Origin of the sequence: Dyadobacter sp. NIV53 (assembly GCF_019711195.1) — a bacterium.
Classification (GTDB): domain Bacteria; phylum Bacteroidota; class Bacteroidia; order Cytophagales; family Spirosomataceae; genus Dyadobacter.
Map to the genome: position 1 here is coordinate 3,287,276 of NZ_CP081299.1, position 57,671 is coordinate 3,344,946.

54 protein-coding genes and 1 pseudogene (1 of these 55 cut by a window edge) are annotated in these 57,671 nt (G+C 39.6%); 22 read left to right on the forward strand and 33 right to left on the reverse strand.

Annotation, left to right across the window (positions count from 1 at the left end; all coding sequences use genetic code 11):
* Nucleotides 1-101: 101 nt before the first annotated feature.
* The 3 genes from KZC02_RS13280 to KZC02_RS32490 all read left to right on the forward strand — a co-directional run bounded on the left by KZC02_RS13280 (nucleotide 102) and on the right by KZC02_RS32490 (nucleotide 1,960).
* Complete coding sequence (locus tag KZC02_RS13280) at nucleotides 102-452, forward strand: transposase (protein ID WP_409014258.1); 351 nt, start codon at nucleotides 102-104, stop codon at nucleotides 450-452.
* Nucleotides 453-585: 133 nt separating this feature from the next.
* On the forward strand, nucleotides 586-1,431 hold the full coding sequence (locus KZC02_RS13285) for a transposase (protein WP_229254275.1): 846 nt from the start codon (nucleotides 586-588) through the stop codon (nucleotides 1,429-1,431).
* 400 nt (nucleotides 1,432-1,831) lie between these two features.
* The gene (locus tag KZC02_RS32490; RefSeq protein ID WP_255637440.1) at nucleotides 1,832-1,960 is read left to right on the forward strand and encodes a hypothetical protein; all 129 of its coding nucleotides are present in this window, start codon (nucleotides 1,832-1,834) and stop codon (nucleotides 1,958-1,960) included.
* 78 nt (nucleotides 1,961-2,038) lie between these two features.
* On the opposite strand, the gene KZC02_RS13290 is transcribed toward KZC02_RS32490, so the two are convergent.
* From KZC02_RS13290 to KZC02_RS13330, 9 genes are all read right to left on the reverse strand, one after another.
* A complete protein-coding gene (locus tag KZC02_RS13290; protein ID WP_221394535.1) occupies nucleotides 2,039-2,437 on the reverse strand; it encodes a hypothetical protein in 399 nt (132 codons plus the stop codon).
* A gap of 102 nt (nucleotides 2,438-2,539) precedes the next feature.
* Nucleotides 2,540-3,439 carry a carbon-nitrogen hydrolase family protein gene (locus KZC02_RS13295; protein ID WP_221394536.1) on the reverse strand — a complete coding sequence of 300 codons (900 nt, stop codon included), beginning with the start codon at nucleotides 3,437-3,439 and terminating at the stop codon, nucleotides 2,540-2,542.
* Nucleotides 3,440-3,441: 2 nt separating this feature from the next.
* Complete coding sequence (locus tag KZC02_RS13300; protein ID WP_221394537.1) at nucleotides 3,442-4,059, reverse strand: GNAT family N-acetyltransferase; 618 nt, start codon at nucleotides 4,057-4,059, stop codon at nucleotides 3,442-3,444.
* Nucleotides 4,060-4,099: 40 nt separating this feature from the next.
* Nucleotides 4,100-4,498, reverse strand: a complete 399-nt coding sequence (locus tag KZC02_RS13305) for a nuclear transport factor 2 family protein (RefSeq protein WP_221394538.1) — start codon at nucleotides 4,496-4,498, stop codon at nucleotides 4,100-4,102.
* Nucleotides 4,499-4,558: 60 nt separating this feature from the next.
* Nucleotides 4,559-4,963: a hypothetical protein gene (locus KZC02_RS13310; RefSeq protein WP_221394539.1), complete on the reverse strand. Its 405-nt coding sequence runs from the start codon at nucleotides 4,961-4,963 to the stop codon at nucleotides 4,559-4,561.
* An 88-nt stretch (nucleotides 4,964-5,051) separates the two neighbouring features.
* Nucleotides 5,052-5,978 carry an ABC transporter ATP-binding protein gene (locus KZC02_RS13315; protein ID WP_229254384.1) on the reverse strand — a complete coding sequence of 309 codons (927 nt, stop codon included), beginning with the start codon at nucleotides 5,976-5,978 and terminating at the stop codon, nucleotides 5,052-5,054.
* A 112-nt stretch (nucleotides 5,979-6,090) separates the two neighbouring features.
* On the reverse strand, nucleotides 6,091-7,083 hold the full coding sequence (locus KZC02_RS13320) for an iron ABC transporter permease (RefSeq protein WP_221395044.1): 993 nt from the start codon (nucleotides 7,081-7,083) through the stop codon (nucleotides 6,091-6,093).
* Nucleotides 7,084-7,197: 114 nt separating this feature from the next.
* Nucleotides 7,198-8,391 carry an ABC transporter substrate-binding protein gene (locus tag KZC02_RS13325; RefSeq protein ID WP_221394540.1) on the reverse strand — a complete coding sequence of 398 codons (1,194 nt, stop codon included), beginning with the start codon at nucleotides 8,389-8,391 and terminating at the stop codon, nucleotides 7,198-7,200.
* A gap of 168 nt (nucleotides 8,392-8,559) precedes the next feature.
* The gene (locus KZC02_RS13330; protein WP_221394541.1) at nucleotides 8,560-8,964 is read right to left on the reverse strand and encodes a DUF5618 family protein; all 405 of its coding nucleotides are present in this window, start codon (nucleotides 8,962-8,964) and stop codon (nucleotides 8,560-8,562) included.
* A 134-nt stretch (nucleotides 8,965-9,098) separates the two neighbouring features.
* Here KZC02_RS13330 and KZC02_RS13335 point away from each other — a divergent pair, with 134 nt between their 5' ends.
* Complete coding sequence (locus KZC02_RS13335) at nucleotides 9,099-10,190, forward strand: ligase-associated DNA damage response exonuclease (protein WP_221394542.1); 1,092 nt, start codon at nucleotides 9,099-9,101, stop codon at nucleotides 10,188-10,190.
* An 8-nt stretch (nucleotides 10,191-10,198) separates the two neighbouring features.
* Nucleotides 10,199-11,797 (forward strand): ATP-dependent DNA ligase, encoded by a 1,599-nt coding sequence (locus tag KZC02_RS13340; RefSeq protein ID WP_221394543.1) that lies wholly within the window; start codon nucleotides 10,199-10,201, stop codon nucleotides 11,795-11,797.
* A gap of 57 nt (nucleotides 11,798-11,854) precedes the next feature.
* Here KZC02_RS13340 and KZC02_RS13345 read toward each other — a convergent pair whose 3' ends face one another.
* Complete coding sequence (locus tag KZC02_RS13345) at nucleotides 11,855-12,250, reverse strand: type II toxin-antitoxin system VapC family toxin (protein WP_221394544.1); 396 nt, start codon at nucleotides 12,248-12,250, stop codon at nucleotides 11,855-11,857.
* Nucleotides 12,250-12,465, reverse strand: coding sequence for a DUF2281 domain-containing protein (locus KZC02_RS13350; protein ID WP_221394545.1), 216 nt, complete (start codon nucleotides 12,463-12,465; stop codon nucleotides 12,250-12,252). Before KZC02_RS13350 ends, KZC02_RS13345 begins: the two co-directional genes overlap by 1 nt.
* A 185-nt stretch (nucleotides 12,466-12,650) precedes the next feature.
* Between KZC02_RS13350 and KZC02_RS32920 the strand changes: the two genes are divergently transcribed.
* From KZC02_RS32920 to KZC02_RS13365, 4 genes are all read left to right on the forward strand, one after another.
* Nucleotides 12,651-13,034, forward strand: coding sequence for a DEAD/DEAH box helicase (locus KZC02_RS32920; RefSeq protein WP_310590438.1), 384 nt, complete (start codon nucleotides 12,651-12,653; stop codon nucleotides 13,032-13,034).
* Nucleotides 13,027-15,108 (forward strand): ligase-associated DNA damage response DEXH box helicase, encoded by a 2,082-nt coding sequence (locus KZC02_RS13355; RefSeq protein WP_310590439.1) that lies wholly within the window; start codon nucleotides 13,027-13,029, stop codon nucleotides 15,106-15,108. The genes KZC02_RS32920 and KZC02_RS13355 overlap by 8 nt, the downstream gene beginning before the upstream one ends.
* Nucleotides 15,098-15,739, forward strand: coding sequence for a ligase-associated DNA damage response endonuclease PdeM (gene pdeM, locus KZC02_RS13360; protein WP_221394546.1), 642 nt, complete (start codon nucleotides 15,098-15,100; stop codon nucleotides 15,737-15,739). Before KZC02_RS13355 ends, pdeM begins: the two co-directional genes overlap by 11 nt.
* Before the next feature lie 73 nt (nucleotides 15,740-15,812).
* Nucleotides 15,813-16,976, forward strand: a complete 1,164-nt coding sequence (locus tag KZC02_RS13365) for an ATP-binding protein (RefSeq protein WP_221394547.1) — start codon at nucleotides 15,813-15,815, stop codon at nucleotides 16,974-16,976.
* A gap of 66 nt (nucleotides 16,977-17,042) precedes the next feature.
* On the opposite strand, the gene KZC02_RS13370 is transcribed toward KZC02_RS13365, so the two are convergent.
* The 8 genes from KZC02_RS13370 to KZC02_RS13400 all read right to left on the reverse strand — a co-directional run bounded on the left by KZC02_RS13370 (nucleotide 17,043) and on the right by KZC02_RS13400 (nucleotide 24,964).
* On the reverse strand, nucleotides 17,043-17,933 hold the full coding sequence (locus tag KZC02_RS13370; protein WP_229254285.1) for an alpha/beta hydrolase: 891 nt from the start codon (nucleotides 17,931-17,933) through the stop codon (nucleotides 17,043-17,045).
* A 257-nt stretch (nucleotides 17,934-18,190) separates the two neighbouring features.
* Entirely contained in the window at nucleotides 18,191-18,415 is a 225-nt protein-coding gene (locus KZC02_RS13375) for a CDGSH iron-sulfur domain-containing protein (RefSeq protein WP_221394548.1), read from the reverse strand.
* Between the two features lie 111 nt (nucleotides 18,416-18,526).
* Nucleotides 18,527-20,278: an ATP-binding protein gene (locus KZC02_RS13380; RefSeq protein ID WP_229254287.1), complete on the reverse strand. Its 1,752-nt coding sequence runs from the start codon at nucleotides 20,276-20,278 to the stop codon at nucleotides 18,527-18,529.
* Between the two features lie 5 nt (nucleotides 20,279-20,283).
* A complete protein-coding gene (locus tag KZC02_RS31785; protein ID WP_229254292.1) occupies nucleotides 20,284-20,499 on the reverse strand; it encodes a response regulator in 216 nt (71 codons plus the stop codon).
* A 26-nt stretch (nucleotides 20,500-20,525) separates the two neighbouring features.
* Nucleotides 20,526-20,957 carry a response regulator gene (locus KZC02_RS13385; RefSeq protein WP_221394549.1) on the reverse strand — a complete coding sequence of 144 codons (432 nt, stop codon included), beginning with the start codon at nucleotides 20,955-20,957 and terminating at the stop codon, nucleotides 20,526-20,528.
* 63 nt (nucleotides 20,958-21,020) lie between these two features.
* Nucleotides 21,021-22,361 (reverse strand): ATP-binding protein, encoded by a 1,341-nt coding sequence (locus KZC02_RS13390; protein ID WP_221394550.1) that lies wholly within the window; start codon nucleotides 22,359-22,361, stop codon nucleotides 21,021-21,023.
* Nucleotide 22,362: 1 nt separating this feature from the next.
* Nucleotides 22,363-23,487, reverse strand: coding sequence for an FIST signal transduction protein (locus KZC02_RS13395; RefSeq protein WP_221394551.1), 1,125 nt, complete (start codon nucleotides 23,485-23,487; stop codon nucleotides 22,363-22,365).
* A 136-nt stretch (nucleotides 23,488-23,623) separates the two neighbouring features.
* Complete coding sequence (locus KZC02_RS13400) at nucleotides 23,624-24,964, reverse strand: deoxyguanosinetriphosphate triphosphohydrolase (protein ID WP_221394552.1); 1,341 nt, start codon at nucleotides 24,962-24,964, stop codon at nucleotides 23,624-23,626.
* A gap of 35 nt (nucleotides 24,965-24,999) precedes the next feature.
* Between KZC02_RS13400 and KZC02_RS13405 the strand changes: the two genes are divergently transcribed.
* On the forward strand, nucleotides 25,000-26,067 hold the full coding sequence (locus KZC02_RS13405) for a DUF3500 domain-containing protein (protein ID WP_229254293.1): 1,068 nt from the start codon (nucleotides 25,000-25,002) through the stop codon (nucleotides 26,065-26,067).
* Nucleotides 26,068-26,128: 61 nt separating this feature from the next.
* Here the strand turns inward: KZC02_RS13405 and KZC02_RS13410 are convergent, their stop codons facing one another.
* Complete coding sequence (locus tag KZC02_RS13410) at nucleotides 26,129-27,154, reverse strand: NAD(P)H-quinone oxidoreductase (RefSeq protein ID WP_310590440.1); 1,026 nt, start codon at nucleotides 27,152-27,154, stop codon at nucleotides 26,129-26,131.
* A gap of 149 nt (nucleotides 27,155-27,303) precedes the next feature.
* Entirely contained in the window at nucleotides 27,304-27,960 is a 657-nt protein-coding gene (locus KZC02_RS13415) for a hypothetical protein (protein WP_221394553.1), read from the reverse strand.
* A 146-nt stretch (nucleotides 27,961-28,106) separates the two neighbouring features.
* On the opposite strand from KZC02_RS13415, the gene KZC02_RS13420 reads away from it, so the two are divergent.
* Nucleotides 28,107-29,570 carry an NADH-quinone oxidoreductase subunit N gene (locus KZC02_RS13420; RefSeq protein WP_221394554.1) on the forward strand — a complete coding sequence of 488 codons (1,464 nt, stop codon included), beginning with the start codon at nucleotides 28,107-28,109 and terminating at the stop codon, nucleotides 29,568-29,570.
* A 122-nt stretch (nucleotides 29,571-29,692) separates the two neighbouring features.
* On the opposite strand, the gene KZC02_RS13425 is transcribed toward KZC02_RS13420, so the two are convergent.
* Together KZC02_RS13425 and KZC02_RS13430 are read right to left on the reverse strand one after the other, a co-directional pair.
* On the reverse strand, nucleotides 29,693-30,553 hold the full coding sequence (locus KZC02_RS13425) for a TraB/GumN family protein (protein WP_221394555.1): 861 nt from the start codon (nucleotides 30,551-30,553) through the stop codon (nucleotides 29,693-29,695).
* A gap of 94 nt (nucleotides 30,554-30,647) precedes the next feature.
* A complete protein-coding gene (locus KZC02_RS13430) occupies nucleotides 30,648-32,240 on the reverse strand; it encodes a M28 family peptidase (protein WP_221394556.1) in 1,593 nt (530 codons plus the stop codon).
* A gap of 152 nt (nucleotides 32,241-32,392) precedes the next feature.
* Here KZC02_RS13430 and KZC02_RS13435 point away from each other — a divergent pair, with 152 nt between their 5' ends.
* The 3 genes and pseudogenes from KZC02_RS13435 to typA all read left to right on the forward strand — a co-directional run bounded on the left by KZC02_RS13435 (nucleotide 32,393) and on the right by typA (nucleotide 34,957).
* On the forward strand, nucleotides 32,393-32,656 hold the full coding sequence (locus KZC02_RS13435; protein WP_221394557.1) for a DUF4160 domain-containing protein: 264 nt from the start codon (nucleotides 32,393-32,395) through the stop codon (nucleotides 32,654-32,656).
* A 1-nt stretch (nucleotide 32,657) separates the two neighbouring features.
* A complete protein-coding gene (locus KZC02_RS13440; protein ID WP_221394558.1) occupies nucleotides 32,658-32,927 on the forward strand; it encodes a DUF2442 domain-containing protein in 270 nt (89 codons plus the stop codon).
* 214 nt (nucleotides 32,928-33,141) lie between these two features.
* Nucleotides 33,142-34,957: pseudogene (typA, locus tag KZC02_RS13445) on the forward strand (translational GTPase TypA).
* Between the two features lie 235 nt (nucleotides 34,958-35,192).
* On the opposite strand, the gene KZC02_RS13450 reads toward typA, so the two are convergent.
* Nucleotides 35,193-37,637 (reverse strand): outer membrane beta-barrel protein, encoded by a 2,445-nt coding sequence (locus KZC02_RS13450; protein WP_221394559.1) that lies wholly within the window; start codon nucleotides 37,635-37,637, stop codon nucleotides 35,193-35,195.
* A gap of 242 nt (nucleotides 37,638-37,879) precedes the next feature.
* Between KZC02_RS13450 and KZC02_RS13455 the strand changes: the two genes are divergently transcribed.
* The 7 genes from KZC02_RS13455 to KZC02_RS13485 all read left to right on the forward strand — a co-directional run bounded on the left by KZC02_RS13455 (nucleotide 37,880) and on the right by KZC02_RS13485 (nucleotide 45,163).
* Complete coding sequence (locus KZC02_RS13455) at nucleotides 37,880-38,917, forward strand: sensor histidine kinase (protein ID WP_221394560.1); 1,038 nt, start codon at nucleotides 37,880-37,882, stop codon at nucleotides 38,915-38,917.
* A 108-nt stretch (nucleotides 38,918-39,025) separates the two neighbouring features.
* On the forward strand, nucleotides 39,026-39,736 hold the full coding sequence (locus KZC02_RS13460) for a LytTR family DNA-binding domain-containing protein (protein WP_229254294.1): 711 nt from the start codon (nucleotides 39,026-39,028) through the stop codon (nucleotides 39,734-39,736).
* A 386-nt stretch (nucleotides 39,737-40,122) separates the two neighbouring features.
* Nucleotides 40,123-41,397, forward strand: coding sequence for a Glu/Leu/Phe/Val dehydrogenase (locus KZC02_RS13465; protein WP_221394561.1), 1,275 nt, complete (start codon nucleotides 40,123-40,125; stop codon nucleotides 41,395-41,397).
* A 259-nt stretch (nucleotides 41,398-41,656) separates the two neighbouring features.
* Nucleotides 41,657-42,748, forward strand: coding sequence for a cell wall metabolism sensor histidine kinase WalK (locus tag KZC02_RS13470; protein ID WP_221394562.1), 1,092 nt, complete (start codon nucleotides 41,657-41,659; stop codon nucleotides 42,746-42,748).
* A gap of 31 nt (nucleotides 42,749-42,779) precedes the next feature.
* Nucleotides 42,780-43,079 carry a Dabb family protein gene (locus KZC02_RS13475; RefSeq protein WP_221394563.1) on the forward strand — a complete coding sequence of 100 codons (300 nt, stop codon included), beginning with the start codon at nucleotides 42,780-42,782 and terminating at the stop codon, nucleotides 43,077-43,079.
* 232 nt (nucleotides 43,080-43,311) lie between these two features.
* Entirely contained in the window at nucleotides 43,312-43,608 is a 297-nt protein-coding gene (locus KZC02_RS13480) for a hypothetical protein (protein ID WP_221394564.1), read from the forward strand.
* Nucleotides 43,609-43,783: 175 nt separating this feature from the next.
* A complete protein-coding gene (locus KZC02_RS13485) occupies nucleotides 43,784-45,163 on the forward strand; it encodes a sodium:solute symporter family protein (RefSeq protein WP_221394565.1) in 1,380 nt (459 codons plus the stop codon).
* A gap of 67 nt (nucleotides 45,164-45,230) precedes the next feature.
* Here KZC02_RS13485 and KZC02_RS13490 read toward each other — a convergent pair whose 3' ends face one another.
* The 7 genes from KZC02_RS13490 to KZC02_RS13520 form a co-directional block, all read right to left on the reverse strand.
* Nucleotides 45,231-45,563 carry a hypothetical protein gene (locus KZC02_RS13490; protein WP_221394566.1) on the reverse strand — a complete coding sequence of 111 codons (333 nt, stop codon included), beginning with the start codon at nucleotides 45,561-45,563 and terminating at the stop codon, nucleotides 45,231-45,233.
* Nucleotides 45,564-45,720: 157 nt separating this feature from the next.
* Entirely contained in the window at nucleotides 45,721-45,909 is a 189-nt protein-coding gene (locus KZC02_RS13495; RefSeq protein WP_221394567.1) for a hypothetical protein, read from the reverse strand.
* A gap of 8 nt (nucleotides 45,910-45,917) precedes the next feature.
* Nucleotides 45,918-47,789, reverse strand: coding sequence for a monovalent cation:proton antiporter-2 (CPA2) family protein (locus tag KZC02_RS13500; RefSeq protein WP_221394568.1), 1,872 nt, complete (start codon nucleotides 47,787-47,789; stop codon nucleotides 45,918-45,920).
* A gap of 36 nt (nucleotides 47,790-47,825) precedes the next feature.
* On the reverse strand, nucleotides 47,826-48,431 hold the full coding sequence (locus KZC02_RS13505; RefSeq protein WP_221394569.1) for an NAD(P)H-dependent oxidoreductase: 606 nt from the start codon (nucleotides 48,429-48,431) through the stop codon (nucleotides 47,826-47,828).
* 141 nt (nucleotides 48,432-48,572) lie between these two features.
* Nucleotides 48,573-49,628 carry a Gfo/Idh/MocA family oxidoreductase gene (locus KZC02_RS13510; protein WP_221394570.1) on the reverse strand — a complete coding sequence of 352 codons (1,056 nt, stop codon included), beginning with the start codon at nucleotides 49,626-49,628 and terminating at the stop codon, nucleotides 48,573-48,575.
* An 18-nt stretch (nucleotides 49,629-49,646) separates the two neighbouring features.
* On the reverse strand, nucleotides 49,647-50,441 hold the full coding sequence (locus KZC02_RS13515; RefSeq protein WP_221394571.1) for an SDR family NAD(P)-dependent oxidoreductase: 795 nt from the start codon (nucleotides 50,439-50,441) through the stop codon (nucleotides 49,647-49,649).
* Between the two features lie 30 nt (nucleotides 50,442-50,471).
* Complete coding sequence (locus KZC02_RS13520) at nucleotides 50,472-52,085, reverse strand: aminopeptidase P family protein (protein ID WP_221394572.1); 1,614 nt, start codon at nucleotides 52,083-52,085, stop codon at nucleotides 50,472-50,474.
* A gap of 281 nt (nucleotides 52,086-52,366) precedes the next feature.
* On the opposite strand from KZC02_RS13520, the gene KZC02_RS13525 reads away from it, so the two are divergent.
* The gene (locus tag KZC02_RS13525) at nucleotides 52,367-54,190 is read left to right on the forward strand and encodes an alpha-amylase family glycosyl hydrolase (RefSeq protein ID WP_221394573.1); all 1,824 of its coding nucleotides are present in this window, start codon (nucleotides 52,367-52,369) and stop codon (nucleotides 54,188-54,190) included.
* A 54-nt stretch (nucleotides 54,191-54,244) separates the two neighbouring features.
* On the opposite strand, the gene KZC02_RS13530 is transcribed toward KZC02_RS13525, so the two are convergent.
* Nucleotides 54,245-55,249, reverse strand: a complete 1,005-nt coding sequence (locus KZC02_RS13530) for a ScyD/ScyE family protein (RefSeq protein WP_221394574.1) — start codon at nucleotides 55,247-55,249, stop codon at nucleotides 54,245-54,247.
* A 96-nt stretch (nucleotides 55,250-55,345) separates the two neighbouring features.
* On the reverse strand, nucleotides 55,346-57,671 hold the 3' portion of the coding sequence (locus KZC02_RS13535; protein WP_221394575.1) for a two-component regulator propeller domain-containing protein. Its footprint extends 731 nt past the window's final position; only the last 2,326 of its 3,057 coding nucleotides appear in the window; its start codon lies beyond the right edge, outside the window; it ends in the stop codon at nucleotides 55,346-55,348.

Consider the following 57,671-nt stretch of genomic DNA (forward strand, 5'->3'; position numbering starts at 1 on the left):
TCAAATAGAATTAGGAACAAGTCAAAATTCGGATCAAGCTGAAAACTTGGGGGGAAGCTGAATTATTATTTGCTTTGCACCCTGAAGCAATTTTGTCTACATTGAACGATTCATACCAAGCCCTTGTGCGTATCCTTTTGCCAGAAGGCATCCTAGAATATTTCGAATTATCCAAAGTCGTTGAAGCCATCCCAGGCTTGAACATCTATTTAGAAGAGAAGAATATTACTCCTGTCGAATATAAAGACGAGAAATTAGAGTCCAAAGGCTTCCTTCCAGAAATTTATATTCAGGACTTTCCTATTCGTAATCAGAAGGTTACACTCTGTATCAAACGTCGACGTTGGGAAATCAGGGGAACTGGCGAGATCATATCAAGAGACTGGAAAGTTGTGCAGCAGGGAACTCGAATAGCCAAAGAGTTTGCTGATTTTTTAAAAGGAATGTATTGATAATAATCCAGTTAGCTGTTTTCAGTTAGGGAAATATTTCCATTTAGACGGCAAACAATTACAGCAGCAGTATAAAGATCATATCAGCGATTATCGTCAACGGGATCAAAAAGAGCATGCTGGGGACTGGATGTTGTTTTCTTACAATACAGGAATTCATTTAAGTATTGATGAAACAGCTCTGTCCAATGGAGAACTTTATACTATTGTTACTAACAAAGCAGCAAAGGGCAAGAAAGGCGCACTCGTTGCCATGATTAAAGGTACCCGGGCGGAAAATGTAATTGATGTTTTACGTAAAATCCCAAAGCGTCTCCGAGACAAAGTTAAGGAAGTAACGTTAGAGATGGCTGCCAACATGAACCTAATAGTAAAACGCTGTTTTATCAAGGCTGCTCGGGTGATAGATCGCTTCCATGTGCAAAAATTAGCATATGATGCGGTTCAGGAAATCAGGATAAAATACCGCTGGGAAGCACTTGATCAGGAAAATGAAGCAGTTAAAACAGCAAAAGAGTCTGGCATAAATTTTGAACCGGAATTTCTTGAAAACGGGGATACTGTTAAGCAATTACTAGCCAGAAGCAGGTACCTGCTATTTAAACATACAGACAAGTGGACAGCTTCGCAATTAAGAAGGGCAAACTTGTTGTTTGAGCACTACCCATTGATTAAGAAAGCCTATACCATATCGCTGGATTTGGGGGCCATATTTCGTACATGCAAGTCGAAGGAAGTGGCTTTTAAAAAGCTGGCACTTTGGCACAATAAAGTAGAAGACTGCGGAATAGATTCGTTTAAAACCGTCTCCAGATCCATTCAAATACACTATTTGGGAATCTTAAATTTTTTCAATAACAAAAGCACAAACGCTTCGGCGGAATCATTCAACGCGAAAATCAAAGCTTTTAGATCTACATCAAGAGGCGTCAGGGATATTTCATTCTTCCTTTTCAGGCTAGCGAAACTCTATGCATGAAATCCCTTCGTTTCTTCCCCCAAGTTTTCAGCTTGATCCCAAAATTCCACCTCTGCCATCCTGGAATTATCATGATACGGCAATTTTAGTCTTTTATTTATTGAAAAATCTGCGGTGATTAGATTTACCATAATTTCCTTCCCTATTGATTACCGGTTGTATGAATTTCCGAATGAGTACAATACAAAAAAGGAATAAGATCTCTACTTCATTAACAACAGGTTCCGATAAGCAGCAATTGGCTAATCGCTGTTTCTTTGGCTAAAGATTTAAACAAACACATAGAATAACTTCAAAAAAAGTTTTAGACGAATTGTGACTTACGAATGTGAAGGGCGTCTAACATTAAAATCGTCAATCACCTTTCGGATTTGAGATAGTTCATGATCAGAACCGGGAAGTGAAAAAAGGAAAAATCAACATGGAAGCGACAAAAAAATCTAATTCGTTCAAAGATCTCGTTATTCTGATCATGGCATTTATACTATTTGCATTGGTCTACGTCGAAACAAGAGGGTTTTATTTTTGATGTGTCAAATTAAATTTCAGCAACAACTAAAAAATGAAAAACCGGGCTATACCCGGTTTTTTTATGCGTTACAATTTTTTATTCAACTGAACCAAATTCTAAAATCCTGTTGAAAATCTTATATTCCGGCGCACCGGAGTGCCGGCCACCGGAGTGCCGGCCATCATCATATTTTTCTGAAAGATCAATATCAACCCAATCTCTATTCAGCGAATTAATATAAGTGCCATAATATGCAGGAAATAAGGTGGTCAATGTAACAATTGATTCAGGCTCCATTTCCAGTTCTTCGTGCCCCAGGTCATTGGCCGTATAATACCCGGTGCAGATTCCACGCGAAGTCTCAAATTCAATTTTGACCCTGCTGCCGAGGCTTTCAGCTGCTTGCACATCTACGACAATTTCTTCACTCAAATCAGCCGCAGTACCCAGCGTTTCTTCCTGATCTCCCAATATATCAATATTTCCTATGTTCATATCCGAGTCATTAAGTCTTACGTATGTTGATTTTCATTTTGCGGCTTACGTTAATAACCACCTAAAAAATGAAGCCAGAGGAAGGAATTGAGCCAGTTTTGCCTAAACAAACTTTCTGATTATACGAACTTCTTCTTGTAAAAAGCCATTTTTTAACTGCTGATGATCATTATAATTAAAAACCTGCCCATCGTTTCGGACCGCTTCAATTTTAGAAAAATCAACCGGCTCAATCAGCCAGCCTTCCGTTTGTGGGGTCATTGTTGAAATAATCCCTTCTTCCGGCATATCTTTATCCGGAGTGCAGTAAAAAGCAGCAAAACCATAATTAATATCAACCGCAGGCGACCAAAGTGCATGACCAACTGTCTGGGAAACAACGGCATATACCTGATTTTCAAGAGCTCTGGCTCGTGCACCAATATGAACCCGTGTAGCACCTCTGATCGTTTCTGTACAACTTGGAGCTAAAATGAGAGAGGCACCTGCTGAACCGAGTATTTGTGACCCCAGCGAAAATTCAACATCGTAGCAGATCTGAATACCGAAGTTTCCCCACGAAGCTTCAAATAGGGTCAGGTTTTTCTCACCACTTTGTATCCCCCATTCTTCATTTTCAAAGCGGGTCATAAAAAATTTGTCCTGATAACCGGCTAAACCCTTTCCTGAAAAAACATAAGCGCGGTTAACATTCTTACCACTTTCGATAACCGGAATGCTTGGAGCAATAATAACCGTATTATATTTTTTTGCAAGATCCGAGAAAACTTCACAGAAATCTGCGTTGATAGAGTCCAGTTCTTTTACCTGCTGCCGGATATCCTGCCTGATTTCCTCTGAAAAAATGCTGACCAGCTCCATGGCACCATATTCAGGAAATAACAAAAGCTGTGCATTTTGTCCCGCCGCATCAGCAACCCAACGCTCTATATGTAATTTCCAGTCTTTAAAGGATTTGTGTTGGGTAATCGGATATTGGGCAGCAGCAATAACTATATCCATATTTATTCAGTCAGTGATTTGGTCCAGAATATCATTTTCTTTGAAGAAGATTCCGTTTCGCCAATATCCGGCCACTCCATAAAACTTTCGAGCAATGGTGCTTTTATATAACCACGTTTAGTCCAGAATACATCGTTTGGACGGTAATCAACCGGCTTTTCAGAATGATCTTTACCACGGTCAACCGAGCAGAAACACGTTAAATTATAATTTTCAAAACTTCGTGCGTGCTCTTCCCGTTCATCGAAAAAACGGTGCCCCAAACCTGAACCACGGTATTCAGACAATAAAATACTTTCTCCAAAATAGAAAATGCTGTTAATATCCATATTGGAATCTTCAAAAGGTTTACGAACCTCAGTCGTTTCGTCTTTTAATGGAATACAGGTTGTAGCACCAACCATTTTTTTACCATCATAAACCGCAAATAAAAACGACCGGTCTGCATTTGCATACGTTTTCAAATATTCTTTTTCATACGCAACAGTGCCTTCATACAAATAAGGATAATCATGAAATACAGCAATACGTAATGCCGCAAGATCATCAAAAACGGATTCGATTTCTTTCCCTTTTTTGGTGATGAAGGTTAATAATGGTATTGTATCAACTGAATTCATTAATGACGGAAGTTTTGCTCATTTGTATGTAGCCCGTAGATTATGATACCAGTTTTATCCACAACGGAAGATTATAATAAGTTGTAACCCTGCTGATCTTTCCTTCTTTTATTTCTAAAAATGCAGCTGCCGGTAATACGTAAGATTGTCCGTGCGCTTCCGGCGAACCCTCTTCACCTTTTTTATATATACCATTCACTGTAAATTCAACTGCAACGCGGGTATTACCAGGCTCAGTAAAATACACCATGTCTGTTAATGTTTCTTCATACGAATCGTCCATCATTCCAAGGAATTCCGTAAATTTTTCGATACCAATTCTTGGGTCACCCTGATTAGGTTCATGCCGGATTTCACTATGCAACAAAGCCAGCATTCCCTGCCAGTCTTTCTGATTGAAACTTGAATAATATTGTTGTACGATGTCTAATGCAGTCATTTTTAAAAATATAAGAATAAAGAATTTGACTATATTTTGTGTTTGATAAACCGGGAATTGTTATTTGAATGGCTCTCTGGTAAGTGAAACCTGGCCATTAGCATCTTTAAGATATACGCCAATGCAATTCTGATTAAAGGATTTTTCAAAATTCACCTCTCCGGCAACAAGCTTATCCGGAGCAGAATTAGCTGCCTGAAAAAAGTAAACTTTGGTTGTTCCGTATTTTGTATAAGGCATCAGGTCACCATATTTTTTCATTTCGTCCCAAAGTGTTTCCGTCGCAGTCACGGCATAAATCCGTGTGATAGGCCCGGTATTATTTTCATTTCTATACAAAGCAACTTCTTTAAATCCTCCTTTTAAATCATTTACATTCGGCTGGGAAGTGGAATCAAAAACGATGTATGTAATGACGGCGCCAATAAGGAAAAGAATGGCATATCTGATATTTTTACGACTCATTAGCGAATGTTGTTATAGAGGTAAAACCTGGCCAAACAGGTTTCAGTTCTGTTTTGGCCACTTTTTCTTAATTTGTATTTTCATTATTTTAAAGGAAATCAGCAGAACTTTGGCTCCTCTTTACTCTGATCGCATCTATTAGCGTTTCCATTTTGGTATAAGTCGCCACTGTTCCATACCAGTCCAGCTTCCATTGGATTTCTTTTGCTGGTTGTGTAACAGTAATTGCAGGAGCCGGATTTTCATCAGAATAAATCCCTATCCCTTCCCTTTGCAATGCTCGTTTGGTCCAGAAAACGAGGTCAGTATTTCCGGATAACTTGATATAAAATGAAAATGCTTCTTTATGGATCGTAAACGTGCCGGAACTTTTGTTGAAGTAAAACCCGCTTTTGGCAAAAGCAGATTCAAAAGCACCGTTTAACACAAGGTCTTCTGGTACGCCGGCTGTCATTTTACCTTGCTGATCCATGAGCCAAAGCTGGTCAGCAGCCTGCAATGCCAGATCCAGTTCGTGTGTACTTAATAAAATCGCCTTATTGGTCTGGCGTGCCAATGTGTGCAGCAAATGCATGATTTCAACCCGGCTGGGCAAATCCAGATGTGCAGTTGGTTCATCCAGAATAATCAGGTTTGTATCCTGTGCCAGCGCCCTTGCCAGCATTACCTTTTGCCGCTCACCGTCGCTCAGCTGATGAATTTTCCGGTGTTTGTATGTAAATGTTTCAGTAGCGGTTAAAGCCTGGTTTATTTTTTCGTGATCAAGGGAGCTTAATACCCCAAGCCATCCGGTGTAAGGTGTCCTTCCCAGCGTTACGACTTCGTTGATCGTCAGATTTACGGAATCAATTCGTTCAGTTAAAACCAGGCTTAATTTTCTCGCAAGTTCAGCTGGTTTGAGCTCCGAAAGCTGCTGATTTTCAATAGTGATTCCTCCTGATATTGCAGGCTGTAATCCCGCGAGCGTACGCATTAGTGTTGATTTCCCCGCTCCGTTTGGGCCTAACAAACACACCAGCTGCCCAGAATTCAAGTTTAAATTCAGCTTATCAGAAATGATCTTTTTTTGTCTCCTGATTTATATCCGATTGCCAGATCGCGGGTTGCGAGTAAAGAAGCTGGTTCGTTCATGAGAAAGAGGAACGAAGGTTATTACGGCTGATAATAATCCAGATCACAACCGGAGCACCCAACAAGGAAGTGACTACGTTAATGGGAAGGACGGTTTGTGTGCCGGGCATCTGAGCAATAATATCGCAAACCAGCATTAATACACTTCCAACCAGGCAGGTCGCAGGAATGAGAATCCGGTGATCGGATGTTCCCAGCAATGAGCGGGTTATATGCGGAATGGCAATACCAATAAAGCCGATCGGGCCGCAAAATGCGGTGATACTTCCCGTGAGCAGGCTCGTTCCGGCCATGATCAAAAAACGCGTCCGGCCAACAGTAAGACCCATACTTCTTGCATAATTCTCCCCCAACAAAAGTGCATTTAATGCTTTCGAAGAAATAAAGGCCAGTATTAATCCAAATACGACAACAACAGAAAGTACATATAAATGATCCTGAACTACGCCACCCAAAGAACCAAATGTCCACATAATGTATTCCTGTAACTGTTCCGGCTGACTGAAATATTGCCAGATGCTCACTATAGAAAGTGTAATAGTCCCGATCATAACGCCGACTATCAGTAATATCACATTGTCACGGATTCTGCCGGCAATCAATAAAATCATAAACAAAACCAGTGCGGATCCCAGCGAAGCCATGGCTATAATTAACCAGCTTCCGGAAAGCCCCAATTGCCTGATCGCATAAATACTTGTACTGCTTCCGCCTGTCAGCATAACGGCAGCCACGCCAAGCCCGGCGCCGGCAGTAATACCCAGTTCTGATGGTCCGGCTAACGGATTCCTGAATAAAGTCTGCATTTGTAATCCGCTTACCGAAAGTCCGCAACCTACCAGTATAGCAGTAATGGCTTTGGGAAGACGAATTTTTTCAATGATAAATAACCACGCAGTATTATCAGATTCATGAGAAAAAATAATCCTGATTACCTCACTGAAAGGGATTTCGACTGAGCCCAACAGTATATCCAGTAAAAAAAGAATACAACCAGAATCACAAGACCGATTATAATCAGTTTATGTGACCCGGAAGAACCAGCAGAATCAATTTTCATGTATAATATTTAGTGGACGTCCGGTTAAACAGCCGGCAGCCATTTATTTTATTTGCTTATAATAAACCAACTGATGTTCAGGGAGTAATTCCGGATGAAATATTCTGATCATATCCGCCAATACAGTTTGCGGGTTCATATTACCCGATTCAAAAAAATCATTAGACCCTTTTTCATTTACCCGGTTATTATAACTGTACATTTTACCGGATTTGTATGCTTTAAAATCACTGTAACGCGAATCCTGGGCCAGGATCTCCTTTTTTGTATCCTTACTGCTAAAACCAACATTCATCCAGTAATCGGCATTCAGGGCAACCGGATAAACTGTTTCAAAACCAAGTGAAAGACTGCCGGTTGTTTTTGTGTTCCTCCAATGATAATCAGCCCCTGCATCATTGAAAAACTGCGCCATATAACTGTCGCCACTTGGTAAAAACCATACATCTTTTGTATTCAGTCCGGATATAATATCAGGTTTATGAGTCGTTTTTTTGGCAAGATCGGCCAGCCGGTTATATTCTTTTTCGATTACTGAAAACTTTTGATTTACCAGTTTTTCCTTATTGAGTAAAGCTGCCAGCAATTTCACCCATTCAGCTCTGGCCAAAGGCGTAGTTTCTACCCATTCAGAATTGATTAAAGCCGGAATTCCTGCATCTTTTAATGTTTGGTAATGCCCCATTCCAGCTCCCGGACTTCCCATAGCCATAATCAGATCAGGATGCATTGTAATAAGCTTTTCTTCATTTATTCCCTGGTCTTTTCCGGCTTCGGTGATTTTCCCGGCAGCAATCATCGTAATCACTTCCGGAGCATAAACGTATTGCAGGCCTGCCAAACCAGTAAGAATATCGTAAGATTCCAAAAAACCCAGCAATCCAACATGCATGGATGACATCGCAACCAGGCTACGAATTGGCACCTCAATAACCTGATAATCAGCATAATTTTCAGGCCGCGTACTTCCGCGTTGTAAAAGCAGGTATTTTGTAGTATCCGTCGTTTTTTCAAATGGGCTTAAAATATTTACGACCTTATAATGATTAAAATACTGAATTGTAAAACCTTTTGCATGATTGATTTTTACTCTTTCAGGATAATAATTTTTTGTGTCAAAGGTAGGTTCCTGCCCATCACTTTGTGACTTTTTAGATTGGCAGCCAGTTAGAAGACTTAATATGATCAGCAATGAAACGGCCGACCGGAAAGAAAACTGAATAATTTTTATTGTCATATATTTCCTGATGTCTTTTCTGACAAAGACTACTAATTGCTTTTTACAACTTTTAAATAGTATAAAGCAGACTGAATAATGACAAAAGTAGTGAGAATTGAAGTGGAAGTTATGCATTGGTTCTGTATAAACCCAAGGCTTAACCCAGGATTTATACAGAATCCTGATTCATATATAAGTAAGCATTTGTGTTACGTTGTTTAAACCTGCCTGAATCGTGTCTATAGATTTTGTACCGTGATAATACCCAATAATGTGCAGTTCGTCGTAAACATTGACAAGCAGTCGCAAAAGTTTTTTGTCATACTTGCGAACGCGGCTTGTGTAATCTTCTATACTTTTTGGTTTAGTAAATTTATCTCCTTCTTTCTGTTTAAGATATTCATCCAAAATAAGAAGTGCCGCAGAATATGCCGTTCCTGCAGCCATTTTAACATATTTAACATCCGCATAAAGCCCGTCTTTTTTGCCTGCTTTTTCACGGAGTATCTCCCTGGCATTCTGCAAATATCTTTCGGCTTCTTCAACAGGTACAAGTCCAACCGTAAGATTTCCCTTTAAATCCTTTTTCATACTTTAATTTGATAAGAATTAGATTGTTGATGATGTTTTATCTGCCTGAAAGTTAACAATTTTTGAGCCTTGTTTATTCATTAATTTGCCGGATTACATTTTTTAACTGGCACACTTTTGTTATTTTTTACTTTATGCCATCACAACCTCTTTTACAATTTACCGGAAAAAGTATCTACTGTTCTCAGGCAGATGCACATATTGATCCGTGGATACCTGTTGACCTCGCCATTATCACACACGCACATAGCGATCATGCACGTTGGGGAAGCAAACATTATCTGTCCCACAAAGACAGTGAACCCATTTTGCGTTTGAGATTGGGGCCTGATATCTCTTTACAGACAGTTGAATACGGAGAAAAATTTGTAATAAATGGTGTTACATTTTCCCTGCATCCCGCAGGCCATATTATTGGGTCTGCCCAGATTCGGGTGGAGTATAAAGGGGAAATATGGGTGGCAAGCGGTGATTACAAGCTGGAAGATGATCATTTTTGTGTTCCTTTTGAGCCGGTGAAATGCAATGTATTCATTACTGAGTCTACGTTTGGTTTACCTATTTACAAGTGGCAGCCTCAGCAGGAAATTTTTTCTGAAATTGATAATTGGTGGGCTCAGAATAAAATAGAGGACAAAGCGAGTATTCTGATGGGTTATTCACTTGGAAAAATGCAGCGGATCTTAAAAGGGATTGAACTGAAAGATAAAATCATTTATGCACACGGCGCAATTTACACGCTTAATGAAAGATTAAGACAGGCGGGTTTTGATCTGCCTGAACTTACGCTGGTTACAAAAGAAACAGACCGTAAGCTTTTCAGGGGTTCACTGGTACTGGCTCCACCGTCGGTTGACAGCAGTACCTGGATCAAGAAATTTGCACCTTTTTCTCTTGGATATTGCTCAGGCTGGATGGCTTTACGAGGTGCTAAAAATCGAAGAGCAGTAGACCAGGGATTTATTTTGAGTGATCACGTGGATTGGCCGGACCTGAATACAGCAGTTGTAGAATCCGGTGCAGAAAAAGTATACGTAACACACGGATACACAAGTATTTTTTCAAGATGGCTGAATGAAAATGGCATTGAAGCCGGGGAAGTTAATACTATGTACGGAAATGAGGAGGAAGTAGAGAAAGGAGAAGAGGAGGAAGGAAAGATGGAGGAAGGGGAAAAAGGGAAAACGGAGGATGGGGCCATTCCGGTTACACAGACTAACAGCTAAAAAAACACATGAAACAATTTGCTGAACTCTTTATGAATCTGGACCGCACCAACAAAACCAATGCAAAGGTAGAGTTGATGAAAAACTATTTTCTGACTGCACCGGATGAAGATAAAATGTGGGCACTGACTTTATTCACCGGTCGCCGGCCATCGTTTAAAGTAAACCGGACGCAGGTAAAAGAATGGGCAGCAGCTGAGGCCAATATTCCTATGTGGTTATTTCAGGAAAGTTATCACAGTGTTGGTGACCTGGGCGAAACGATTTCCCTTATTCTTCCAAGAACCCACACGCTGGATTCGGATAAGACATTAACAGAATGGTTTTATTATTTGAGCCTGTTGCCTAAAATGACTGATGAAGAAAAACATGATCACATTTTACAGGCATGGATGCAATTGTCCCAACACGAAACATTTGTATTCAATAAGTTACTGATGGGCAGTTTCCGGATCGGTGTTTCCCAAACATTAGTTGTACGTGCACTGGCCGAAGCTACCTCAACAGATTCCAGTGTAATTGCACACAGGGTAATGGGAGAATGGCATCCTTTGAAAACTACTTTTGAGAAACTGATCCTGGATGAGGGCGAAAATGACAATGCTTCAAGGCCTTATCCGTTTTTTCTGGCTTATCCGATCGAAGGCGATGTATCGGGCCTGGGAAACCCGGAAGACTGGTTTGTAGAGTGGAAATGGGATGGTATCCGGTCACAGATCATTTATAGAAATAACGAATTATTTATCTGGACCAGAGGTGAGGAATTATCTACTGACAAATTCCCGGAATTGCATTTCCTCAGTTCTGTATTACCAAACGGCACGGTCCTGGACGGAGAAATTGTAAGTTACCTGGATAGTAAACCAATGCCTTTCAGCGTATTGCAAACAAGGATTGGCAGGAAAAATCTTTCTAAAAAAGTTCTGGAAGAAGCACCTGTTGCTTTCATTGCCTATGATATTATGGAAGCAAACGGAGTTGACATCCGAAATCTGACACAATTACAAAGGCGGGCACAATTGGTAGAAATTTATCAGAATATGCCGGTTCAGGGTGTATTTAATCTTTCTCCATTGGTGGAATTTTCAGAATGGAGCACATTACACGATTTGCACCCTACCTCACGTGAAAATATTGCTGAGGGTTTTATGATCAAAAGGAAGAACAGTACGTATCAGGTCGGAAGGAAAAAAGGAGATTGGTGGAAATGGAAAATTGATCCGTTGAGTGTGGATGCTGTGTTGATTTATGCACAAAAAGGATCAGGACGCCGGGCAGAACTTTTCACTGATTACACTTTTGCAGTTTGGGGCGATGACGGAAAACTGATTCCTTTTGCAAAAGCTTATTCCGGATTAACTGATGTTGAAATCGGCCAGGTTGATTATTTTATCAAACGTAATATTCTTGAAAAATTTGGCCCCGTAAGAACGGTAAAACCAGAATTGGTTTTTGAAATCGGATTTGAAGGCATTAATGAATCTTCCCGGCATAAGTCAGGAATTGCAGTGCGTTTTCCAAGAATATTGAGATGGCGAAAAGATAAAAAACCGGAAGAAGCAGATACGCTGAAAAGTTTGAAAGGAATTTTAGAGCTGTATAAATAGCATGAAGTCTGCAATTGTAACATTGTATGTTAGATTTGCAGACTTACTGAGAATATTTTACCATACCACTTCAATAATGTTATTGTATTGATAAAACTTTTCATCGGCAGAAATTAATGTAAATTTTTCTGAAAATGCTGTTGCCAGAATAAGCCTGTCAAATGGGTCACGATGATTGGGAAGAAGTGAAATCTGGTCATAACTATCCAAATACTCTTTTTTTATTGGAAGTAAAATGATTCCAATTCTCTCTATTTCAGTAATGTATTCGTTAATTGATTTTGTCAATTCAAGTTTCCCAATTTTCTTTTTAATTGCAATTTCAAAAAAGGAAATAATATTGACAAAGCATGCAGAATCTATATTTATTATTATGCTTTTAGCCGTTGCAGAAAGGCGAGATTCTTCATCCAAAGCCCAAAGTATTACATGTGTATCAAGTAAATAAGCCATTACATGTAATCCTTTAAATCATCAATTGGATCATTGAAATCATCTGACATTTTGATGGTGCCTTTCATTGTACCCAAAGGACGTTTTCGTAACAGAACCACTGGATCCGTTTCTTCTATAAAGGTTATCAGGATTTTTGCTTTTTTCTTCAAAGGTGGCGTCTCTTTAAATATTATACGACCATTCTCATAAATTCCTTCAATAGTTGTTATCATCTTCGGATCATTTAAGAAGTTATCAAATATACCAGATTTTAGATATTTAATTATTACTTTAATTAGTTATGATTTAGCTTCTTTACAAATGGAACAGAATTTGTGGATAAATAATCATTCAGTACAATTAAATATTGTGCTGAATAAGTTTTCTTTTTAGTCATCTTTTAATTTTCCATTCCCCTTTGACAAAATCCCGTGGACATATCATTGCTGAGCAATGGTTTAAATCAAAAAAATGGAAATGGGCAGCTTTTCAGAAAGAAGCAGCCGCAGCTTATTTATCAGGGAAAAGCGGGCTGATCAATGCTCCGACAGGAAGTGGAAAAACATATTCGCTCTGGATTCCAATTTTAATCCGCTATATTAATACTGCACCAAAACTTACAATAAAACCACGCAAAGGATTACAGGTATTGTGGGTAACGCCGTTACGAGCGCTTTCCAAAGATTTACACCGGAATATGGAAATGGCTTGCCTGGAAATGAACCTGAATTGGCAAATCGGGATGCGTACCGGTGATACAAGTACAGAAGGAAAGAAACGCCCAGAAAAAGCAAATGCCTGATACGCTGATTATTACGCCTGAAAGCCTGCATCTTTTATTTACGCAAAAGAACAGTTATGAAATCTTTAAAAACCTGCATACGGTTGTCGTGGATGAATGGCATGAACTGATGGGCAGCAAACGGGGTACACAAACTGAACTGGCGCTGGCAAGACTAAGAAACATGAATCCGGAATTGCAAACATGGGGCATATCTGCAACCATCGGTAATCTGGACGAAGCTATGCAGGTATTGCTGGGAATGCGTAAAAGTGCCGAGGAACCGGTGATTATTAAAGCTAAAAGTGAAAAGAAGATTACGGTTGAAAGTATTTTGCCCGAAAAAGTGGAAACACTGCCATGGTATGGCTACATGGGCGTCAGGCTTGTAGACAAAGTTGTGGAAGTGGTGAACAAGAGCAATACGACTTTATTATTTACAAATACGCGTGCTCAATCAGAAATCTGGTACCGGAATATTATTGAAAAATATCCGGAATTTGCCGGAATTATGGCTTTGCACCATGGATCGCTGGATCGTGAAATACGGGATTGGGTAGAAGACGCTTTACATCTGGGAAAGCTAAAACTTGTAATCTGTACAGCAAGCCTGGATTTAGGCGTTGATTTTCGTCCGGTTGAAACGGTAATTCAGGTGGGAAGCCCCAAAAGTATAGCGCGGTTTGTACAACGTGCAGGCAGGAGCGGACACCAGCCGGGAGCGGAAAGTAAAATTTATTTTTGTCCGGTAAATTCCCTGGAATTATTAGAAGCAGTTTCCCTGAGAGAAGGTGTGGTTAAAAATGTGCTGGAAGATCGCCCGCCAGTTGTCCAGGCTTTTGATGTACTGGCGCAATGGATGATCACACTTGCAGTCGGGGGAGGTTTTGAAGAGCAGCAATTATTTGAAGAAATTCAGGACGCATATGGTTATCAGTTTATCAACCGTCAGGAATGGGAGTGGTTATTGGGTTATATCACAACCGGAAGTGCTTCTTTGACGGTGTATGATGAATACAAAAAAGTAGAAAGAATAGACGGCCGTTATGTTGTCAATAGCCGAAAAGTAGCGTTGCGGCATGTACTGAGCATGGGAACCATCGTTTCAGATAGTGTGCTCAAAGTAAAATTTCAGCACGGGAAATACCTGGGTGCGGTGGAAGAATCTTTTGCAACCCGGTTAAAAGCAGGTGATGCTTTTTATTTTGCAGGAATGAATGTGGAGTTTGTACGGATTCATGAAATGACGGTTACTGTAAAAAAAGCGGAAGGTAAAAAAGGTTTCCTGATCCGCTGGGCCGGGAGTAGAATGTCTCTGTCTTCCCAGCTTTCTTCTTTTATCCGTGAGCGGGTTGCAAATGCGCTCGATAATCCACTTAAGGAAAAAGAACTCGCAAAAATGCAGCCGTTACTGGAATTACAGCAGGAACGTTCTGTAATCCCGAATATGGATGAATTACTGATCGAACAATGTGAAACCAGGGAAGGACATCATATATTTATATTTCCGTTTGAAGGCAGGCTGGTTCATGAAGGTATGGCAATTCTGATGGCTTATCGTTTGAGTAAGATCAAACCTATCACTTTTTCACTGGCAATGAATGATTACGGATTCGAATTATTAAGTGACCAGTATGTTGATATTGAGGCGGTTTCAAAAGAGATTGACCTTTTTTCGACAAAACATCTGGTGGATGATATTTACCAGAGTGTAAATGCCACAGAAATGGCGAAACGAAAATTCAGGGAAATTGCGGCCATTGCCGGACTCATGTTTCAGGGATACCCGGGAAAAGTTGTGAAGACGAAACATTTACAGGCTTCCAGTTCGTTACTGTTTACAGTAATGACCAAATATGAAAATAATAATCTGCTTGTAAACCAGGCATATCAGGAAGTGCTGACTTACCAGCTGGAAGAAGTTCGGATGCGTAAAGCATTAGACAGGATTGAAACACAGAAAATTTTATTCAAAAAAACGATAAAACCAACACCATTTTCTTTCCCGATTATGGTGGACCGTTTAAGGGAACAATTAACTTCGGAAAAACTGGATGACCGGATCCAGAAGATGATCAAACAATATGCAGATTGAAATAAGGGAAAATCACTTTTTGTTATTATCACAAAGGGCCATTTTTTGGGAAGAAAAACAAACATTACTCATTGGTGACCTGCATTTGGGAAAAATAACGCATTTTAGAAAAGAAGGAATTGCAGTCCCCAATATTGCCGCAGAAAATAATTTTTTACGTCTTAATGAATTGGTTCAGAATACAGGTGCCAGCCGTATTATTTTTCTTGGCGATCTGTTTCATAGCAAATACAACTCCGAATGGGAAACTTTCACTGCGTGGAGAAATCAGCATCATTATATTGATATGATCATTGTAATTGGCAACCATGATATTTTACCAGTGAATATGTTCTTAGAAGCTGATTTGCAAGTATTTGAAAACGATTTCGAAGAGGATGGATTCATTTTTACGCATCATCCGAAAACTGAGTTTGATCATTCAAAGTTTATTTTTGCTGGCCATATTCACCCTGTTTTCACTTCATATGGAAAAGGCAGGCAAAGTGTAAGGCTTCCCTGTTTTGTGATTGATAAAAACCAGGCAATAGTACCCAGTTTCGGCGTTTTTACTGGCGGATTTCCAATGGATCTGGCTGATAACCGAAAGATTTATGTAACAACGGAAACGAAGGTTTTTTCAATTTGCTAGCATCAACTAATCAAAAACCGGAATTATATGGAATCTGATTCCATATAATTCCGGTTTTTGATTATATTTGATCATGATCGAACGAATTGCGGCAAAAAAAATACTTCAGTTAGCAAGTGTATTTAAGTCAGTTGCTGTAACTGGCCCCAGACAGTCAGGGAAGACTACCTTGGTAAAAACACTTTTTCCGGATAAAACTTATTTATCATTGGAAAATCCGGATACGCGAAGGTTTGCCATTGAAGATCCCAGAGGCTTTTTAAAGAGGTATGAGAATGGTGCAATTTTCGATGAAGTACAAAGAACGCCTGAATTATTTTCTTATTTACAGGAAGTTCTGGATCAATCATCAGTACCTGGCCGCTTTATTCTTACAGGCTCGAACAATTTTCTTCTTCAGCAAAATATATCTCAAAGTCTGGCTGGCAGAATAGCAATTTTAAATTTGTTACCATTCAGCACGGTCGAATTATTTCCTGACCAACAGACTACACCTGATGAAAATGAACTGATTTTGAAAGGATTATATCCTCCAATTTATGATTTAAATATTCCTCCCGAAGACTGGTTTCCCAATTACCTTCGCACGTATATTGACAGAGATGTACGTCAGATAAAAAATATTACTGATCTTATCGTATTCGAGCGGTTTATTCGTCTCTTAGCAGGAAGAACAGGCCAGGAATTAAATTTTACCTCTCTGGCTGTTGAAACCGGAGTTGATACGAAAACCATCCAATCCTGGATAGGTATTCTTGAAAGTAGTTTTATCATCTATTTGCTCAGGCCACATTACAAAAACTTCAATAAAACTCTTGTAAAACGGCCAAAAGTTTATTTTTATGACACCGGGCTGGTTTGTTCTTTATTAGGTATTATTACTACAAACCAGTTATTACAACACCCTTTGCGAGGCAGTTTATTCGAATGTCTGGTAATTACAGAACTATTAAAAAAACGTACAAATGCCGGAAAGCAGATTAATTTATACTATTGGAGAGATAAAACCGGCCACGAAGTAGACGTTATTATTGACAATGGCACTTCGCTTCTGCCTTTAGAAATTAAAGCAGGAAGGACAATAAACAGTGAATTTTTTAAAAGTCTGACTTATTGGAATAAACTCAGTGAAGAACAGTCAGGATTTATTGTCTATGCCGGAAATCAGGAAGAAGATCGTTCTAATGGAATTAGTGTTATTAACTGGTTTACAATGGTCAAACGAGCCGAAATATAAGGTTTGGCAACTTTCTAGCGGAGCCTGCCTGGTACTGCCAGATCTATTCAACTATCCCAATCCACCTTAATTTACCGCGTGGCGGTCAGCCTCTTTCATAAAATCCAATATCTCATCGTAACGATTATTCCAGGGGTTAAAAAACTGGATAATCATCGGAATATGCTTTTTGCCTTTCAGAATATGGTAAGGCGTTCCCGGAGCAAAATCCTTTAATGCCTTAACAAATTTTTCATTGCTTTTTGAAATGGAAGGATACGTTTTGCCACCCTGATAAATAAGCATCGGAGGCATATTTTTGTGCAAATAATAAAGAGGCGTGGCTTGTTTCCAGATTTTCGGGTCAGAAGTGAAAGTTCTAAGGTACGTATGATCTTTCCCCAGTTTTTCTTCCATCAGATAACCATACATGTCCAGTCCTGCTGCGTCTATCAGGATAGTACCAACAATCGGATTTTTTATTCCTAAGTCTTCAAAGTATGTATTATCAATGGAAATTAATGCAGCCAGATGACCACCTGCAGAATGGCCGGAAATAAATATTCGTTCAGGATTTCCTCCATATGTAATGATATTCTCTTTTACCCACTTCACAGATTGGGCAGAAGCAATGGCCATTTCCTTGTAATTGGCGTCAGGACTAAGTGGGTAATCAATAATAACGCATACTATTCCTTTTTTAGCCCAGTGACTTCCTATGATGTTGTATTGTGATTTTTTTCCGGAGTTCCAGTTTCCTCCATGAATAAAAATAAGGACATCGTTTAATTTCTGATGCTTGTGAGGGGCAAAAATATTAAGCTGCTGTTCAACTTTACCCGTAGCATTTTCCGGTTTTAAGTAAACTATATCTTTTGATCTCGAAATCCTTTTAAAGGAGCAACCCGAAAGTGTAAGCAAAAATGCAGCTGCTACGATAGACAAAATAATAAGCGTAATACGAAGTTCTGATTTCAAAATAAACGACAACAAGTGTGAATGATAGTGTTAACAAACCTACGCTTATAGGACGCATATAGATGTAACCAGTAACTGGTTCAGGAAGAAAATAAAGATGTAAAAAAATGTTAAGTACGAACTATCAGCAGAAAATGCAGTTCGTTTTTTAATGAATTGAAATCCGGGTGCTGTAGTTTTTCTTTACTCGTTCACTTAATAAAATTTTGATTTTCTGTCTATTGAGGTTAATGCAACAAACAGAAAATCAAAATAATTTAAGCCTTTTTTGGAGGCAGGTCAAATGCAACAGCATTGTGTTCGAAATGTGCTTTATGAGCTCCGTCGCAGAAAGGTTTGTTTGCGGACATACCGCAGCGGCAAATGGAAACGACTGTTCTGCCTTGTAATCCGTAGGTGTTTCCCTGCATATCAACGATCTCAAAATCGCCGTCTACTTTTACAGAACCGTTGTTATTGATTGTAAGTCTTGTCATGGTCATGGTGAATTTTCCATCAAAGGTAATTAGCCATGTTCATACAAAAACATTCAAATGCCTGTTTAGGATGAATCCAAATTCCCGTTGCGGAAGAAAACCAGCCCGGAAACACGGCTAATTTACAGGCAAATACTTGGTTATGATTTTGATGAGTTCTTCTGACTTAAAAGGTTTGGTAACGAAATCATTGAAATGACATTCGGCAATTTCGGGTGTGCTTTCCGCAAAAGTATCTGCGGTAAAGGCAATAGCAGGGATTTGTGAATAAGCCGGAAGCGATTTGCGTATAATTTTCATTGCAGTAACGCCATCCATAACGGGCATCTGCAAATCCATTAAAATAATATCAAATTCTTGTTTTTCAAGTATATCCAATACCTCCTGTCCATTATTACACACGATAAAATCAGCACCCCATTTGCGTAGTAAGTGTTTTAGTAATATCTGATTTGCCAGTATATCTTCAGCCGCAAGAATACGATATCCCTGAAGTGAAAGATCTTTGGCAATATCTGTACTGGGTTTTACTATTGGTTTCATACTTTTTTTGAAATTCAAACACACACAAAATGTAGTACCTTGGCCCAACTGGCTTTTGGCTGTAATAGAGCCATTCATAAGCTCTGTAATTTTACGGGTAATGGTTAAGCCAAGACCTGTTCCTCCAAAATATCTGCTCGCGTTATTTTGATGCGCCTGTGAAAAGCTATCAAAAATGACACCAAGCTTATCTTCTGAAATACCAATGCCCGAATCGCTGACTTCTATCATCAGGTCGACCTGGTCATATAAATCTTTTTCTACTTTTATTGATAAACGAACGAAACCTTTGTCAGTAAATTTTAAAGCGTTGTCTAATAAATTAACCAGTATCTGGTTAAGACGGTAAGCATCCCCAATGAGAAAGTTTGGAACCTTGTCGGACACGTTAAATGCCAAAGCTATATTCTTTTCCCTTGCTTTGGCTTCAAAAATGTTTTGGAGGTGCCCCAGTTTTTCTTTCAGATCAAATTCAAAACTTTCCAGATCGAATTTTCCCGCTTCAATTTTAGAAAAATCAAGAATATCATTCAGTATAACCATCAGGTTATCAGCCGAGTACTTAATGGTGTTAAGGTATCTTTGGTCCTGTCCGGTAAAATTGTTTTCGAGCAGCAAATCCGTAAATCCAATGATAGCATTCATCGGTGTACGAATTTCATGGCTCATTGTTGACAGGAAATCAGATTTGATCCGCAATGCTTCTTCTGCATCCTTTTTCGCACGGATCAGTTCTTTTTCATCGAATTTTCTTTTGGTGATATCTATGGCCGTACCCAATACTTCCTGCACTTCGCCCCTGCTGTTCCGTTTAAAGGGAACTTCACGCGTTATAATCCAAACCTCCGAGCCGTTTTTATGCTTTAAGCGAAATTCCTTTTCTATCACTTCCCCGTCTTTTATCCAATGCCTGATGTAGTGGTAGTGCTTACGGAATATTAACTGGTCCTGATCATTGATGATTTTAAGGAAAACACTGCCTGTTTCCGGTACCAGGTCATCATCGGTGTATCCTAAAATATTCCATATCTGTTTGTTATGAAAAATATTAATCCATTTTTCTATATCAATAACATAAATAATATTGGGAGACAATAGAGCTATCTGGTCTATAAACTCTTCTTTTTTCGTTAGTTCCTGCTGTGTCTCCTGCCTTTTCCATTCCATTTCAAGCATTTGATTCATGGTATGAAAGGTTTTGTTGAGCTTTTCCGCATTAACCTCCGACTTTGGAAAATAATCCATAGCTCCTGCCTTCATCATTTCCACTGCAATCCGCTCGTCCCCCTGTGAAGTGAGTACCACAACAGGCAGCTGAGGTACCATTCTTTTTATTTTTTTAACAACTCCAGACCATTTGTCCTCGGTAGCTGATAATCAAGAAATATACATCCGGGCAGCCATGTTTCCAACGCAAACAGAGCGTCCTCTGCACATTTATAAATTCTGATCTCTTCAATTTCAACCTGGCTTTTTTTAATTGCACGCTGGAATTCCATAGCATCAAAATTGTCATCTTCAACTAACAAAATAGTCAATGGCATCATAAAATTGGGGAGAAGAGCGGATTAATTCATTCTGGGTATTCGCAGAGTGTCCAATAACTGTTTAAAGTGGAAACTGCTGCGATGAACCTGTCCATGGACAAAGGTTTTAATATATAACCGGCTACATTCAGATTAAAAGCATCTATTTTGTCACCATCTTCATTAGAGGTAGTCATCACAAAAACAGATAATGCGCTTAATTCAGGATCATTACGAATTTCTTTAAGGAACTCGATGCCTCCCATTCTGGGCATGTTGAGATCCAGCAGAATAATTTTTGGTTTTACTGCATCAACTTCTTTCGAACGAAGTAATTCCAGAGCTTCAATACCGTTGTGAGCTATTATGAGCGGATTAGAAATATTATTTTTCTTGAATGCACGCTTTACATTCATAATATCTACCTCATCGTCTTCAACCAATAAGATTTTCATGGGAATCGCATTTGAAATGGACATTGTAGTACTGTTAGAATTAGTGGTTTTGAATTTATATTAAAAATGTAAGTACTTGTGAAATAATCAATTAACTGTATTTTTTATTTCTACTTTTGGCCAGGAGAAAAAGAAAACGGTGCCTTCGTTCATTGTTGACTGCACCCGTATTACGCCTCCTTTTTCGTCAATAATCTTTTTTACAATTGCGAGCCCCACACCGGTACTTTCGACTTCATCCCTGGCTTGCAGCGTTTGAAAAATAATGAAGATTTTCTCATGAAATTCCGGGCTGATACCCGGGCCATTATCTTTTACAAAGAAATCAATATTAAAGCCTGTGTCTTTCCAGCCAATTGTGATGATGATATTGGGCTTGTCATTGTATTTTATTCCATTGGAAATCAGGTTCTGAAGAATTTGTCCCAATGTTATCTTTTCTGAAATAAGCTCAAGGCCGGGATCTCCTTCAATGACAAACTGAATCTTTTGTTTGATACCAAAAGTCTCACAAAGGTCATCCACGACCGTTTTAACCAGAAACCTTTCCTTAACCGTTTTGATCCTGCCCGCTCTGGAATAGGACAATATTCCGTTGATAAGGTTTTCCATGCGATGCACCCTGCCCCGCAATAATTTAAACTGGTCTTTTGTTTCCCCTTCGATCAGATGGCTGATGTCTTCTTCAATCCATTCTGATAAATTATTGATGGCTCTCAGGGGAGCTTTTAAATCATGGCTGACGACGTAAGCAAACTGATCCAGTTCTGTATTGATTTTTTCCAGATCATGCATATATGATTTAAGCTTTTTCTCGGCTTCCACACGCTCGGAAACATCTACAAAAGTTCCGATATAACCTACATGCTGCTGGTCTGACGAAGTATGATGGCTCAGCGATATTGCCAGCCATTTCTCAGTTCGGTCAGCAGTAGTAATCCTGACCGTATCTTCTATTATTTTTTTTTCTGAATTAAACAGTGCCGCAATCTGGTTTTGAGCTTCTCCCTGTGAAATTGTGAAATCCCTCCAGTTTTTGTTCAGGCTTTCAGCAACGGTATACCCGGTTACTACTTCCCAGGCGTTGTTGAGGTAAATAATATTTTCATCAATATCGAGCTGAACGAGCACTTCTGTTATACTGCTTACAACTTCTTCCAGCCTTTTACTGCTAAATGCCGCTTCTTCCGTTTTTTCCTGAGCTATGCGGCTAAGCTCTCTGTTTGTTTTAAATAATTCGTTCGAACTTTGTTCAAGAATATGCTCCACACGTCCGAGGTCTTCCTGAAATTCTGTGTAGGCCTGGCTTACTGAGGCTAAAAATTCGAGCATGCGCGGGTCATCGGCCAGTTCGCCTGGCAGCGACTTTCGCATCTGACGTTTTAAAAGCCTGTGATAATTAATTTCAGTTGAGTTTGGTGACAGCATTTTATTCTTCCCTGAAAGTGGTAATTGTCATTGTTTGGTTGTGTAATTCACAAAACGCATTTTTATTAAAAGGAGCCAATTCTCCATAGGAATAAAAACCTGCTATTGCCGGCTTTCCTAATACATCTGAGACGCACTCCACTTCTTCCTCTACAATTTGCTTCAAAACAAGCTTCCTTCCCACACAACTAACCAGAAGTGCGAATTCGGGCATGCTTTCCGTTCCTTCCAGTGCCACAAAGGCAGCCTCTTCTGCTCCTGTGATCAACCGGTCGTTGTTGGCTTTCATTAATCTTACAAATGATCCTTCGGGAATATCACCAGCGAAAGTCAGGCTTTTATTTTCCTCACTGATTCCCAAAATTGTTCTTACAACGGGCGCACGGTCTTCACTATCCCTCATGCTCAATGGAAATAATAAAGCGGAAGCCGGAAGATTTTTGGCTTTCTCACCCAGAAACGATTTATACAGATCCAGGGCCGGCTCTCCATCAATTTCATAAAGAACATTTTCATGTGATCTGGTTACTGTCCTGTCCAGCCCGAAACTATCCCAGCCTCCCCGCGATCCAAATCCAACTGAAATGGATTCGCCGTAAAAGCCAATTGCTGCAACACTTTCGGTGGCTACATTCCCGTTCGGTTCCAGGATTACCGTTTTAGTAAAATTAGGCCCGTCGCCAGCCAATCCACCAGTTAAAGTAACGGTCGGCGCTAGTCCTGCAATCATGCCTTTCACCAGATCAGTGCCATTTACCCTCGTACCATCGGATACCACAAAAATATGTTTAAGCCCGTCCGGCGGAAGTAAAGAGACAAGCTTTTTACCGGCTTCCATACTGTCAAAATCAACATCGGTAAGGGCAACTTTAGCCGAGGCAAGGGGTGTATTCTCAAACACTATACCTGTGACTACTATGGTGTTATCGCTAACAGACTCCCCTGCAATTTCCCCGGCAGTAGAGCAACCGGAAAAAACCGCATTCTGATACTTTTCATGTAATTCATCAGGTATTTGGCTCTTTTCCAGAAGTTCTCTGTTACCAAATATAAAAATCAGGTCGGGAGTAAAAGAGAATGGCTCTGCCGGCGTTTCACCAGCATATACCAGTTGTTGCGTATTCATTACAAAAGAAGCTTTTTGAATTGAGGTTATTAGATGAACAAGTTACAAAAAGTTTTATCTTTAAAAAAATAGTTCATGCTGCCGAAAAAATACTTCTACCGGATCATAACCAACGTTATAAAAAAATACTATTTTTCTAGCTGATCGAAGGAAATGAAATACCCTTTATTTTACGGAATAATTCCACTGCATACAGGTCAGTCATACCCGAAACGAAATCCAGCACAGTCTGAATTCTTGAATATTCATCCGTGCTTTTTGTTATAAACTGCTTTGGTATCAGCTCTACCAGCTTTTTCGTATAATGTGAATTGTTGTTTAAATAAGCAGGAATAAATTCTTCCAAAAGTCCGCCCATCACCTTATAACCAGCCACTTCGATCTGTACAACAGACGAATAGTTATATATTTTTTTAACAGAAATCGTTTCAATTTCTTTCATTACCGTTCTGTACGGTTCGTCGATGCGGTCAATCAGGCTAAAATTAAAATCACCATTTAAAATATTTCCCTGTTCATTATAAAACAGCGACGAGCAGGCCATGATGAGTACATTAATTGCTTTCGCCCTGAGCAGGCTGATCTTCGCATCGTCATCTTCAATGTCCGCCAATCGCGCAGGTAAATCAGGATCATTGCACAACCTGAGAAGCAACTCTTCAACGTCCTTGTAAGACAGGATTTTCAGGCGGTGTGCATCTTCCAGATCAATAATATTATAACAAATATCGTCTGCCGCCTCTACCAGATAAACTATCGGGTGTCTTTTATAAATTAGCAAATCGTTCTCCACTTTCTCCAATCCGAGATCTGTGGCAATTCTCTGAAACCCTGATTGCTCGGATTGAAAGAAACCGTATTTTTTAGTATAAATTTTCGATTTGTCATTAGCCAGCGATTCACACGGATATTTTGCAATTGACGCCAGTGTCGAATAAGTAAGGGCAAAACTGCCATAACCTTTCCCTGCATACGGATGCGTTAAAATCCGGAAAGCATTGGCATTTCCTTCAAAATTTGTTAGATCTTTCCACTGAGCTTCTGTCACTTTATCTTTATAATCCAGCCCTTTATCATTGGTAAAGTAATGCGAAATTGCAGCTTCACCCGAATGGCCAAAGGCCGGATTTCCCAGATCATGCGCCAGACAAGCGGCAGCAACTATATTTCCGATTTCACTGATAAGCGGGAGTCTTTCATCAATTCCCGGCTCGTCATTTTTTATTTTATTATAAAAAATCCTTCCCAAGGAACGGCCAACACTGGCAACTTCCAAACTATGTGTCAACCGGTTATGTACAAACACGCTTCCCGGTAAAGGAAAAACCTGCGTTTTGTTCTGTAATCTGCGAAAAGGGGAAGAAAATATCAGCCTGTCATAATCACGTTGAAATTCGGAACGCGCCTCTGCCTGATCTTCAATATATTTATCTTCACTTCCCCATCGTTTTGCAGAGAGTAACTTTTCCCACTTCATTGTTTTTATTATTTAAGACAAACAAAATTAGCTGCATGATGGAAAAGTTACGATTAATATCGGTACTGCTTTTGACAATTATTATTTCTTCCGGCTTTGCCAGTGGTTTTAATAATGCCATTACTGAAAAGGATGAGGTGCTTGCAAAAAAAATGTCGGCAGCAGTAAATACTTTTATCAAGACATTAAATCCTGAACAAAAAAACGTGGCTGTTACTGATTTTGAGAACAATGTACGTTTTGACTGGCATTATATACCACGGGAAAGAAAAGGACTTACGCTCAAAAAAATGAAACCGGAACAGCGTGCGGCTGCCATGGCAATAGTACATTTGATGATGAGCCGGGAAGGATATCAGAAAACGGAAGCGATCATTGACCTGGAAAATGTTTTACGCGTAGTTGAAAACCGCCCACCCAATGATACATACCGCGATCCTGAAAATTTCGCATTCCTGATCTATGGCAATCCTGGCAATGATCCATGGGGATGGAGTGTGGAAGGACATCATTTATCTTTGCACTTTACTTCAATGAATGGTCAGATTGCCTTTATGCCTGGATTTATGGGCAGTAATCCGGGGAAAGTTCTGGCGGAAGTTCCGCAAAAAGGAAAACGTATTCTGGCAGATGAACAGGATATTGCCTTCGAATTGTTACATAGCCTGAATGCGGCACAATTGAAAACAGTATTGCTTGGAACTGAGTCTCCAAATGAAATTTTCACCGCAAACAGCCGGAAAGCTTCACTGGAAAAAATGCAGGGATTGGCGATGAAAGACATGAATGCAGAACAACAGGCTGTTTTCAAAAAACTGATCCGGATATATTTACAGCGTTACCACATTACACTGAAAAACCAGCAATGGACTGAACTTGAAAAAGCAGGGCTTGACCAGATCCATTTTGCATGGATGGGCGATCAGCAAGCAGAAATCGGTGCGGGTCACGGACAATATTACCGTATTCATGGCCCTACATTCCTGATCGAATTTGATAATACCCAAAACGGCGGAAATCACATTCACTCCGTTGTAAGGGATTTAAAGAACGATTTTGGCGAGGATATGCTGCGGGAACATTATGCTAAAAAGCACCGGTAGGGAGATCTGAATTCACATTGAAAAGTTCAAAGTAAAAAGTTCACAGCTCGCTTTCAAAAGTTTACCATGTGTTAGTTAATATAATCTTTCCGAAATGTTCGCTGCTTTCCATTAACTGATGTGCCAAACTGGCTTCACACATCGGGAATTGTGTAAAAACGACTGGTTTAAACTTCCCTTCTTCCAATACCGGCCAAACATGCCGGCAAATATCCTGCGTTAATATTTGTTTAAAATGAGCATCCCGGCTACGCAGCATACTGCCCGAAATAGTCAGCCTTTTTTTCATCACTAAACCAAAATCAAGTTCATCACCCGGTTTTTGCTTACTGCCTTTCATCGTATTGATGAAGACTAGCCTTCCATCTTCCCGAAGCAACCTTACATTTTTTGATATATAATCACCACCGATCATATCCAGAATTACATCAACTCCTTCATTTTTCAGCTCATATTCAAAGTCTTGATTTTTGTAATTGATACATCGGTCAGCACCAATTACTACGCATTCGGCACACTTTTCATCAGTTCCGGCCGTAGCAAATACTTTGGCACCAAATGCTTTCGCAAGCTGGATGGCCGTAATTCCAATCCCACTTCCGCCTCCGTGCACAAGAAAGTGCTCATTTTCTTTCAAACCACCCCGTTGAAATACATTATGCCAAACAGTGAATACGGTTTCAGGCAGTGATGCAGCCTGAATAAAGTCAAAACCATGCGGGATAGGAAGGCATTGTCCCGCATTTACTGCTGCAAATTCAGCATAACCGCCTCCAGACAAAAGTGCACAAACCGCATCTCCCTTTTTCAGGTTGGTAACGGCAACTCCGCATTTTTCGATGATTCCGGCAATTTCCAATCCGGGAATATCTCTGGACACACCAGGCGGCGGCGGATAAGATCCCTTACGCTGAAACACATCCGGCCGGTTCACTCCTGCCGCATAAATCCTGATCAGCACTTCGTTTTCTTTTGGCTGAGGCCGCAGCCTTTTTTGTAACTGCAATACTTCGGGAGCACCGGGCCGGGTAATTACAACTGCATTCATTTGGTTACTATCGATTCCGGTTCCTCGGTATTGAGCCATACTTACTCTAAAAATTTACTTTACAATGTCCAAATAAAAAGCAAATGTCGCAGTTTACAAACTATCTGTTGCACGAATAGTAAGGCATACCAATCGGTCAGGTTGCTAAACAGGTTATCACGAGTTTAAAGTTATGAATAAAGATAAAATTAATTCCCTCCCCTTCCCGCTTTGTACGAGTCATATTCTTCCAGAAGCCTGGCCAGATCATCGTCTCCGTCAAATTCCAGCTGCTCTTCCTTTATCACATACTGCATTTTATTTTTCTCGTCTGAAAGCAATTTCAAAAAGCTGTTTTTGTCTTTCAGATAAACCTGGGTTACTTTATCACCTTTTACAATATAAAGCTTTGCATCCGGCTCCATTTCTCTGGTTGCATTTGCTTTTTCTATTTTGATCGGGGTCTGGTAGCGTTTCAGTAATTTGGTTTCCCCATCATACATAACACGGTAAAAACTTTTACCGTTATTATTTTCTGTTGCCGGAAAACCGCTTTTGAAAATATACAGATCTGTGCCGCTTGGAATTGTAAACTCTTTTACCGTTTGTTTTACGCGATACAGGCTGGAACCTGCCTTATATTCGAGCTCATCTTTTACAATATCATAACGGAGCAACACACCGTCATGAACATTATCATCGTCGGTTCGAACAGTGCCCGAATACCATTCTTTGAACAAATAGGGAGAAACATTTGACTGAACTTCCTGATAGGGTGTGCCGGATAAACCGGTTGAATCCTGAGCCATAATTTCGTTTCCTAAAAAAAAGGCTGAAAGGCATAGAATCCTTGATAAATAATTCATGATAAGACCTGTTTAATTTAACAATTGAAAGTAATTGGCAGGAAAAGTTAGTTAAAATTGAATAGATATGCCTTTTAATTCTATTTAACCTCCTAGAATCCCTACCATCTTTATGTACTTTTGCCTAAAAAATTGTACCTGCTCAATTGGATATTAACGAACAGCTCATACATATACGCCAAAGCCTGGCAGGAATTGCTCCTGAAATTTTCCTTGGCTCATTCTTTTGTTTATTTCTTCTGGCAGAGTTACTCCTGATAAAATGGGTGAAAAAAGAAGAAATATCCACCTGGTTGCACAGGATTGCTATTGCCGGAAGTATCATTACATTGATGATGGTACTTGTCCAGTGGAACGAAGAACCATCTTTCCGCTTTCATCCGCTTTTGTTTCTGGATCATCAGGCAGTTTTTTTTAAACTGCTTATTACCGCCGCATGGATATTTACGCTCATCCATGTACGAATCCTTCGTTATGATTTCCCACCGGAATTTAATGCTTTGCTTATTTCTTCCGTGGCTGGTTTGTTTTTGCTAACCATGTCCACACATTTACTGACAATTTACCTTTCCCTGGAACTGATCTCTATCAGCTCATATCTTTTGGTTGCTATTTCGCCTTACAAAAAGGCAGCAGAAGGAGGTATTAAATATTTACTTTTTGGTGCAGCAAGCTCTGCTGTAATGCTCTATGGAATTTCACTAATCTATGGGTTAACAGGCACTATGGATATTACAAGCCAGCATATGACAGCCGGATTACTGAATAATTCAGGATTGGTCATAACGGTAGCCATTGTACTCACTCTTTCGGGACTGCTTTTTAAGCTTTCGCTGGTTCCTTTCCACGTCTGGACGCCCGATGTATATGAAGCAGCTCCTACTCCGCTGGTATCTTTTTTATCGGTTGCACCAAAAGCCGCTGTTGTATTGGTGCTCATGCGTTTGGCAAGTATATTGCCCGCACAGTATTTTCCTGTACTTGGAGGAATAGCATTAATCAGCATTACAATTGGCAATGTGGCGGCTTTATGGCAATCCAATGCCCGCCGGTTATTAGCTTATTCATCCATTGCACAGGCGGGATATCTGTTGGTTGGGATTGCGGCATATAGCAGGTTTGGGTTTGAAACAGCTGTTTTCTACACTGCTTCTTATCTTATTATCAACATGGCAGCTTTCTTTCTGATTGACTTGTTAATACCTCAATCCAATACCGGACTGGAAGATTATGAAGGGTTGGGCAAAAAATATATCTGGCTTTCCGGTGCTTTGACCATGGTAATGATAGCACTCGCAGGATTACCGCCAACCGTCGGATTTACATCAAAGCTTTTGATTTTCTCATCTCTATGGGATAGTTATCAACAGCAGCAGTTCTCCTGGATGCTTTGGTTATTGATTGGCGGGATTCTCAATGCAGCCATTTCGCTGGCGTATTATCTCAGACTTCCTTATCTGCTTTTTTTCAAAAATATTAAATCTGAAAGCAAGGCAAATCCAATATCCAAGGCAATATTGAGCAACGTGCTTGCAGGGTTGATAGTAGCTCTGGTAATTGCGTTATTCTTTAAACCTGAATGGCTGACAAATTGGATTTCTGCTTTCTGAGAAAAAAATAAAGGTTTCACGAAAGGTAGTAAAGAAAGGGGCAGAGTATGCAAAGTAAAATCGTCTCTGCACTCTCTGCCCTTCTTTTATAATTTGCAAAAAAACTTTATTTCCTTTCTCCCTTACTTAATTGCCCGCACCATATATCCTTCTTTTCTCAACAACGCAATGACGCCCCTTTCACCTCCAAGATGTGCTGCTCCTACTGCGAAGAATGTTGGCTTTTCCGCTATGATCTTTTGAATCCGGCCAATCCATTTTTGATTTCTTGCAAACAACAAAACTTCCTCATTCCCTTCCAAACCGAACTCACTTTTTAATGTTAATTTGTATAAATCATTAACATTCTGCGTTTTATACATTTTTATTAATCCTTTGAATTCTTCCCTTGCCTGCGGAAGACTGTCAATCATAGTCATGATAATTTTCATCTGATCTTTATATGGAACAGAATCGAAAAGTGCCATTTGCTCGTCAATCGTTTCCAGGCCAATGACTTCTGCCTTTTGTTTTTTCGCAAGTTCTACCAGCGACATTTCATAAGACTGAGGCTGACAAGCCAGAACTGCATTAAAAAGCGGCCCCATCAATACAAACGGTTTTACTCTTTCAAACATAGCTAAACCAACCCCGACAGAATCTTTGTAAAACTGGCTCAGTTTATTATACTCGGCTTCTGTAACAAGTTTTTTAAGTTCATTCCCATCACTCATATTCATGGATTTCATCATGGCCGCCATCATATTGGGATCGTCCATGTCAACCTCAAGAGCAACCTGCTCAGTTTTAGAAATGGCTAATTTCAACGAGTCACTAAGAGAAAAATCCGCAGGACATATTAAATGTATGGTGCCAAACAGATAAGAAGGTTTTGATTGGTTCGGAGCTTTAATTTCCCAAAGCAAAGAACTTTCCACCGGAGCCTGAGCCTTTGCTATAAATACAGAAAAAAGCAATGCCAGAACCAAAAACAACTTTTTCATAATCAACATATTGATATTAAAAACAAATTCCCATTTTCCCAGGATTATACCCCGGGCAGAGATATTTAAGCCTTTCAGGCCAGGCCCGCTTCGTCTATTCTTTATGACTGTCCACAACAATTCTTTCTTCCCGGTTTGCCAGTTCCCAGGCAGTATGAAAAACAAGCTTTACAATAGGTGCCTGTTTATCGAACATAATTTTTTCCACATCATCGCCGGGACGGTGATAATCTTCGTGTACACCTGTAAAATAAAATATGACCGGTATGCCCACCTTAGCGAAATTGTAATGATCTGAGCGATAGTAAAAACGGTTCGGATCTTTGGGGTCGTTAAAAGTGTAATCCAGTTTATAATTGACATATTTTTTATTCGCTTCCTCACTGATCGCATGCAATTGGGAAGATAATTTATCAGCACCTATGACATACACATATTTAGGATCGTTTTTATGCGCTTCGTCCACACGGCCGATCATATCTATATTCAGGTCAGCAACCGTATTTTTCAGCGGCAATAAAGGATTTTCCGAATAATATTCTGAACCGAATAATCCTTTTTCTTCACCGGTTACATTCAGAAATAAAATACTTCTTCTTGGGCCTTTTCCATCTGCTTTTGCTTTGCTGAATGCTTCTGCCAGTTCCAGAAGTGAAACAGTTCCCGAACCATCATCATCCGCTCCATTGTTAATTTCTCCGTTCGGTGAAATTCCGATATGGTCCAAATGCGCACTGATTACCAAAACCTCGTCCTTTTTATCCGAGCCTTCCATGTAAGCTGCTACATTTTCAGTTTCAATGATCTCATTGGTTCTTTCAGCTTTAAATGTCGCTTCTCCCGACAGGCTCTTTGACAAAGGTTTTTTCGTTTTTCCTATTTCATCTTTTTCCTTTGTAAGCTTTTGAACCGAAGTATTCAATATTTGTGCGGCCATTTCAGCAGATAAAACAAACGACGCTATATTATTTGAAGATTCCTTAACGGGCTTTAATGTTGGCGAACTAAACCTTCTGGCCATTACGGCACGCTGGCGTATTTCTTTGTCAAAATCCTCTCCCGTTTTTTCACTAATAATAAAGACATGTTTTGCGCCTTTTTCTAATGCCAGTTTAACCTTGTTCTGCCATGAAACTGTACTATTCCATTTGGATTTATCTCCATTGCCGCTTAACAGATAATTGCCGTCTTTCAATTTCGGTTCACCCTCAAAAATAATAACCGACTTGCCCGTTACATTCAAATTGGCATAATCGTTATAAGCCGGTTCTTCAATACCATAACCTGCCAGTACTACAGGCGTATTTGTTTCAGCCGGAGCATCCAGGATTCCATTTAAATAAAAATCCTTATTGAATTCATATTGTTTCCCGCCTGCCTTTACATACACTTCTCCCCAGCCGCGCTTATACAGATTATATTTTTGCAAAAAAGATTTTGAGCCATCCGCTGCCGCTGCAATGGGCTGTAAACCATATTCCTTAAAATATTTCAGTACATATTCAGCAGCCATTTTTTGTCCTGGGGAACCCGTGTCACGGCCTTTCATGCTATCCGCCGCAATAATGACCAGATGCTTTTTTAAATCTTCGGGGGTAATACTTTCGGCATATTTGGTAGCATCATCCTGTGCATATGCAAATGTGGTGATCGACAGGAATATTCCGGCCAGTATGTTTTTATTCATAACGAATTAAAAAAAATGCGAGTTACAATTTCTACAAAGAAACTAAACGATACTGCGAATGCAAAATTGAGACCAATTTCAATGTTTTATATAAACAGCTAATTTCGTATTTCCTAAAATTGTATATTTGAAAATACACTTCACCATAAAGAATGCCAGAAATAAGCCGTTTTCTTGGAATAATTATTAAAATGTTTTTTGATGATCATAATCCACCTCATTTTCATGCAGAATTTCAAGATTATAAAGCAATTATAGAAATACATAGTACTGAACTTTTAGAAGGATATTTGCCTCCCAAACAATTAAAACTAGTTCAGGCATGGGCCATTATTCATGAAGAAGAATTGTTGGAAAATTTTATAAATCTTAATAAAGATTTTAAATCCTGGAACAGGATAGAACCTTTAAAATAATATGCTTCACTATATTAAAAAAATAGTTTCAGTTCAGGATTACCGCATTTACTGCCTGTTTAATACAGGAGAGGTAAGAGTAATTGATTTATGGGCAACAATTGAAAAATATAGAAATATCAATGACGGATTGATAAGTCAACTGGCAGATCCTACTTATTTTAAATCGGTGCAGCTCGATTCATATGGTACACTTATCTGGGATAATGGTGTGGATTTTGATCCTGATAATCTTTATAAAATGTCTAAATCTGAAATTGTATCTATTTAATATTTTTCTTCACTTTTTGTACTTCTTTTAGCATATACATTGTTTTTGGCTTGATAACAATAAATTAATTGTAAAATACTGTTATTCAGCGAAAAAACTCCGTACCTTTGCACCTTATTTGACGACGTTACAATCATAACGTCTCATGGCAGTAAAGTCAGTTGGCAACCAATTTCAGCAAACTGTCAACTGTAAACAATTGATCTATAAAACAATGCAATCCATTCGTAACATCGCAATTATTGCGCACGTTGACCACGGCAAAACGACATTGGTCGACAAAATCATTCATGCTTCAAAACTGTTTCGTGAGAATCAGGAATTTGGCGATCTGATTCTTGACAACAATGATCTTGAACGTGAACGTGGAATTACTATCGTATCTAAAAACGTATCAGTACGTTACAAAGATTACAAAATCAATGTAATTGATACACCAGGTCACGCCGACTTTGGCGGTGAAGTGGAACGCGTACTTAAAATGGCTGACGGTGTTTTGTTACTCGTGGATGCTTTTGAAGGCCCGATGCCTCAGACGCGCTTCGTTTTATCAAAAGCGATTCAGCTTGGTTTGAAACCAATCGTGGTTGTAAATAAAGTAGATAAAGAAAACTGCCGCCCTGAAGAAGTTCAGGAAAGTGTTTTTGATTTGATGTTCAATTTGGGAGCAACAGAAGATCAGCTTGATTTCGCAACCGTATATGGTTCGTCTAAACAAGGCTGGATGGGCCCTGACTGGAAAACTCCAACTGACAATATTACTTATTTGCTGGATACAATTATTGAGCAAATCCCTGCTGCAATTATCCACCCGGGAACGCCTCAGATGCAGATTACGTCACTTGACTATAATGCATTTGTTGGTCGTATTGCAATCGGACGTGTATTACGCGGAACTTTGAAAGAAGGCGCTGCGATGTCTCTTTGCAAAGCAGACGGTGTTATCAAAAAAGTAAAAATAAAAGAACTTCAGGTTTTCGAAGGACTTGGAAGAGTAAAAGTAACTGAAGTAGAAGCTGGTGATATTTGTGCTGTAACCGGTATTGAAGATTTCGAAATCGGAGATACACTTGCAGATCTTGAAAATCCTGGAAGCACTTCCACGTATTTCTGTTGACGAACCAACACTGAATATGTTGTTCACTATCAACAACTCTCCATTCTATGGTAAGGAAGGTAAATTCGTAACATCGCGTCATTTACGTGACCGTTTGATGAAGGAAACGGAAAAAAATCTTGCATTACGTGTTGAAGCAACTGATACTGAAGATAAATTTTTAGTATTCGGACGCGGAATTCTCCACTTGTCAGTTCTGATCGAAACGATGCGTCGTGAAGGTTATGAATTACAGGTTGGACAGCCTCAGGTTCTTTTCAAACAAGATGAAAACGGACAACGTTTAGAACCTATCGAAACGCTTGTTGTAGATGTTCCTGAGTCTTCTTCTGGTAAAGTAATTGAATTGGCAAGCCAGCGTAAAGGTGAACTTTTGATTATGGAACCAAAAGGTGATCTGCAGCATTTGGAATTTGAAATTCCTTCGCGTGGATTGATCGGTCTTCGTTCTAACTTACTTACTGCTACGCAAGGAGAAGCTACAATGACTCACCGTTTCAAAAGCTTTGAGCCTTTCCGCGGACCAATTCCTGGACGTTTGAGTGGTTCTATCATCTCAAAAAATACAGGACCTGCTACAGGTTACACGATTGATAAATTACAGGATCGCGGACGTTTCTTTGTTGAACCAGGTGAAGAAATTTATGCAGGTCAGGTTATTGGAGAACATACCCGTCCAAATGATATCGTAGTAAACTTACAGGAAGCGAAAAAACTGACCAACATGCGTGCTTCCGGTACTGATGATGGTTTGCGCATTGTTCCGAAAATCAATTTTTCTCTTGAAGAATCGATGGAATATATCCAGAAAGACGAATATCTGGAAGTAACTCCAAACAGCATGCGTATGCGGAAAATCTATCTGGAAGAAAACGATCGTAAAAGATTTGGTTCTAAGGTAGAGATGGCATAATATAAAATTTCAAGTTAGAAGTTAAAAAAGGAAGCTCATACGGGCTTCCTTTTTTTGTCACCGCACCTTCGTTTGTGTTCTCACAAACGAACATCACAATGCTATATAGCAAATCCCACCACGATACACAGTTGCTTATGGGAACACAAACAACTGAGACTATAACGCCCTAACTTCCCATTTCTAAGTCCGTAGCTTCCCTAACTACTTTAACTTCTTAACATGACTCCTCCCTTCAAAGCCTCCCCTTTTCATCATCCGAGGCATTATCATTATGCTTACGTTTCCGCGCAAAAGTGTCCTTTCCAAAGCGGTAGGTAAAAGCAACACCAATCCGTTGCGTATCCGTTTTATTGGTTTGAAGATAATCCGATTGGATCAGGCTGATTGATTTGTTATGGTAAACCCAGGAATGGAATAGGTCATTGGCAGACAAACGAATACTGCCCTTTCCATCCCAGATTTTCTTTTGAATTGAAGCATTGAGAATGTACATTCCGCTGGTCACAGCTTGCCCGCTGAAATCACGGCTTGCGTAATAACCACCAAACTCCGCACTCACGGTTTTGCTCAAAGTAAAGTAGTTATTAAGTTCAAGCCTTGCCATATTGGTGTCAAAACGAAGTTGTTCTCCGTAAACAATTCCTCTTAGTCCTATTCTGGAAAGTCTTAAAGTTGTATTTGTATACCACCATTTGGTTACAGAAGTGTTTACAGTTGTATTCAAAAGCACCATGTAGCCACCTTTTATATTATCGGGGCGATTGATAAATATACTGTCTATGGTTTTGGTTGTAGGAAAAATGGAATTCGTAAACTTATTGTAACTCAATCCCATATTCAGGACTTGCTTGTGCTGATATTTGAGTTCCAGCCTGTTTTGGTACTGCGGATTGATATCCGGATTTCCTGAACTGTAAGTATATTGATCTCTTTGGAACAAAAACGGATTCAGCAACTGATAATTCGGTCGGCTTATCCTTCTAACCGCCATTAAAACAAACGTATTTTTGCCCTTATCATCTAACTTGTAACTTACAAAAGCGCTTGGGAATAAGCCAGTATAGTTTTTGGTAAATTCAGAACCTTCTACTTCTTCATTACCCAACTGATTACCATTAATATGCGTATTTTCCACCCGCAGACCCAATTGCGCTCCAAATCTTCTCCATGATTTTTGCCCGTTAATATAGACCGCATTGATATTTTCTTTGTACTTAAAATGATTGGAATTCGCATTGTCAATTACCTGAAAACCATCTGTTATTTTGTAATAGTCAAACACATTATCATTATTGATCACACTGGATTTAAAGCCGGTTTCCAGTTTTCCTTTGTTTTTAAATGGATGAACATAATCGGCTTTGGCCGTGTAAATATTAATGTCGGAAGGAATGAGATATATAAAATCACTTCTGCTAATTAATGCTCCATTTGGCTCAAAAGAAAGATTTCTCAACGTTTGATGTCCTTTGGACAAATAATGAAGATAATTGACATCAACAGAAAGTTCTCGCCCATAGTTATTCAACTTGTGAAGCATATTCAGATTTATTCCAGTATTGGTTCTTTTGTCGCCACCAATTGTACTTCCCGAACCGATAAGTTCTAACGAATTACTTGAATCGTAGTTTTTACTATCATATTCAAAGACTCCATTTCTATTTGTCTTGTTCAAATTAAAAATTACCCCGTATGTGGTTTTCGGCGTCGCAGCGAAATCGAGGCCAAAATTCACGTTGATACTTTTGTTTTTATAAACCTGATCGTTGACCAAATCCACTCTCGAAACCAATTCCGAAGATGCGTTGTAAAATCTTCGGTTGTAAATATCAAGTGCGTAATTCTTCTCATAATTATAGCCCAAATTTGCAAACACATTAACCTTCTTACGGTTATAATTCAGGTTCAGCGCATCGTTGTTTCTTGCATATTTCCCTTGCGTTATACCCGTTGAAACACTTCCCGTCAGTCCTCCTATTTTATTCTTTTTCAAACGAATATTGATTACCGCATTTCCAGCCGCATCATATCTTGCGGATGGATTATCGATCAATTCAATTTTATCCAGAAGTCCGCCAGGAAGTGATTTCAGGTACGCGGCCAGATCTTGTCCCGACATGTAAGTGCTTCTTCCGTCGATCAAAACCATCACACCACTTTTACCGTTCAGACTTATCTCTCCGTTATTATTCACGGAAATACCAGGCGTTTTTTCCAAGACTTCCATCGTATTACTCGTTGCGCTGCTGATCATAGATTCTACATTTACGATCGTTTTATCTATTTCCTGTTCAATTAAGGGCTTTTTCGCTTTTACCGTCAGTTCCTTTAATTCGACAGTTTTAGCAGGCAGCAAAATAATTACTGGTAACGAAATAGTAGACTGGACATCGCTGATCGTGAGTGGAACGCTGACAAACCTCTTTTGTCCCATTGAAGTAATGTCAAGTAAATAAGTGCTGTTTTCCAAATTGCTAAATTGAAATTTCCCGTTCCCATCAGTTATTTCGCCTTTTACCATTGTAGAATCGCTGGCTTTAAGCAAACGGATAGTCGATCCTGGCAACACTTCGTTTCCGGTATCTTTCACAACTCCCGAAATGGTTTTATTTACCGTTTGGGCATAAATCATATTGGTAAGGAATGCAAAAATTAGAACATTGATTAACTTTTTCATGGCTTTTACTTTTTGTGCTGTTAGCTTCTAATGAGGCAAATATTGGCAGCCAGCATTGCCATAAGAAATAATAGTGTCGTAACTTCCCAAATCACTGACAGAATGTTGTTTTAAGGTGTCGAAAAGTTTGGTCATTAATCTGACCCTTTACAGCACGAATTTCCCATCGTTCGCCATCTTATTTTATAGTAATGGATATAAAAAATCACTTTTGCCAATCAACAAGGGCAACTAAAAAAGAGATGATCAAAGTAAAAGGAATAGACGAGAGTGATTTCAAATTAGGGTTGTACACAATTCTAACAGGAGTTGCTGCTTTCTCGATGTGGTTCGCCATAAGTTTTTATGCGGAAGCTGTTGGTGTGGGTGAAGTAGAAATTGTGGCGACAATAGGGACTGCATTTTTTCTGGCAAGCGTTTTCTTTGGCAGGCATTTGGGGCAAATCTGGCTCGATCGCAGTGTTCCCGTATCTTACGAACTGTTAACCGGTATTGGAGTAAGTATTCTTGCTTGTATTGGCTGGATTTTTAACCATGGTGACCGCCCTTTCGTCAACCGTCCCGCACTCAATTTGCTTATGTATTGGCTGCCGTTTCTGGCTGCGAGCGTGGCATTAGGAATATTTGTTAAACTGGCCCGTTCAATCGGACAAAATAAATTAAAAGAAGCACAAACGGACGCCGCACAATCTCAAAGTGAGTTGCATTTGCTTCAATCCCAGCTAAGTCCGCATTTTTTATTTAATACACTCAATAATTTATACGGATTATCGATTACACAACACGAAAAAATACCACCGCTTTTGCTGAGATTGTCGGACTTACTGCGCTATTCGGTTTATAATTCAAATGAAATTTATGTTCCGCTAAATGAAGAACTCGCCTATATTGAAAACTATATTGAATTTGAGAAAATACGAATCGGTGACAGATTGGAATTAACAACTAACATTGAGAAAATAAGTGATTCCTCGATCAAAATCGCTCCAATGGTTTTAATCGTCTTCATTGAAAATGCTTTTAAACACTCGAAGAATACAGCGGACGACAAGATTTACATTGATATGTCTTTGAAGATATGGGGAAACTCCGTATTGTTTTACATTAAAAATTCGCAAAATAAAGCTGCTCAGGAAAGTAGTATTATCAATAAAAGCAGTGGATTTGGCTTGGTCAATGTTAATAAAAGACTCCATTTGCTTTATCCAAAACAACACGAACTCGAAATCGAAAATGAAGAGACAAGTTATATCGTAAATCTTCGATTAAAAATAAAATAAGGAGAATGGAGGAAGAATGAGAGGAGAATGGAAGTTGGCGGATTACAGAATAACCTTATTTGACATACAACCGAGCTAACAGCCAATAGCTCAAAGCTAACAGCCATAATGAAATTCAACTGCCTGATCGTAGACGACGAACCAATAGCCCGGGAAATTATAAAAACCTACTGCGGGCATTTACCTTATTTAAACATCGTGGCTTCCAGTGGAAATGCATTGGAAGCCAAAGCTATTTTGAATCAGCAAAAAGTGGATATTCTATTTCTGGACATCAACATGCCGGTTATGGATGGTGTTACCTTCCTGAAAACTTTACGAAACCCGCCACAGGTGATTTTCACAACAGCCTATAAGGAGTACGCGCTGGACGCTTTTGAACTTTCAGCCTGTGATTATTTGCTAAAACCTTTCTCGTTAGAACGTTTCATTGTGGCAGTCGACAAGGCTTTGGAAAGGTTACAGATTCCACCCGCAGCAACGATTGAAAATCCTGAAAACAGGATTGAAGATTACATTTTTATAAAAACAGATGGTAAAATTTTCAAAATCCTGCATCAGGATTTGCTATATGCCGAAGCCAGCGGCAACTACACCAAAATCGTAACTCCCCAAAACACTTTGCAACCTGCAATGACTTTTTCCAGTTTCGAAGAGTTATTACCCAAATCGCTTTTCCTGCGAATACACCGTTCTTTCATAGTTAATAAGTCTAAAATCGATCATATTGAAGGAAATCGTTTGTTTGTGAATAAAACGGAGATACCGATTGGTAGTAATTACAGGGAAGGGTTTTTGAGGGAATTGGGATTAACTTAATCTTTCACGCAAAGTAAAAAAAGTAAAACGGCAAAGGACGCAAAGGTTAAATTCTTTGCGTCCTTTGCTCTTATCTTTCCTGCTTTGCGTGAAACCTTCAATATCAATCTCCTTCTTTTCCCATAAATTTCTTTACAATTTCTTCTCTTTTTTTCATTCCAGGAAAATCGCAAAATCTTCCAACAAATTTGGGTTATTGCCTCAATGCATTTGATTCATTTCAAACTTCATTAATACCATAAAACAATCTACTTTCTTCTGATTTTTATACTATTTCAAGAAAAATTGGTTTTTTGTTTTTATTAATGCAAATGATGTAAGTTTACACTGATTTACATTAGTATTTCATTAACACACTTAAAATCAGACTTTTAACAAAAAGTAAAATGTCATATATAGAACCTGCTCCAATCAAGGATAAAGAGAATCCGCTGGAGTCCATGATGCAGCGATTTGATAAAGCAGTAGAGCTTTTGGGGATTTCAGACGAAATGTACCACATCCTGAAAGTTCCTCGTAAACAGGTAATTGTAGGTTTGCCGGTCACAATGGATTCAGGTGAGATCAGAACTTTTGAAGGTTACCGCGTAATCCACTCCACTATTCTTGGACCAAGTAAAGGTGGTATCCGTTTTGATCCGGGTGTTAATCTGGATGAAGTCCGTGCTCTGGCTGCATGGATGACCTGGAAGTGTGCTGTGGTAGATATTCCTTATGGAGGTGCAAAGGGTGGAGTTGCATGTAATCCAAGAGAAATGTCGGCCGGAGAAATTGAGCGTTTGATGCGAGCTTACACGACAGCTATGCTGGATGTTTTTGGACCGGACCAGGATATTCCTGCACCGGACATGGGAACCGGCCCGCGCGAAATGGCTTGGCTGATGGATGAATATTCCAAGTCAAAAGGGATGACAATTCCTGCCGTTGTTACCGGAAAACCATTGGTTTTAGGAGGTTCGCTCGGGCGGACTGAGGCTACCGGGCGTGGTGTAATGGTATCAGCTTTGGCTGGTATGGAAAAACTTCGCATTAATCCTTACCGGGCAACAGCTGTTGTTCAGGGATTTGGGAATGTTGGTTCACACGCAGCTTTACTTCTAAGAGAACGTGGCGTGGCCATTCATGCAATCAGTGATATTTCTGGTGCGTACTACAATGATAAGGGAATTGATATAGCTGCTGCTGTTGCCTACCGCGACAATAATAAAGGTTCGCTGGAAGGATTTACGGGAGCAGAGCTAATTTCAGGTGATGAAATATTTACAATCCCGGTTGATGTTTTGGTGCCTGCCGCGAAAGAAGATGTGATCACCAGAAGGAATGTTGAGAGTATTCAGGCCAAAATGATTGTGGAAGGTGCCAATGGCCCAACTTCTTTCAAGGCTGACGATATTATCAATGACAAAGGTATCATGGTAGTTCCGGATATTCTGGCCAATGCCGGCGGAGTGACCGTTTCTTATTTCGAATGGGTACAGAACCGTATTGGTTATAAATGGACCCTGGAACGCGTAAACCGCAGGACCGACCGTATCATGAAAGATTCATTTGATAAAGTTTACGAAACATCTTTAAGATATAAAGTTTCTCTTCGGATTGCGGCTTATATTGTGGCAATTGACAAAGTTTCGAGCACTTACAAATACAGAGGAGGTTTTTAAAAGAAGAAAAATTGATGGAAGAAAGGAGGATAGGTTTTTACCGTCCTCCTTTTTGGTTTAATTTCGTTACAATTGTAATATAAAAAAATGAAATCCTGTGTTACGTTACTGTTAACAATAAAGCCCTGCGAAATAAACAGCGTTTTCTTGCTCACAGATTATTAACTTTATGGGTTAATTACAAACCTGACTCAAACAGGTTCCTGAATAAAAAACTATAAATAAAGGCTTAACGTTAAAAGCCAAGAGCTCACTTACCATGTCATTAAGTCCTCGTTTCATTGCCATTATCCTGGCCTTTCTTATTTCGCTCATTTCAACTACTTTTTTAGCTTTTGTAGATGGCGTAACAACAGGGATGTTATTCGTATCTGCTCTTTCTGCCTTTATATCCTCATTTTTTCTGGTTTATTACACGGTAGATATTCTTGTTTTCAGGGAAGTGAATAAAATGTACCGGACTATTCACAAGCTTAAAATGAAGGATTTCAATATAACTCCACGTAAAAAGCTCATTCTGGAATCCAATCCCTTAAAGACTATCAATGACGAGATATTTGTCTACGTCACTAAAAAACAAAAGGAAATAGATGAGCTGAAAAGACTGGAATTGTTCCGTCGTGAATTTTTAGCCGATGTGTCGCACGAATTTAAAACCCCTATTTTTGCAGCTCAGGGTTTTATCCACACGTTACTGGACGGAGCCATGGATGATGAAAACGTACGTGAGCGGTTCCTGAGAAAAGCTGCCAGAAACCTGGATAGCCTGGATGTATTGGTAAAAGACCTGCTGGTTCTGTCGCAAATGGAAACGGGCGATATAAAAATGAATATTGCTCCTGTCGATATTCGGCTGCTCACGCTGAATATATTCGGGAGACTGGAAAATATTGCTTCTGACAGGAATATCACATTAAAAGTGAAACCGGACGATTTGGCGGAAGTGTGGGTAAAAGCCGATGCAGACCGGATTGAACAGGTATTGCTAAACCTGATAGAAAATGCCATTAAGTACGGAAATGAAGATGGTAAAGTAATTGTGCACTTCAACGAAGGTAAAAAATATGTCGAAATTGCAATCCGGGACAATGGGCCTGGTATTGCGCAGGAACATTTGAACCGTATTTTTGAAAGATTTTACCGGGTGGACAAAAGCAGGTCGAAAGAACGGGGCGGAACAGGGCTGGGACTTGCCATTGTCAAACACATTATTAATGCGCATGACACAAAAATAGCAGTGATGTCTAAGCCCGAAAAAGGAACGACATTCTCTTTTAAACTTGAAAAGGCTTTTACAGAAAAAGTAAGCGAAGGCATTCAGGAACAACATTTTCCGGAACACAATTTATAACTCTTAATTTTTAACTCTTAATTCAATACACATGTTCGTACACAACGTATTTTTTTGGCTGAAAGAAAAAGACAACGAAGAGGCACAAAAAGCACTTCTTGCAGGAATAAAAACGCTTGAAGCAATTGAATCCATCGAATCAGTTTATATCGGTACACCGGCTTCTACACGCAGGCCGGTTATTGATGCAACATATGATTTTGCCGAAATTTTAATTTTTGCTGATGAAGCTGCACATGATGTGTACCAGGTTCATCCATTGCACACAAAGTTCGTTGCAGACTGTGCACATCTTTGGAGTAAGGTTGTGATATATGATGTGGAAGCTTAAGACTATTTGTGAGTTATTAACAAGTTATCCACATTATCCACAATTGCGTTGTTGATAACTTGTTAATAGTTACAGATATTCCGTATTTCCAGCACCTTAGCTTACTTTTACGTATTTTGAAATCTGTGGATAACTCGGTTTGTCGATATGTGCATAAACATTCGTTAACAATATAACCGGCACTATTCTTTCCACTGGTTCGTTTAAATAATATCAAAAACGAACAAGTGCCATGAGAAAAAGCAGAATAGGAACAGCAATAATCGGAGTACTGATATTAACATTAACCATCTCTTCCTGTGCATACAGATCATATGGCCCGGGTTATGATTACGGATACAGGCCGGGCTATGGATATCATTACGGGCCACCGCCACGAGTTATAGTAAGGCCAACTCCGCCACGTCAGATATACAGGAACTACGGCAGGTCAAGACATTACAACGAACGCAGAAGCAACAGAAATTTTACCGCCAAAGCCACAGGCAATATGGCCATAACGGTCGCAGTAACAGAGGCAGATAAGTAGAGTCATATTTTTAATACGGCTGAAAGATGAAATAAACTTGATTTTTCAGCCGTATTTTTTTAATAAAATATTTGAATTTTTTACGTCAGCTATCGTTTTTCTCCCTAATCTTTGTAATATTAATTTTAGACCTATTTGTTTGTAAAATCATCTGTCCAAAATCACTCCGCCCGAAATGCTGGCTTTCTCCATCATAGTATATTTACTATCAAATTTGGGAATAGGCCTTTGGGCATCACGCAGAATATCCACGACCGCAGATTTTGTATTGGCAGGAAGACGGCTCCCGCTTATACTCGCTGCATCAGCAACATTTGCAACCTGGTTTGGTTCCGAAACCATCATGGGTTCTCCCTCTGAATTTCTCGAACATGGCTTGTTAGGAGTGATTGAAGATCCGTTCGGGGCATCGCTTTGTCTGTTTCTGATCGGAGTGTTTTTTGCCCGGCGATTTTATAAAATGAACATTATCACTTTTTGTGATTTTTTCAGGATACGTTACGGGCGAACCTCAGAGCTTTTGTCAGCAAGTTTACTTATTCCTTCCTATTTTAGCTGGATTGCGGCACAATTGCTTGCAATGGGTATCGTGCTGAAGGTGGTGTTAGGCTGGGAGTTAACAGAATGTATTTTATTAAGTTCTGTTGTTGTGGTTTTTTATACGATCTGGGGAGGAATGTGGTCTATTTCAATTACTGATTTTCTTCAGACTATTATGATTATTCTCGGCCTGCTGATTGTCGCAATTGTTTTATACATAAAAGTAGGAGGTTTTACTCCCTTAATTAAAGCAGCACCCAAAGACTTCTTCCGGTTTTATCCCAAACTATCATTCAAGAACTATGTGGAATATTTTGCTGCCTGGATTACAATTGGCCTGGGATCAATTCCGCAACAGGATGTATTTCAAAGGGTCATGTCAGCCAAATCCGCAGATGTTTCGGTAAAAGCAACGTTACTTTCTTCTGTTATGTATTTTACCATTGCACTGCTGCCCCTGTTTATCGGGCTTTGCGGACATCATTTATATCCAGCGCAAATTGGTGGAGACAAACAAATGATCATTCCGAATATGGTATTGATGCACATGGGTTTACCTCTTCAAATTATCTTTTTTGGTGCTTTGGTTTCTGCGATATTAAGTACAACCAGTAGTGCAATTATGGCACCCGCGGCCGTATTTGGCGAGAATGTGATCAAATTTTTTCGCCCGGAACTTACCGACAAACAGCTGCTGCGGATTATCCGGATCAGTATTATCGGGATTACCGTTATCTGTATTTTTATGGCATCACGAAGCGAAAGTATTTTTGACCTTGTTGCCGAATCCTCTGCATTCAGCCTGGTTTCTCTGTTTGTTCCGCTTGCAGCAGGTTTGTATTTAAAAAGGGCCAATCAGACCGGATGTATTCTTGCCATGATTGCCGGGTTGGTTGTATGGCTATTATGTGTTTATTACAAGACCGAATATCCGCCGCTGGTTTATGGGCTAGTTGCTAGTATTGGAGGGATGTATGTGGGTATACTTTCATTTTTTAGATTTCGACAATTATAAAAGTTTAAGATTAATAACAAGAGATCCACAGTTGATATGACTGATCAAAACGAATGAGTCATTAATATTAATTTGATTTATAACGTACATAATCCGTTAAAAGCATTAATAATAATAATAAATAGCCTAAACCTGCCAGAAACCAGCTTCCATATGCAAAAAGGGTCAATCCGATGGCTTTAAACATATTAGGAGTCATATTTTCTTTTATATTGTACTTTTCAGCAAACATATAAAAAAACAATCCTGAAGAAGTTGAAATTAAAATGGCCTTAATCCATTTTGCAACATAAGAATCAGTTTGATCTTTATTACCATACTCCCATAAATACCACATGATCAAACTTAAAATCAAAAAAATAGATATTATAAACAATGAAAATCTAGTTGAATGCCCCATATGGATGTAATTAATTGAGTTTCATTAGACTTAAAAAATCAGCATAAGTAACTAATATCAATTAAGCACAATTTCACACATCATTTTTTAATTAAAAATGAGTTATTAATAGTCATTTGTAACTGCCCATACGTACATAATGAAACTCCATTTTCTCTCATTTACCTTTTTTTTCTCTTCCAAGTACATTCAGAATTCCAGATTCCAATGCATAAATCAATCGCAACGATTGGTCTTTTACTCCAAATACAGCTTTATTATCTTTAAGACTGATTCTCATAACATCCAAATTTTCCATATTCAAAAGCCCTTTCCCCTTAACCTTTTCGCCCTTAACCTTTTCCATTCTTCCTTTCACCCCTGAACTTCCTCTTTCCGATCCCAGCCTTCCAGAGCACGCAGATTTACCGCATCCCTGTCGGCCTGCATAATCAGTTCAAGTTCCTCAATGTGTTCACGGGCAGCATTGACATATTCCTCATCATTCCTGATTTTTGAAAGATGTTTCAGCGTTCTTTCATCATGTATAAAAAAAGTTTTGGCCGAACGCGTTGCCTCATGTGCACGATGTCCTAAAAGTTTTAGCGCATCAATGCCTACACGCAAACTGGTATCAAATGTTTCGCGGTAAATATGCATCATACCTGCGTTCATCAGGTCATAGGCATCATTCCGGTTGGTAGAACGAACCAGAATATACAGGTTTGGAAAATGTTTCTTAATCGTTTCGATCATTTCCAGCCTTTTTTCTTCGTCGCTGATAGCAATAATGATAATCTGGGCTTTATTTGCTCCTGCAATTTCCAGCAATTCATAACGGGTTGCATCTCCATAATACACCTTTAAACCCATGCGGCGCAGAAAATCAACATTATCACTGTCATTGTCCAATACGGTAGCTGTTACATTATTAGCCCTTAAAAACCTGCCGATCGTATTTCCAAAATGCCCGTAACCCGCAATGATCACCGGATTGTCCTCATCTTCCACATCACTTACCTTCTGCACTTCTGTTACCTCCCCCATTGCACACAAACGTGGCAAAATCAGTTTTTCGTTCAGCATCATAACCAGTGGGGTAAAAGCCATGCTAATTGCAACAACAGCCATCATCGTATCTGTTATTTCTTTGCTTAAAACTCCCTGCTGTGCAGAAAAGCTTAATAAAACGAAGGCAAACTCACCAATCTGGCTTAATCCGAAACTAAAAATAAAATTCTGTGCATTACGGACTTTAAAAATTCTGCCCAATGCAAAAAGAACAACCGTTTTAAATAACATCAATCCTCCTACCAATCCCAGGATGGTCAGTGGCTTGGCTATAATTAGCTGAAAATCAATAGATGTACCAACCGATATAAAGAAAAGCCCAAGCAGCAAACCTTTGAACGGATCAATTGAACTTTCCAGCTCGTGCCGGTACTCGCTATTTGCTAGCACTACCCCTGCCACAAATGCTCCCAAGGCAGGGCTTAATCCAACGGAGGTCATCAATACCGCAATGCCAACCACCAGCAAAAGAGCAGTTGCAGTAAACATTTCACGCATTCCCGTTTTAGCCATGAGCTGAAACACAGGCCGCAGCAGATATTTGCCCGTAACAATTACAGCTGCGACAGAACTCAGTACAAAAATTGCCTGTAACCATGCAGGAAATCCGCTTACCAAAGTTTCATGATCGGCTCCGTGCGATTCGCCGGCGGGAAGATGGTCAGCCAATAACGGGAACAATGCAAGCATGGGAATAATGGCAAGATCCTGAAACAGGAGAACAGCAAAAGAACTTTGTCCGGCAACTGTTTTCAGCCATCCTTTTTCTGAAAGGGTCTGCATTACGATAGCAGTGGAAGACATAGCCACGATCATTCCCAATGCAATGGCTTCTTTCCATCCAATCCCGAAAAGCATGGCAAAACCTGCAACAATAATACTTGTGAGCCCTACCTGCAAACCACCCAGTCCGGCAATGTCTTTACGCATCCGCCATAAACGCGAAGGTTCCAGTTCCAGGCCAATCACAAAGAGCATCATAACAACCCCAAATTCCGCAAAATGCATAATATCCTGCCCTTCGGTTCCTATGAACTTCAGACATGCCGGACCGATCAGAATACCAGCCACGAGATAACCTAAAACTGAACCCAGCCCCAACCGTTTGGCAACCGGCACCATAATAACAGCCGCCGCCAGATAAATCATGGCTTGAAAAAAGAATGTCTGCTGCATGTAAAATTTTAAAGAGTGAGAATTAGTCGTTCATTATCAATGCAATATCTCAACTGTTGGTACAAGTTCATTCAGGTATTCAACATGCTGGTATTGCTCCGGATTTATTTCATTATTGACCAAAGCAGAAAGTATGTGCGCATACTGTTCGCCATAACTTTTCAAATGATCATTATTCATTGTGTAAGTATCGTGTACGACAAAAGGAGGCAGATATTCCATGTTACACAAATGTGCGGTCTGATTGAAAGGCAGCAAAAACTGGCTGACCGGGAACCGATTGTACCCGGTTTCTTTGTAAGCTTCTTTTCTACCGCCGCATGAAATGGCATTAAAAATCTTTTTCCCGGCTAATGCATGTCCATCAGGACCATACGCCCAGTTATATTCAAGCACCAGATCCTGCCATTGTTTAATAATTGGCGGGCTGCTGTACCAATAGAAAGGATGCTGAAATATGATCACATCATGCTGTAAGAGTAATTTTTGCTCTCTTTCCACATCAATATACAAATCCGGATAGTATTCGTACAGATCATTAAATGTTACGCCTTTTACCTTCCGGCCGTAGGTTTCAAGGGTTTTGTGAATATTGGATCTGCTTAATGTAGGATGCGCAAATTGTATAAGGACTTTGGACATAACCAAAAATTTGATCGGGCTGATTTACTGATTCATGTAAATATAACAAAAAACGCTGACAGGTTTTTGAACAAAAACGTTCATTTGCTGTCAGCGCGGGTATTGTATGGTAAATAATACAACTATATATAACTGCTATTTCTATAACTTAATCACCCTCTTTTTTTCATGGCTTTTAATCGCTGCTTCCAAAACTTTCATTGTATTTACACCATCTGAGGCGGTAACAGGCTCAGGTTTATTATTTACTATGGACTGATAAATACACTCAAAATATTCCAGATAACTTCCTTTTTCCGTTTTATAATTCTCTCTGACAACGACTCCGTCCCTTATCGTATGCAGAATCCCTTCCTTTTCTTCCGGCTCTGTACACCAATCTTCTGCATTCGGTTTTTCACCAGCTACCAGCTTATCTTCCTGTAAATCGCCCCGGCTTTTCAGAAACGAACCTTTCAGGCCATGCAGAATATAGGCAGGAGCAGCTTCCCTGGCAATAAAACCACCTTTCAGTCTTACACGCAGTTCATCGTAAAAAAGAAGCATTTCAAAATAATCATTCACCAAAGAACCTGGCCGAACAATACGTAAATCCGCAAAAACGGCATCCGGCATTCCAAAAAGATACAGCGCCTGGTCTGTAATATGCGATCCTCTGTCTTTCAGCAAACCTGATCCGGGGGATGGGGTTTCCAGATGCGCTTTTTCGTTCAGTTCCGGGCTGTGCTGTTCGTAGGAGAAAGTTACTTCTATCAAATTACCCAACAGGCCTTCCTTTACAACTTTTTTTACGGTCAAGAAATCGCTGTCCCATCTTCGGTTTTGAAAAACTGAAAGCTTTAAACCTTTCTCATGGGCCAATGCATTTAACTCCTGAGCTTCCGCAAGTGTTGTGGTGAAAGCTTTTTCAACTATTGCATGTTTTCCGGCAAGCAAAACCTTTTTGGCATATTCGAAATGCGTATCAATTGGCGTGTTCACAATTACCAGTTCTACTTGCTCGTCTTCAAGTATAGATTCCAGTGAAGGATAACTTTTCAATTCGGGGAAATCCTGCTGAATCAGTTTTTTACTCCTTTCCCAGGATCCGGTCATTTCAAAGCCGGGATGCAGGTCAAGGAACGGGGCATGAAAGATCTTTCCCGACATTCCATATGACAGCAATGCTGTTTTAATTATTCTTGTTTCCGAAGACATAATAACGTTCTTATTTCATCACATAATTGATTTTGCTACTCCGCCATCCACTTTCAATGCAGAGCCATTGGTACCGGATGACAAAGGACTTGCAATATACGTCACCAGATTTGCAATTTCCTCAACAGAAGCAAAACGCTGAAGCAATGATGTTGGCCGGGCAGTTTTGAAAAAATCCTTCTCTGCTTCTTCGGGTGTAACATTTGCCGCAGCGGCCATTTGTTTTACAAATTCCCCCACACCTTCCGATTTGGTTGGGCCGGGTAATACTGCATTTACGGTAACATTGGTTCCTTTTGTGAGCTCTGACAAACCGCGGCTGATTGAGAGCTGTGCCGTTTTGGTTGTACCGTAATGGATCATCTCCTCCGGAATGTTTACAGCCGATTCACTTGAAATAAATATGATCCTGCCCCAGTCTTTCGCGAGCATTTTGGGAAACAAGTATCTTGACAATCTTACGCCGCTCAATACATTGACCTCAAAAAATTTGAACCAGTCTTCATCTGTAATATCGACAAACGGTTTTGGCTCAAAAATACCGGCATTATTGATCAGAATATCGACTTCCGGCAAACCTTCAAGTAGTGCATTTACTTCATCAGCTTTGGAAAAATCAGCAGCTGCACCGGATACATTTGCATCCGGAATCAATTGCTTTAATTTATCGATTGCTTCATTAATCCTGGCTTCTGTTCGCCCGTTAATGATAACCGTTGCACCTTCTTCAAGTAATTTCCGGGCAATGGCAAATCCTATTCCCTGTGTTGAGCCGCTTATAAAGGCAGTTTTTCCTTTGAGTTGTAAGTCCATATTTATTTAAAAGTTTCACCCTTTCTTTAACTATTTTTTATAATCTATTTTAATATCATCAACAAAGCTCTTTTGCGAAACCATCTTTTCAACGTCTTCCGCTTTCCTTGGTGCTAAAGATGAAAGTATTTCGCATCTTTCTTTTCCAATCAGTACATCATCTTCAATTCTCACCGCAATTCCCCACCATTTTTTATCACATTTACTGCCTTCCGGAATATAAATCCCTGGTTCAACCGTAATGATCATATTTTCTTTCAACTTATCATACTCACCCTTATCATGAACATCCAGCCCAAGAAAATGGGAACATCCATGCGGATAATATAAGGTATTCTCAGTTTCATTATTCAGGATACCCAACCTTACCAAACCTTTGGTTACTACATCTCTGGCCGTTTTTTCAATCTGTTCAAATGTAGTTTCTGATTTACAAATTTTAAATACTGCTTCCTGTGCTTCGTATACAATATCGTAGATCTGCTTTTGCTCTGCCGTAAATTTCCCGTTTGCCGGAAAAGTACGCGTAACATCAGCAGAATAGCCATGATATTCCGCTCCTACGTCCATAAGCACCATACGGTTACCAACATTTGTAACATTGTTTTCGATATAATGCAGTACACATCCATTATTTCCTGCGCCTGCAATAGACGGATAACCAACATATTCCGCACCCAGTTTTTTATGAATAAATTCCTGTATACCCTGCAATTCCAATTCTGACATATCGGGCTTAATGGCTTTCATAGCTTCATTATGTGCAAGTGCCGAAATGTCGATGGCTTTTCGCATCAGCAATAGTTCTTCGGCCGTTTTGATCTGCCTCAACTGATTGGTATAGGAAGTATATAAGGCTGAATTCCATTTTAACCCATTTATTTCTTTAAACAGCGAACTTAATTCCGTAGAATCTTTCACGTTTATAAACCTGTTGGCAAATTCGTTGCGTTTGTAGCGTTCATTCGCTGCAACTATTCCTTTGTAATACTTTGTAATCCGGGGCAAATAGGCTGCCGTTAAGAGCATAGGGTTCAGAGATGTTGATGCTATTTCACCAACAACTTCTGCATCAAAACCTTCCGGCATAGCAGCTTTTTTCCGAAAACTTTCAACAAGGTCGTACACATCGTCGGACTGGGAAAGTTTGTCGGAAAGGTCCTGTGGAAATTCGAATATCACTTTTTCAAATCCGGAGAGATCCAGTGGAAATTTTTTGAAATCACTCGCATTATATACGTTTGAAAATCCTAGCTCCTTTACTCCTTCCACACCCAGCCGTCTGCCAGTCCATTGTTCTCTTTGCGCATCTTTTTTCTGCACAAAAAACAACTCGGTATAGGAATTGTTTGCTGAATCCTTCTGTGGCTCTTTGAATATCAGCAATACAGCATTCGGTTCAGTATAACCGCTCAGATAATACAGGTCAGGATTTGGATGGTATTTATAATCCACATCGTTGGAGAAATTGCGTGCAGGGAAAGCAAAAACAGCCATTACTGAATTGGCCGGAAGCAATTGCCGCAGCGCTTCTCTCCGGCCTTTGTGAAAATCATTTTTCAAATAATCTGTTGGTAATGAAAACTGTGCAAAACTGACAGTCAGTGAAATACCTGAAAATAATAGTGTAAGAATTTTTCTCATTTGATCAGTCTTTACAAATATGGATGGCAATTAAATTATTTTTCACGAATGCAGATAATCCGAAAAGTACCTACTTTAAGCCTCAAAAGAAAGAACTTCGTGCCAAACGGCAATATCTGAATATTGGTAACTATTTTTTTGTAAAAAGCTTTCCAATTGAAAACGTTTCAGGTAGTCGACAACCTTGTGACTGCCAATTATTAAGCGGTTTGCCTGATTGTGAATATATTGTTTATTTCACGATGCCGCATTGTTAAACATTGATATCCAACACTAGCACTATGGCAAACATCAAATCATTACGGGAAATCGATTTTCCGAGCCTCATACGTTCAGAATACTTTCCTTCGCCGCTGGCCTGGGAAGACCAGGTCTTGTATTTTCTGCTACTGGACCGCTTCTCAGACGGGAATGAAAAAGGTTTTAGAGATAATAATGGAAATATTGTAACCACAGGCACTACACCGGCGTTTCAGCTTTCTGATTTTGAGAATGCCATTGTAACCGAAGAAGATGCCGCAGAATGGAGAGAAGCAGGCCAAAAATTTGTTGGAGGTACATTAAAAGGCTTAAAAAGTAAAATCGGATATCTGAAACGATTGGGAATTTCGGCAATCTGGATCAGCCCGGTTTTCAAGCAGGTTCCGTTCCTGGAATCTTATCACGGTTATGGAATTCAGGATTTCCTGGACATTGAACCCCGTTTCGGAACAACGCAGGATCTGATTGATGTAGTGCAGACGGCACATGAAAACGGGATTTTTGTCATACTGGATATCATTCTTAATCATTCCGGTGATGTATTTGCTTATCAGAATGATGAAGAACCCGTTTATGACAACAGCAAAACGTTTCCTGTTAAAGGATTCCGAGATGCCCTGGGTGAGGCTAATCTTCCATTTGCTGCTATTGATGATGCACTTTTTCCGGACGCCGGTATCTGGCCAAAAGAACTCCAGTCATCCAATTCTTTTACCAAAAAAGGTGAAATAAGAAACTGGGACAGCCATCCCGAATTTTTGGAAGGCGACTTTTTTTCACTCAAAGATATTAATCACGGAAATGGCAATGTAGATAGTTTTCAACCTTCCCAGGCATTAATTGATATTACAGAAGCTTATAAATACTGGATTGCCGCAACGGACATTGATGGTTTCAGGATTGATACAGTCAAACACATGGAACTGGGTGCAACCCGTTATTTTTCATCGGTGATCAGGGAATTTACTATGTCTATCGGCAAAGAAAATTTTTACCTGATCGGTGAAATTACAGGCGGAAGGCAAAGAGCTTTTGAAACGCTGGAAATTACGGGATTAAATGCTGCTTTGGGGATTGATGACATACCCGATAAACTGGAATACGCAGTTAAAGGTTTCCGCAGCCCATCCGAATATTTCAGTTTGTTCAGAAATTCAGAACTTGTTCAAAAGGAATCACATATCTGGTTCAGGAATAAAGTCGTAACCTTGTTTGATGATCATGATCAGGTCAGGAAAGGTGACCAGAAAGCGCGTTTTTGTGCCGAAGCATCAGGTATTGAATTGCTTATTGCTGTGATGGGCCTTAACCTTACTTCATTGGGTATTCCATGTCTATATTACGGAACAGAGCAGGCATTTGACGGAGAAGGCGGCAACGACCGTTATATCCGGGAATCAATGTTTGGAGGAAGTTTTGGCGCTTTCAGAACAAAAAACGTACATTTCTTTAAAGAAGATAATCTATGGTATCCTGAAATTGCCAAGATTCTAAAAGTAAGAAAACAGCATCTTCCATTGCGAAGAGGCAGGCAATACCTGCGTCAGATTTCCATTAATGGTACTGATTTCAGCTTTCCGGTTTTTTCAGGAAATCATTTAAATTCTATTATTGCGTGGTCGAGGATTTTAGATAAAAAAGAAGTTCTATGTGCTATTAATACAGACACAGAAAATGAAACAATTGCTTATGTAACGATAGATCACGGCTTACACGCGATTGATTCCAAATTAAAATGTTTGTATGCGTCAGGAACAAGTCCGAATGAACTGGGTGTGGAACTCAGGAATGGAAAAGCGATAAGGGTAACGATCCCACCTTCGGGTTTTGTAATTTATGGGTAAAATAGGCAGGAATTATAATTAACCCCGGGTACAAACCCGGGGCAATTGGGTATCTTAGTAAGTAAGCTTATAAACTTTGCCTAATGCGGAAGAAACCATGAAATATGTCTTGTCACCAGTCCTTTCGATATCAGTTGGCATCATGATGTTTTCAAGTAATGCTATTCCGTTTCCATCAGAAACCTTTCCGGTATTTGGTGCAAATCCGGTAGCCGGTGAAAACTGAGCGAATTGGATAACCAACGGACTGTTCGAAGGAGTAAGAGTGATATCTGTCAGCATTGTATATCCGCTTTTGTATAATGAAGGAGTTCCAGCCGCATTTAGCTGATATATAGCTGCGTTACCCTCCACAAAAGGAAATCCTGACAAAGCACTGACCAGGAATTTTGTGCCGTCGTAAGTAATTCCGGTTGGTACAAAATCAACCATTGGCGGGCCAACGCCAGTTGAATTCGGGAACTGCGGAAATTCTGAAAATACACTCAAATCTCCATTGGCTTTTCTGCGTATGATGGCATTGGCAGCAGCATCTGTAAAGAATAAATCACCGTCAATTCCCCAGGTCAGATTATATAAATGTGATTCGCCGGTGTCAATAATAAAATCGTGATCAAGAACGAACTGTCCTATATTTTCACTGCTTAGTGTACTAGCCTGAATCGGTGCATCTCCCGGCTCAAAACCTGAAACATCAACGATATACAGGAAACCGCCCCGTCCTTGTACAATATATAATTTTCCATCTTTATATTTTAAATGTGTTAGTCCGTCAGGGAGGCCCTCTTCTTCACTTATTTCTGACGTAAAACCAACAATAGCCGGATAAACAGCTCCGTCCGGAGTGATAAGTGAAACCTGTCCGTCGTTTTCGCCGGTACCTACCTCCGTTACCCACAAATTATCGCCTTCGCCTTTTGTTACACCAAACGGTGTGACGAGGTCGCCGACAAATTCTTCGGAAGTTAGTATATCCGGTTCGGGAATATCATGATCTGTACATCCGGCCGTAAATAATAAAAAGAAAAAAGCAATCTTTAAAAGATGTAAAGTTTTCATAAAATACTGGTTATGGGTTTGATTTACTGTATTTTACGCGATATTAAGAAACTTATAGATTATCTGTTTATTTTAAGCAGTATTCTTATTATCCGGTTATTTTAAAGGTAAAAACAGCTCAACGCGCGTTCCCATATCGTTGTCTGTAATTTTGTAAGAAGTTTTGCTTTCGTATAAATTGCCCAATGCTGTAATTCTTTTGAGTGTTATATCAATCGGATTTTTATACACAGAATTACCGTTCATTTTTTTTGGTTCTTCTTTTTCAATCCCGCTGTGTTCTATAATAACTTTAAGAAGAGGTTTTTCACACTTCATGATAATTTTCAGCAGACTTTGCTTCTGCACCATTTCTACTGAACCATATGCTATTGCGTTTTCGACAAAGGGTTGTACCAGCAAAGGCGGGATCTGATTTTTGTTTTCCAGAAGAGCAGCATCTATGTCAAATTCAGTTCGAAAAATATAATTGTACCGTTCTTCTTCGAGCTGTACAAAAAGCTTCAATGCTGTAAGTTCATCTTCCACGCAAACCAATTCCTGTCTGCTGTTTTCCACGACTTTTCTTATAAGCTTTGAAAAAACCTGAATAAAATTTGTTGCTTCCCTTCTTCGGTTGGTTAGAACATATGTTTCAATCGTATTAAGGCCATCAAACACAAAGTCTGGATTGATGTTTGCTCTAAGAATTGCTGCTTCCGCTTCCGTCCGAATCTGTTTTATTTCCGCTTTCTGCTGCTCCTCTTTTCTGATTAATGCAATTTTGTATTTGTAAATAAAGTATAAGATGCCTAAAAACAGTAAAAAAAGCAGTGTAATAAACCAGGTTGCTTTCCAGAAAGGTGGATGAATATGTATTTTTATGGCTGCCTCCTGTGGATTTTCAATTCCATCATTATTTGACCCTTTCACACGAAACGTGTAATCACCTGGTGGAAGATTGGTGTAATTTGCGGTCCTTCTGTTACCGGCATCTATCCATCTTTTAGTAAGGCCCTGCATCTGGTACTTATAGCTATTCCTTTCTGAATTAGAAAAATTTAAAGCCGAAAACTCAAACGAAATATAATTCTGATCATAGGGCAAACTGATCGCTTTAAGGTACGGAACCGCAATACTGTCGATATAAGCCTGATCCATTACTTTAATATTCGTAATCCTGACCGGGCCTGCAAACTGATTGGAAGTAAGGCGGTCCGGCCTAAAAAAGCTGATCCCATTTACACCGCCAAAATATAGAGTGCCGTCATCTGCCATAAACGAGCAATTGGTATTAAATTCATTACTTTGAAGCCCGTCCGACGCATCATAATTCTTGAATGTTTTTTTAGCCGCATCGAAGGCAGTAAGCCCTTTATTTGTGGAAAACCAATAAATCCCCTTTTTGTCTTTCAAGACTGTATATACCACATTATTAGGTAACCCGCTTGTTTCAGAAAACTGCCTTACAACAGCATTTGTCCTTTTGTCCAGCTCATAAACACCGCAATCGGTACCAATCCAAAAAGTATGCCGGTCTTCATATACTGCCCTTATATTCGGACAGTCGATTTCGCTGGTTTTGTTAAATCTTATAATCTTTTTTGTTTTAGCTGAATATTTCAGTAATCCATGGCCAATAGTTCCAAACCATATATCGCCTTCTGAATCTTCATAAATTAACCTGATGACATAACCGGAAATAGCCTTTATTTCAGGCTGGTCATTCCAGTTTTTCCATTGCTCTGTCCGGCTGTCAAAACGGAACAGTCCGCGTTGCCCGCCTGTCCATATTTCATCATTATTTAATGCTTGCACTGCATATAAGTAAACCAGTTCCTGCTGTCCCTCCCGAAATAAAGATTTGAAATGCTGGGTTTCAGGATCGAATCTGCAAAGGCCTTTTCCCAAAGCAAGCCATAAATCGCCTGTTTTATCAGCAGAAATGTCATATACTTCGTTGTGCAGCAGGCTCTTGATATTGCCAGGATTACTTTTATATATTTTAAATTGATTGAGAACAGGATCGAATCGCGTGAGGCCTCCGGACTGCGTCCCAAAATATAAATAGTTTTTATGGCCATAAATTTTGAAAACCATATTGTCCGAAAGCGACTGGTCAGGTTTATCTTCGTTTTTGCGTATCAATCCAAACTGATACTTTCGGGGATCATATTTTTCAAACCCTCGTCCACTAACTCCAATCCAGACATTGTTTTGACGGTCTTCATAAAATGACAGAATATAATCATCGGAAAGGCTAAGCGGTTCGGTTTCCTGGTGTAATACATGTATAAAATTTTGATCAGCCGGATGATAAACAGAAATTCCTCCGGTTCGGGTGCCAATCCATATCCTGCCTTTGGAATCCTCCATTACTCTCGTAATTTCATTGCCGCTCAGGTTATAGGGGCGGCTTCCCTTCGTAAAATGTTTTTGTAAA

Coding starts and splice junctions, on each gene's coding strand:
- KZC02_RS13290 (WP_221394535.1), bottom strand. CDS start 2,437: ATGAACATAGGAAATATTGATATATTGGGAGATCAGGAAGAAACGCTG.
- KZC02_RS13295 (WP_221394536.1), bottom strand. CDS start 3,439: ATGGATATAGTTATTGCTGCTGCCCAATATCCGATTACCCAACACAAA.
- KZC02_RS13300 (WP_221394537.1), bottom strand. CDS start 4,059: ATGAATTCAGTTGATACAATACCATTATTAACCTTCATCACCAAAAAA.
- KZC02_RS13305 (WP_221394538.1), bottom strand. CDS start 4,498: ATGACTGCATTAGACATCGTACAACAATATTATTCAAGTTTCAATCAG.
- KZC02_RS13310 (WP_221394539.1), bottom strand. CDS start 4,963: ATGAGTCGTAAAAATATCAGATATGCCATTCTTTTCCTTATTGGCGCC.
- KZC02_RS13325 (WP_221394540.1), bottom strand. CDS start 8,391: ATGACAATAAAAATTATTCAGTTTTCTTTCCGGTCGGCCGTTTCATTG.
- KZC02_RS13330 (WP_221394541.1), bottom strand. CDS start 8,964: ATGAAAAAGGATTTAAAGGGAAATCTTACGGTTGGACTTGTACCTGTT.
- KZC02_RS13335 (WP_221394542.1), top strand. CDS start 9,099: ATGCCATCACAACCTCTTTTACAATTTACCGGAAAAAGTATCTACTGT.
- KZC02_RS13340 (WP_221394543.1), top strand. CDS start 10,199: ATGAAACAATTTGCTGAACTCTTTATGAATCTGGACCGCACCAACAAA.
- KZC02_RS13345 (WP_221394544.1), bottom strand. CDS start 12,250: ATGGCTTATTTACTTGATACACATGTAATACTTTGGGCTTTGGATGAA.
- KZC02_RS13350 (WP_221394545.1), bottom strand. CDS start 12,465: ATGATAACAACTATTGAAGGAATTTATGAGAATGGTCGTATAATATTT.
- KZC02_RS13355 (WP_310590439.1), top strand. CDS start 13,027: ATGCCTGATACGCTGATTATTACGCCTGAAAGCCTGCATCTTTTATTT.
- pdeM (WP_221394546.1), top strand. CDS start 15,098: ATGCAGATTGAAATAAGGGAAAATCACTTTTTGTTATTATCACAAAGG.
- KZC02_RS13365 (WP_221394547.1), top strand. CDS start 15,813: ATGATCGAACGAATTGCGGCAAAAAAAATACTTCAGTTAGCAAGTGTA.
- KZC02_RS13375 (WP_221394548.1), bottom strand. CDS start 18,415: ATGACCATGACAAGACTTACAATCAATAACAACGGTTCTGTAAAAGTA.
- KZC02_RS13380 (WP_229254287.1), bottom strand. CDS start 20,278: ATGGTACCTCAGCTGCCTGTTGTGGTACTCACTTCACAGGGGGACGAG.
- KZC02_RS31785 (WP_229254292.1), bottom strand. CDS start 20,499: ATGATGCCATTGACTATTTTGTTAGTTGAAGATGACAATTTTGATGCT.
- KZC02_RS13385 (WP_221394549.1), bottom strand. CDS start 20,957: ATGTCCATTTCAAATGCGATTCCCATGAAAATCTTATTGGTTGAAGAC.
- KZC02_RS13390 (WP_221394550.1), bottom strand. CDS start 22,361: ATGCTGTCACCAAACTCAACTGAAATTAATTATCACAGGCTTTTAAAA.
- KZC02_RS13395 (WP_221394551.1), bottom strand. CDS start 23,487: ATGAATACGCAACAACTGGTATATGCTGGTGAAACGCCGGCAGAGCCA.
- KZC02_RS13400 (WP_221394552.1), bottom strand. CDS start 24,964: ATGAAGTGGGAAAAGTTACTCTCTGCAAAACGATGGGGAAGTGAAGAT.
- KZC02_RS13405 (WP_229254293.1), top strand. CDS start 25,000: ATGATGGAAAAGTTACGATTAATATCGGTACTGCTTTTGACAATTATT.
- KZC02_RS13410 (WP_310590440.1), bottom strand. CDS start 27,154: ATGGCTCAATACCGAGGAACCGGAATCGATAGTAACCAAATGAATGCA.
- KZC02_RS13415 (WP_221394553.1), bottom strand. CDS start 27,960: ATGAATTATTTATCAAGGATTCTATGCCTTTCAGCCTTTTTTTTAGGA.
- KZC02_RS13425 (WP_221394555.1), bottom strand. CDS start 30,553: ATGAAAAAGTTGTTTTTGGTTCTGGCATTGCTTTTTTCTGTATTTATA.
- KZC02_RS13430 (WP_221394556.1), bottom strand. CDS start 32,240: ATGAATAAAAACATACTGGCCGGAATATTCCTGTCGATCACCACATTT.
- KZC02_RS13435 (WP_221394557.1), top strand. CDS start 32,393: ATGCCAGAAATAAGCCGTTTTCTTGGAATAATTATTAAAATGTTTTTT.
- KZC02_RS13440 (WP_221394558.1), top strand. CDS start 32,658: ATGCTTCACTATATTAAAAAAATAGTTTCAGTTCAGGATTACCGCATT.
- KZC02_RS13450 (WP_221394559.1), bottom strand. CDS start 37,637: ATGAAAAAGTTAATCAATGTTCTAATTTTTGCATTCCTTACCAATATG.
- KZC02_RS13455 (WP_221394560.1), top strand. CDS start 37,880: ATGATCAAAGTAAAAGGAATAGACGAGAGTGATTTCAAATTAGGGTTG.
- KZC02_RS13460 (WP_229254294.1), top strand. CDS start 39,026: ATGAAATTCAACTGCCTGATCGTAGACGACGAACCAATAGCCCGGGAA.
- KZC02_RS13465 (WP_221394561.1), top strand. CDS start 40,123: ATGTCATATATAGAACCTGCTCCAATCAAGGATAAAGAGAATCCGCTG.
- KZC02_RS13470 (WP_221394562.1), top strand. CDS start 41,657: ATGTCATTAAGTCCTCGTTTCATTGCCATTATCCTGGCCTTTCTTATT.
- KZC02_RS13475 (WP_221394563.1), top strand. CDS start 42,780: ATGTTCGTACACAACGTATTTTTTTGGCTGAAAGAAAAAGACAACGAA.
- KZC02_RS13480 (WP_221394564.1), top strand. CDS start 43,312: ATGAGAAAAAGCAGAATAGGAACAGCAATAATCGGAGTACTGATATTA.
- KZC02_RS13485 (WP_221394565.1), top strand. CDS start 43,784: ATGCTGGCTTTCTCCATCATAGTATATTTACTATCAAATTTGGGAATA.
- KZC02_RS13490 (WP_221394566.1), bottom strand. CDS start 45,563: ATGGGGCATTCAACTAGATTTTCATTGTTTATAATATCTATTTTTTTG.
- KZC02_RS13495 (WP_221394567.1), bottom strand. CDS start 45,909: ATGGAAAAGGTTAAGGGCGAAAAGGTTAAGGGGAAAGGGCTTTTGAAT.
- KZC02_RS13500 (WP_221394568.1), bottom strand. CDS start 47,789: ATGCAGCAGACATTCTTTTTTCAAGCCATGATTTATCTGGCGGCGGCT.
- KZC02_RS13505 (WP_221394569.1), bottom strand. CDS start 48,431: ATGTCCAAAGTCCTTATACAATTTGCGCATCCTACATTAAGCAGATCC.
- KZC02_RS13510 (WP_221394570.1), bottom strand. CDS start 49,628: ATGTCTTCGGAAACAAGAATAATTAAAACAGCATTGCTGTCATATGGA.
- KZC02_RS13515 (WP_221394571.1), bottom strand. CDS start 50,441: ATGGACTTACAACTCAAAGGAAAAACTGCCTTTATAAGCGGCTCAACA.
- KZC02_RS13520 (WP_221394572.1), bottom strand. CDS start 52,085: ATGAGAAAAATTCTTACACTATTATTTTCAGGTATTTCACTGACTGTC.
- KZC02_RS13525 (WP_221394573.1), top strand. CDS start 52,367: ATGGCAAACATCAAATCATTACGGGAAATCGATTTTCCGAGCCTCATA.
- KZC02_RS13530 (WP_221394574.1), bottom strand. CDS start 55,249: ATGAAAACTTTACATCTTTTAAAGATTGCTTTTTTCTTTTTATTATTT.